This window comes from Serratia sp. CY71090, from assembly GCF_052166845.1.
In the GTDB taxonomy this organism is placed as follows: Bacteria; Pseudomonadota; Gammaproteobacteria; order Enterobacterales; family Enterobacteriaceae; genus Serratia; species Serratia nematodiphila.
The window spans coordinates 1-57,671 of record NZ_JBJNOA010000011.1; the positions used below are offsets into that span (position 1 = coordinate 1).

Genomic DNA, 57,671 nt, shown 5'->3' on the forward strand with positions numbered 1-57,671 from the left:
GCGGCAATAGCGCGGTGGTCCCACCTGACCCCATGCCGAACTCAGAAGTGAAACGCCGTAGCGCCGATGGTAGTGTGGGGTCTCCCCATGCGAGAGTAGGACACTGCCAGGCATCAAATTAAGCGTGCTGATATGGCTCAGTTGGTAGAGCGCACCCTTGGTAAGGGTGAGGTCCCCAGTTCGACTCTGGGTATCAGCACCACTTTATTTAAAGTGGGTTTAGAAGTTCGGCAGAAAAAAAGAATTTGCTTGGCGGCAATAGCGCGGTGGTCCCACCTGACCCCATGCCGAACTCAGAAGTGAAACGCCGTAGCGCCGATGGTAGTGTGGGGTCTCCCCATGCGAGAGTAGGACACTGCCAAGCATCAAATAAAACAACAAGCCTCATGCGAAAGCATGGGGCTTTTTGTTTTGTCTGTTATTTGGTGTTCTGCTCGAGCATAGGCATGCGAAAGGCCCGTCGGGAACGGGCCTTAACGCCGCTTGCGGCGGCCCCGCAGGGGAGAGTCTCAGGATGAGACGAATACTGTAGGACACTGCCAAGCATCAAATAAGCCAAGAGGCCATCCGAAAGGATGGCCTTTTTGCTTTTCATCCGCTTTACTCCCTCTGCTTATATCCCGGCGCAGGCCGCGCAATGAAACATTTTCACCTTTCCGTTGAATGCTCGACAGAGACGAAAAAAAACGCTATCTTCGGGCATCTAGAAGTCTAAACGTATAAATGGATGTGTGAGGGTTAAGCAATGCCGATTCGTGTTCCTGATGAGTTACCTGCGGTCAATTTCTTGCGCGGTGAGAATGTCTTCGTGATGACATCCTCGCGGGCAAAAACACAGGAAATCAGGCCACTGAAAGTGCTGATCCTCAACCTGATGCCAAAGAAGATCGAAACGGAAAACCAGTTTCTGCGTCTGTTGTCCAACTCGCCGCTGCAGATTGATATCCAGCTGTTGCGCATCGACAGCCGCGAATCGAAGAACACGCCGGCCGAGCATCTGAACAACTTCTACTGCGACTTCGAGGATATCCAGAATGAGAACTTCGATGGCCTGATCGTCACCGGTGCGCCGCTGGGGCTGGTTGATTTCTGCGATGTTGCCTACTGGCCGCAGATCGAACGGGTCATTGACTGGGCCAAAAACCATGTCACCTCTACGCTGTTCGTGTGCTGGGCAGTACAAGCGGCGTTGAACATCCTGTACGGCATTCCCAAGATGACGCGCGAAGTGAAGCTCTCCGGCGTTTATCCGCACCAAACGCTGCAGCAGCATGCGTTGCTGACGCGCGGCTTCGACGAAAGCTTCCTGGCGCCGCATTCACGTTATGCCGATTTCCCGACCGAGGTGATTCGCCAATATACCGACCTGGATATTCTGGCCGAATCCGAGCAGGCCGGTGCCTATCTGTTCGCCAGCAGGGATAAGCGCCTGGCGTTTGTCACCGGCCATCCTGAGTATGATGCACTGACCCTGGCCGGGGAGTATTGTCGCGACAACGAAGCTGGCCTCGATCCTGCCGTACCGCTCAACTACTTCCCCGATGACAACCCCGCACTGACACCGAAAGCCACCTGGCGCAGCCATGGCCACCTGCTGTTTTCCAATTGGCTCAACTATTACGTCTACCAGATCACGCCTTACGATCTGCGCCATATGAATCCGACTCTCGACTGATCTTTTCTGCCTGCCGGCGGCTGAATCGAGGCCGCCGCGCTGTTGATCCTCTGTACGATCCTCTTTTTACCCGCCACTTTTCCTAAAAAACCATTGGCCAACAGCGCGTTAGCCTGTCTTCGCGATTCTATTGGAACCGGTTTCCTTACCTGCTGGTTATGTTATTTGTTCTAACCAATTGATAATAAAGTGTTAATAAAATATTTAATAATAAAATGGAAATGGTTTTTGATTTTTATTTTTTGTTGAGTATTCTTAGAGCTATCGGGATGAGATCTGACCAGTTTAGGATCGTTTCATCCGCCCTGATCCACAGTGATTTCTGATGAAAATGCGCCGGTCGCTCGGGCGCAATGATGGGAAGGAGCAAGGTCATGACGCAACAGATAGCAGGCACGGAGTTAAGGTTTACCCAGGGTTTCGCCGCTGCGGAGCGCCAGGTATTAACGGATGAAGCAGTTGAATTCCTGGCGGAACTGGTGGCGAAATTCACGCCGCGGCGCAATGAGCTGCTGGCGGCGCGTGCCCGCTGGCAGCAAAATATCGATCGCGGCGAGCTGCCTGGATTTATTTCGGAAACTAATTCCATTCGTGAAAGCGACTGGCAGATCCGTGGCATTCCGCAAGACCTGCGCGATCGCCGGGTCGAAATCACCGGGCCGGTAGAACGCAAGATGGTGATCAATGCGTTGAACGCCAACGTAAAAGTATTTATGGCGGACTTCGAAGACTCCCTGGCGCCAAGCTGGGACAAAGTCATCGATGGTCAAATCAACCTGCACGATGCGGTTAACGGCACCATTTCCTACACCAATGAAGCCGGCAAGATCTACCAGCTGAAACCGAATCCGGCGGTGTTGATCGCTCGCGTGCGCGGCTTGCACCTGCCGGAGAAACACGTCTTGTGGCGTGATGAAGCCATCCCCGGCGGCCTGTTCGATTTCGCGCTGTACTTCTACCACAACTATCGTCAGCTGTTGGCCAAGGGCAGCGGCCCGTATTTCTACCTGCCGAAAACCCAGTCCTGGGAAGAAGCGGCCTGGTGGAGCGATGTCTTCAGCTTTACCGAGGATCGTTTCGATCTGCCACGTGGCACCATCAAGGCGACCGTGCTGATCGAAACCCTGCCGGCGGTGTTCCAGATGGACGAGATCCTCTATCACCTGCGCGATCACATCGTCGGCCTGAACTGCGGCCGCTGGGATTACATCTTCAGCTACATCAAAACGCTGAAGAACCACGGGGATCGTGTGCTGCCGGATCGTCAGTCGGTGACCATGGAGAAACCTTTCCTCAGCGCCTATTCACGTCTGTTGATCAAAACCTGTCATAAGCGCGGCGCCTTCGCCATGGGCGGCATGGCGGCGTTTATCCCGAGCAAAGACGCTGAGAAAAACGCCTGGGTGCTGAACAAGGTGCGGGCGGACAAAGAGCTGGAGGCCAACAATGGCCACGACGGCACCTGGGTGGCGCACCCGGGGCTGGCGGACACGGTGATGGAGGTGTTCGGCAAGGCATTGGGCGATCGCCAGAATCAGCTGGACGTGATGCGTGAGCAGGATGCGCCAATCAGCGCCGCGCAGCTGTTGGAACCATGCGACGGCGAACGCACCGAAGCGGGGATGCGCGCCAATATCCGCGTGGCGGTGCAGTACATCGAAGCCTGGATCTCCGGCAACGGCTGTGTGCCTATCTATGGGTTGATGGAAGATGCCGCGACGGCGGAGATCTCCCGTACCTCTATCTGGCAGTGGATCCACCACGAGAAGAGCCTGAACGACGGGCGCCCGGTCACCAAGGCGCTGTTCCGCCAGATGTTGCAAGAAGAGATGTTGGTGGTGCGTGAAGAAGTAGGGGAAGCGCGCTTTAACGCCGGCCGGTTCGAAGAGGCGGCGCGACTGATGGAGCGCATCACCACGCAAGATGAACTAATCGATTTCCTGACGTTGCCCGGCTATGAGCTGCTGGCCTGAACTTTCCCAATCAACCCTACATGACTGAAAGGATAAAAATTATGTCTACCTCTCGCTCTCAACAGATCCAGCAGCTGGAACAGGAATGGAAATCGGCCCGTTGGGAAGGCATCACCCGCCCTTACAGCGCCGAAGACGTGATCAACCTGCGCGGTTCGGTCAACCCGGAATGCACCCTGGCGCAAAACGGCGCCGCCAAACTGTGGGCGTTGCTGAACGGCAAGGCGCGCAAAGGCTACGTGAACTGCCTGGGCGCGCTGACCGGCGGCCAGGCGCTGCAGCAGGCTAAAGCCGGCGTCGAGGCTATCTACCTGTCCGGCTGGCAGGTGGCGGCCGACGCCAACAGCGCGGCGGCCATGTACCCTGACCAGTCGTTGTATCCGGTGGACTCGGTGCCGAAGGTGGTCGAGCGCATCAACAACACCTTCCGCCGCGCCGATCAGATCCAGTGGGCGAACCAGATTGAGCCGGGCAGCAAAGGCTACACCGATTACTTCCTGCCGATCGTCGCCGATGCGGAAGCCGGCTTCGGCGGCGTGCTGAACGCCTTCGAGCTGATGAAAGCGATGATCACCGCCGGCGCCGCCGGGGTGCACTTCGAAGACCAGTTGGCGGCGGTGAAGAAATGCGGTCATATGGGCGGCAAAGTACTGGTGCCGACACAGGAAGCGATCCAGAAGCTGGTCGCCGCTCGCCTGGCGGCCGACGTGCTCGGCGTGCCGACGCTGGTGATCGCCCGTACCGACGCCGATGCGGCCGACCTGCTGACGTCCGATTGCGATCCGTATGACAGCGCCTTCGTCACCGGCGAGCGCACGGCGGAAGGCTTCTTCCGCACCCATGCAGGCGTCGAGCAGGCGATCAGCCGCGGCCTGGCCTATGCCCCTTACGCCGATATGGTGTGGTGCGAAACCTCAACGCCGGATCTGGATGCCGCTCAGCGCTTCGCCGACGCCATTCACGCCAAATACCCGGGCAAGCTGCTGGCCTACAACTGCTCGCCGTCGTTCAACTGGAAGAAGAACCTCGACGATCAGACCATCGCGCGCTTCCAGCAGGCGCTGTCGGACATGGGCTACAAGTATCAGTTCATCACGCTGGCGGGCATCCACAGCATGTGGTTCAACATGTTCGACCTGGCGCACGCCTATGCGCAGGGCGAGGGCATGAAACACTACGTAGAGAAGGTGCAGCAGGCGGAGTTCGCCGCGGTGGATCGCGGTTACACCTTTGCGTCGCACCAGCAGGAGGTGGGCACCGGCTACTTCGACAAGGTCACCACCATCATTCAGGGCGGCGCCTCTTCGGTCACCGCGCTGACCGGTTCGACGGAAGAACAGCAGTTCTGATGCGGCAAGCTTGAAGACGTTTCACCCGGAGCCTGCATGCGCAGGCTTCTTTTTCTGGCGGGGGTAAGGATGGCGGCAAAACTGGAGTTGTTGATCGCACAGACGATCCTGCAGGGCTTCGATGCGCAGTACGGCCGCTTTTTGGAGGTGACCGCCGGCGCGCAGCAGCGCTTCGAGCAGGCGGACTGGCCGGCGGTGCAGCAGGCGATGAAAAAGCGCATCCATCTGTATGACCATCACGTCGGCCTGGTGGTGGAGCAGCTCAAATGCATCACCGGGCAGAAATATTTCGACGCCGACTTCCCCAGCCGGGTCAAAGCGGTTTATATCGATCTGCTGCCGGACTACCCGCGTTTCGAGATAGCCGAAAGCTTTTTTAACTCGGTCTACTGCCGGCTGTTCAAGCATCGCGATCTGACGCCGGACAAGCTGTTTGTGTTCAGTTCGCAACCGGAACGGCGCTTTCGCGACATTCCGCGTCCGCTGGCGCGCGATTTCACCTCCAATGGCGATCTGCCGGCGATGCTGCGCAGCGTGCTGAGCGATCTGCCGCTGCGGTTGCCGTGGGAAGATTTGACGCGCGATATTCGCTATATCACCCAGGCGCTGCAGCGCGCCTTCAGTCCGCAGCAACTGGCGGGGGCCACCTTTCAGATCGCCAACGAACTGTTCTATCGCAACAAGGCCGCCTGGCTGGTCGGCAAGCTGCGCCTGGCTGACGGCGTTTATCCGTTCTTGCTGCCGATCCACCACAGCGAGTCGGGCGCGCTGTTTATCGATGCCTGCCTGACCGGTAAGGCTGAGGCCAGCATCGTCTTCGGCTTCGCCCGTTCTTATTTCATGGTCTACGCGCCGCTGCCGGCGGCGATGGTCGAGTGGCTGCGCGAGATCCTGCCGGGCAAGACCACCGCCGAGCTGTACATGGCGATCGGCTGCCAGAAGCACGGCAAAACTGAATGCTACCGCGAATACCTGACTTTTATGGCGCAGTCGCAGGAGCAGTTCATCATCGCGCCGGGGGTGAAGGGTATGGTGATGCTGGTGTTTACCCTGCCGTCCTTCGATCGGGTGTTCAAAGTGATCAAGGACGAATTCGCCCCGCAAAAAGAGGTGACGCAGGCGCAGGTGATGGCTTGCTATCAGCTGGTGAAAGAGCACGATCGCGTCGGGCGTATGGCGGATACCCAGGAGTACGAAAATTTCGTCGTCGACAAGGCGCGCCTCAGCCCGGAACTGTTGGCGGAGCTGCGGCGCGAAGTGCCGGGCAAACTGGAAGATCTCGGCGATCGCATTGTGATTAAGCACCTGTATATGGAACGGCGCATGACGCCGCTGAATCTGTATCTGGAGCAGGCCAACGACCAGCAGATGCGCGATGCGATTGAAGAGTACGGCAACGCGATCAAGCAGTTAGCCGCCGCCAATATCTTCCCCGGCGACATGCTGTTCAAGAACTTTGGCGTGACGCGCCACGGGCGGGTGGTGTTCTATGACTACGACGAGATTTGCTACATGACCGAGGTCAACTTCCGCGATATCCCGCCGCCGCGTTATCCGGAAGATGAGTTGGCCAGCGAGCCGTGGTACAGCATCGCGCCCAACGACGTGTTCCCGGAAGAGTTCCGCCACTTTCTGTGCGGCGATCGGCGCATTCGGCAGGTGTTTGAAGAGCTGCACAGCGATCTGTTTACCGCGGAGTATTGGCGCGGGTTGCAGCAGCGCATCCGCGAAGGGCATGTGGAAGACGTATTTGCTTATCGCAAGAAGCAGCGGTTCAGCCAGCGCAGCGGGGCGGCGCTGCCGGCCGCCACCGCTGCGATGTAAATCAGGCCTCGGCGCCCGCGACGGCGGCGCGCGCCAGTTCAGTGATGCGCGCGTAGTCGCCGCTTTCGAGCGCGTCCGCCGGCACCAGCCAGGAGCCGCCGATGCACAGCACGCTTTTCAGCGCCAGATAGCTGCGGTAGTTGTCCGGTGAGATGCCGCCGGTCGGGCAGAAGCGCACCTGCGGGAACGGGCCGCCGATCGCCTGCAGCGCTTTTACGCCGCCGTTGGCTTCCGCCGGGAAGAATTTAAACTCGCGCAGGCCGTAATCCATGCCCTGCATCAGTTCGGAAACGGTGCTGATGCCCGGGATCAAGGGAATGGAACCGGCGGTGGCGGCTTTGAGCAGCTCGTCGGTCAGGCCTGGGCTGATGGCGAACTGCGCACCGGCTTCGGTCACTTCCCGCAGCTGCTGCGGATTGATCACCGTACCGGCGCCGATGATCGCTTCCGGCACCTCTTGGGCGATGGCGCGAATGGCGTCCATGGCGCAGGCGGTGCGCAGCGTCACCTCCAGCACCCGCACACCGCCGGCGACCAACGCTTTCGCCAACGGCACCGCATGTTCCAGCTTGTTGATCACGATGACCGGCACCACCGGCCCCGCCGTCAGGATCTGCTCGGCGCTTGTTGTCCACTTGTTCATGCTGACGTTCTCCTCTGTGGCCGCCGCCAGGCGGCGATGCGGCCAGGCTATCGATTAAAATTTGATGCAGCAGGCGCCCTGCTCGGCGCCTGACAGCTGGCTGCGCAGCGCGCCGAACAGCTCGCGCCCGCAGCCGATGTGTTCCGCGCTCAGATCGGGTTGGCATGGCGTGCGCCGCGCCAACTCGTCGGCGTCGACCAGCACCTGCAGTTCGCCGCTGCGGCCGTTGACGCGGATCGGATCGCCGTCGCGCACTTTCGCCAGCAGGCCGCCGGTATAGGCTTCCGGGGTGACGTGAATGGCGGAAGGCACCTTGCCGGAGGCGCCGGACAGGCGGCCGTCGGTCACCAGCGCCACTTTGAAGCCGCGATCCATCAGCACACCCAGCGGCGGCATCAGCTTGTGCAACTCGGGCATGCCGTTGGCCTGCGGCCCCTGGAAGCGCACCACCACCACGCAATCGCGATCCAGCTTGCCGGCTTCGAACGCCGGCACGATATCGTGCTGGCTGTCGAACACCACCGCCGGCGCTTCGATGATCTGGTTATCGGCGGGCACCGCCGAGGTTTTCATCACCGCGCGGCCCAGATTGCCGGCCATCACTTTGGTGCCGCCGTGATGTTCGAACGGCTGGGCCACGCTGGCGATCACGCTGGCGTCGAGCGAGCCGGCCACGCCTTCGCGCCACACCAGTTGGCCGTTATCCAGCCACGGTTCCTGGGTGTAGCGGCGCAGGCCGAAACCGGCCACGGTATGCACGTCTTCGTGCAGCAGGCCGTGTTGCAGCAGCTCGCGCACCACCAGCGGCACGCCGCCGGCGGCCTGGAACTGGTTGATGTCGGCCGGGCCGTTCGGATAGATGCGGCACAGCAGCGGCACCGTCTCCGACAGCTCCGAGAAATCGTCCCAGGTAATGATGATGCCCGCCGCGCGTGCCATCGCCACCAGATGCATGGTCAGGTTGGTTGAGCCGCCGGTCGCCAGCAGCGAGACGATGCCGTTCACCACCACTTTCTCGTCCACCAGGCGGCCGATCGGCAGGTAGTTGCCGGCGGTGTCGGTCAGTCGGGTCACCTGGCGCGCGGCGGCGTCGTTCAGCGCATCGCGCAGCGGCGTGTCAGGATGGACGAAGGAGGCGCCCGGCAGATGCAAACCCATCACTTCCATCACCATCTGGTTGGTGTTGGCGGTGCCGTAGAAGGTGCAGGTGCCGATGCCGTGATAAGAGGCAGCCTCGGCTTCCAGCAACGCCAAACGGTCGGCTTTGCCCTCGGCGTACAGCTGGCGCACGCGCACTTTTTCCTTGTTCGGCAGGCCGCTGCTCATCGGGCCGGCCGGCACGAACAGCGCAGGCAGGTGGCCGAAGGAGAGGGCGGCCATCACCAGCCCCGGCACGATCTTGTCGCAGATGCCGAGGAACAGCGCGCCGTCGAACATATTGTGCGACAGGCCGACGGCGGCCGACATGGCGATCACGTCGCGGCTCATCAGCGACAGCTCCATGCCGTCCTGCCCCTGCGTCACGCCGTCGCACATCGCCGGCACGCCGCCGGCCACCTGGCCCACGGCGCCCACCGCCTTCAGCGCCTGTTTCAGCCGCTGTGGGTAATGCTCGTACGGCTGGTGGGCCGATAGCATGTCGTTGTAGGCGGTGATGATGGCGATATCGCTGCGCACCATGTTTTTCAGCGACGCCTTGTCATCGGGCTGACAGGCGGCGAAACCGTGGGCCAGGTTGCCGCAGGCGAGCTGCGCGCGGTGGACGGTTTGAGAGCGGGCCGCCTCGATACGCGCCAGATAGGCGGCGCGGCTGGCCTGGGAACGGTCGATGATGCGCTGTGTGACACGGGACAAGGTTGGATTAATCATGCCTTCCTCACATTGCTGTTGTTATAGTCGCCGCCTGTGGCGGTGCCCCCGGGGGTGATTTGCAGCCCTGGTGTGCAAGGCCGGGGGCGATTTAGGATTTAAAACATCGTGAATGCAATCATGCCGATGGCGCCGCCGACGCTGCCCAGAATGGTTTCCATCACCGTCCAGGTTTTCAGCGTTTGCAGTTCGTTGGCGCCGGTGAATTTGCCGAACAGCCAGAAGCCGGCGTCGTTGACGTGGCTCAGCACGATGGAGCCGCCGGCAATGCAGATGGCCAGCGCGGCCAGTTGCCCGCCGCTGAGCCCAAGCTGGCTGGTGACCGGCAGCACCAGGCCGACGGTGGTCAGGCAGGCGACGGTGGCCGAGCCCTGGATCACCCGCACCATGGCGGAGAGCGCGAATGCGGCTACGGCGATCGGCAGGCCGGCGCCGATCATGGCGTCACCTAGCGCCGGCCCGACGCCGGAATCCACCAGGATCTGCTTGAACACTCCGCCGGCGCCGGTCATCAGCAGGATGATCCCGGCCGGCTGCACCGCGGCGGAGCAGATGGCCAGCGTCTGTTCGTTGCTCATGCCGCGCGGCTTCGCCAGACCGTAAATCACGATCAGGCAGGCCAGCAGGATGGCGGTGAACGGGTGGCCGATAAACTCCAGCCACTGCTGCAGCTGCGAGCCGGGGGGGACCAGCCGCGCGCCGATGGTTTTCATGCCGACCAGCACCAGCGGGCACAGCACCAGCGCCAGGCTGAAGCCGAACGACGGCAGATTACCCTTGGTCAGCGTCGGCTCATTCTCTTCCGGCGGCATCGGCCAGTTGACGAAACGGCTGATAACGCTGCCGTACAGCGGGCCGGCGATCAGCATGCCGATCACCGCCGCCACCAGGCCGATGGCGATCATCCAGCCGAAGTCGGCCTTCATCTGCGACGCCAGCAGCATCGGCACCGGCCCCGGCAGCAGGAAGGAGGCGGCGGCGGCCACGCCGGCGAACAGCGGAATAGCCAGCTTGACGATATTGCCGTCGGTGCGGCGCGCCACGGCGAATACGATGCCGATCAGCAGCACCACCGCCACGTCGAAGAACAGCGGCAGCGCGCAGATCAGCCCGGCGATGCCGAGCGCGTAGTGCGCCTTGCTTTGTCCGAATCGTTTCAGCAATTGCGCCGCAATTTGATCGAGCGCGCCGACCTCATGCAGGATCTTGCCGAACATCGCCCCGAGCGCCACCACGATCGCCAGGAAGCCCAGCGTGTCGCCCATGCCTTTCTGCATGGTATCGGCGATGTGTTCCAGCGGCATGCCGGAGAAAATGCCGGCGGCGATGGACACCAGCATCAGCGCGACGAAGGCGTGCATGCGCGCCTTCATCACCAGGAATAACAGCAGTAAAACCGAGCCGACTGCGGTACCGACCAGCGTTACAGTACTCACGCGCACACGTCCTGCGGCAGGAAGCTTTGGATATGGCGCACGGTATCGGCGATCACCGCATCCAGCGGTTGATTGATGTCGATCGCCATCACGTCGTTCTCGTCGGCGCCCGGCTGCTCCAGCGCGGCGAACTGGGTGACCAGCATCTGCGGCTTGAAGAAGTGGCCGTTGCGCGCCGCCAGGCGGGATTCGATCACCGGGAACTCGCCGTGCAGATAGATGAACGACAGGTTGCCGTTGCCGGCGCGCAGGCGGTCGCGATACTGCTTTTTCAACGCCGAGCAGACGATGATCGACACGTTGTTGGTGCGCTGCATGGCGAAGGCGGCGTCGTTGAGCGCGGCCAGCCACGGCGCGCGATCGTCGTCGTTCAACGCCTCGCCGGCGGCCATCTTCAGGATGTTGCTGCGTGGGTGCAGGAAGTCGCCGTCGAGGAAGCCGGCGGAGAGTTGGCGGGCCGCGGCGGCGGCGACGGCGGACTTGCCGCTGCCGGAAACGCCCATAACGACGTAAATGCGATTTTGATTGTTGGTCATGGCTTAGCTCCAAAACACCGGGTGACGTTACCTTCGTTCAGTTTGATTGTTACCGGTAACATGTTATCGGTAACATTGTCGAAGGAAGTTTGAGCGGTTGCAATGGGCTTTCGCCGTGAGGATCGTTAACTGTGATCGGCTTCAAGCTTTTTTCCTGTGCGCTAAACAGGATGCCGACAGCCTGTTACATGCTGACAACAGAGCATGGCAGGGGAGCAGGGGCGCGCTGGGCGCCCCTCGGATGAGCGGGATTAACGCACGCCGCCGTAGGCCAGGCTGATCTCTTTCGCCGCGTGGATCACCAGCGCGCCCAGCTCGATCACGCGATCGTCGGTGATGCGCGACACCGGGCCGGAGATGGAAATGGCGGCGAAGGCTTCGCGGTGCTCGTCGAAGATGCAGGCCGCCACGCAGCGCAGCCCGAGCGCGTGCTCTTCGTCGTCAAAGGAGAAGCCCTGCTTGCGGATCTGCGCCAGCCCCTCTTTCAGGTTGTGCGGCGTCAGGGTATGCGGCGTGTAGGTGTGCATGCCTTTCTTGTGCAGCAGTTTGGTCACCTGATCGTCCGGCAGGGTGGCGAGGAACGCTTTACCGGCGCCGGAGGCGTGCATCGGCAGTTTGCCGCCGATCGGCGCCGACATGCGCATCAGCGCCGTGCACTGCACCTGATCGATGATGATCGCCTGGTACTCGCTGGTATCCAGCACCGCCAGGTTGACGGTTTCGCCGGACTCTTCCATCAGGCGGCGCAGCGTCGGATGCACCATCGCCAGCAGGTTGCGGCTTTGCAGGAAGCTGCTGCCGACCACAAAGGCGTGCGAACCGATGGTCCACAGGCCGAGATCGCCGACCTGGCGCACGAATCCCTGCTGCTGCATGGTGGTGAGCAGGCGGTGAGTGGTGGAGTTCGGCAGGCCGGCTTGCTGGGCCAGATCGGTCAGGGCCACGTTGCCCTGGGCTTCCGAAATGTATTCCAACAGTTTCAGGCCACGGGTCAACGATTGTACCTGACCGGTCGCCGCACTGGCGGCGGGGGCTGCTGCGCGGGGCTTCTTGCCGCGCTTGGCGGGAGCAGGGGTGGCCATGGGTGAGATTCCTTTTTCCGTATGATGGAATTCATTTTCGTTTTTTGTCGATGAATTGCAAGCCGCCGTCAGCTCATCGGAGGTGTTGGCGCACAACCTGAAAAACTCTCAATTGCCGCCTGGCCCTTTGTCCTTACAAGCTGTGCTAGGATGACTCGTTGGTTTTTGCGGCAGTTGAGCAATGGGCTGGATGGCAATGGAAGGGGTTACAGTGACGAATCGAGTAGAACAACTGCGCCGCCAGTTAGCGCAGCGCATTTTGGTGTTGGACGGCGGCATGGGCACCATGATCCAGAGCTATCGCCTGGACGAGCGCGATTTCCGCGGTGAGCGTTTCGCCGATTGGCGCAGCGATCTGAAAGGCAATAACGATCTGCTGGTGCTGACCAAGCCGGAAGTGATCACCGCCATTCATTACGCCTATCTTGAGGCGGGCGCCGATATCCTTGAGACCAATACCTTCAACTCCACATCCATCGCCATGGCTGACTACCACATGGAGTCGCTGTCCGCCGAGATTAACTATCAGGCCGCCTGCCTGGCGCGCGCCTGCGCCGACGAATGGACGGCGCGCACGCCGGAAAAACCGCGCTACGTCGCCGGGGTGCTGGGGCCGACCAACCGCACCGCGTCCATCTCGCCGAACGTCAACGATCCGGCATTTCGCAACATTTCGTTCGATGAACTGGTGGCGGCGTACCGCGAATCGACCCGCGCGCTGGTGGAGGGCGGCGTCGATCTGATCATGATCGAAACCATCTTCGACACCCTGAATGCCAAGGCAGCCGCTTTTGCGGTGGAAACCGAATTCGAAGCGCTGGGGGTGGAACTGCCGATCATGATTTCCGGCACCATCACCGACGCCTCCGGCCGCACCCTGTCCGGCCAGACCACCGAAGCGTTTTACAATTCGCTGCGCCACGTCAAGCCGCTGACCTTCGGCCTGAACTGCGCCCTGGGGCCGGATGAGCTGCGTCAGTACGTCGCCGAGCTGGCGCGCATCTCGGAGACCTACGTCACCGCGCACCCGAACGCCGGTTTGCCGAACGCCTTCGGCGAGTACGATCTGGATGCGGCCGAGATGGCGCGCCAGGTCGGGGAGTGGGCGCAGGCCGGCTTCCTCAATATCATCGGCGGCTGCTGCGGCACCACGCCGGAACATATCGCCGCGATGGCCAAGGCGGTCGAGGGCGTGCCGCCGCGCCGGCTGCCGGCGCTCCCGGTCGCCTGCCGCCTGGCCGGTCTGGAACCGCTGACCATCGACGCCAACACGCTGTTCGTCAACGTCGGCGAGCGCACCAACGTCACCGGTTCGGCACGTTTCAAGCGTTTGATCAAAGAAGAGAAATACAACGAGGCGCTCGACGTGGCGCGCCAGCAGGTCGAGAGTGGCGCGCAGATCATCGATATCAACATGGACGAGGGGATGCTCGACGCCGAAGCGGCGATGGTGCGCTTCCTCAACCTGATCGCCGGCGAGCCGGATATCGCCCGGGTGCCGATCATGATCGACTCCTCCAAGTGGTCCGTTATCGAGAAAGGCCTGAAGTGCATTCAGGGCAAGGGCATCGTCAACTCGATCTCGATGAAGGAGGGCGAAGAGGCCTTTATCCACCACGCCCGGCTGGTGCGCCGCTATGGCGCCGCGGTGGTGGTGATGGCGTTCGACGAAGTGGGCCAGGCGGACACGCGCGAGCGCAAGTTCGAGATCTGTCGCCGCGCCTATAAAATTTTGACCGAACGCGTCGGTTTCCCGCCGGAAGACATCATTTTCGACCCGAACATCTTCGCCGTCGCCACCGGCATCGAAGAGCACAACAACTACGCCGTCGACTTTATCGAAGCCTGCGCCGACATCAAAACCCACCTGCCGCACGCGATGATCTCCGGCGGGGTGTCCAACGTGTCGTTCTCGTTCCGCGGCAACGATCCGGTGCGTGAAGCGATCCACGCGGTATTCCTGTATCACGCCATTCGCAACGGCATGGACATGGGCATCGTCAACGCCGGGCAGCTGGCGATTTACGACGATCTGCCTGGCGAGCTGCGCGAGGCGGTAGAAGACGTGATCCTCAACCGTCGCGAGGACGGCACCGAACGCCTGCTGGAACTGGCGGAAAAGTACCGCGGCAGCAAAGACGGCGAAGCGGCGGTGCAGCAGGCGGAATGGCGCGGCTGGCCGGTGGAGAAGCGGCTGGAATACTCGCTGGTGAAGGGCATCACCGAGTTTATCGAACTGGACACTGAAGAAGCGCGGCAGCAGGCCGAACGCCCGATCGAAGTGATCGAAGGGCCGCTGATGGCCGGGATGAACGTGGTCGGCGATCTGTTCGGCGAGGGCAAGATGTTCCTGCCGCAGGTGGTGAAATCCGCCCGCGTGATGAAGCAGGCGGTGGCCTACCTGGAACCGTACATCGAGGCCAGCAAGCAGCAGGGCACCTCCGCGGGGAAAATCCTGCTGGCGACGGTGAAGGGCGACGTGCACGACATCGGCAAGAACATCGTCGGCGTGGTGCTGCAGTGCAACAACTATGAAATCGTCGATCTGGGCGTGATGGTGCCGACGGAGAAAATCCTGCGCACCGCGCGCGAGGAGAACGTCGACATCATCGGCCTGTCGGGGCTGATCACGCCGTCGCTCGACGAGATGGTCAACGTGGCCAAAGAGATGGAGCGCCAGGGCTTTACGCTGCCGCTGCTGATCGGCGGCGCCACCACCTCCAAGGCGCACACCGCGGTGAAAATCGAGCAGAACTACAGCGGCCCGACCACCTACGTGCAAAACGCCTCGCGCACCGTGGGCGTGGTGGCGGCGCTGCTGTCCGCCACCCAGCGCGATGAGTTTGTGGCGCGCACCCGCAAAGAGTATGAAACGGTGCGCATTCAGCACGCGCGCAAAAAACCGCGCACGCCGCCGGTCGATTTGCACAAGGCGCGCGCCAACGCCATGGAGCTGGACTGGGCCGACTATCAGCCGCCGGCGCCACGGCAGCTTGGCGTCTTCCCGGTGTCGGCAGGCATCGAGACGCTGCGCCATTATATCGACTGGACGCCGTTCTTCATGACCTGGTCGCTGGCGGGCAAATACCCGCGCATCCTGGAAGACGAGGTGGTGGGGGAAGAGGCCAAGCGCCTGTTCCACGACGCCAATCAGATGCTGGATCGGCTGGCCGCCGAGCGCAGCCTCAACCCGCGCGGCGTTTACGGCCTGTTCCCGGCCAACCGCGTCGGCGACGACGTGGAAGTGTACCGCGACGAACAGCGCGGCGAGGTGCTGGCGGTGAGCCGCCATCTGCGCCAGCAGACGGAAAAAACCGACTTCCCGAACTATTGTCTGGCGGACTTTGTGGCGCCGAAAAGCAGCGGTAAGGCCGACTACTTCGGTGCCTTCGCGGTGACCGGCGGGCTGGAGGAGGACGCACTGGCCGCGGCGTACGACGCACAGCACGACGATTACAACAAAATCATGGTCAAGGCGTTGGCGGATCGTCTGGCGGAGGCTTTTGCTGAATACCTGCACGAACAGGTGCGCAAGTTGCACTGGGGTTATGCCGCCGACGAGAACCTGAGCAACGAAGAGCTGATCCGCGAAAACTATCAGGGCATCCGGCCGGCGCCGGGCTACCCGGCCTGCCCGGAGCACACCGAAAAAGCAACCATCTGGCAGCTGCTGGACGTCAACCGCCACACCGGCATGGAACTGACGGAGTCCTTCGCCATGTGGCCGGGGGCGGCGGTGTCCGGCTGGTACTTCAGCCATCCTGAGAGCAAGTACTTCGCGGTGGCGCAGATCCAGCGCGATCAGGTGGAAGACTATGCGGCGCGTAAAGGGATGAGCGTGAGCGAGGTCGAACGCTGGCTGGCGCCAAACCTCGGCTACGACGCCGACTGACCTTCCTCTTTAAGGGCGCAGCGATGCGCCCTTGTCATTTACAGCGCTTCCACATCGATGTGCAGCGCGTCGTACCGCCAATACTCCAGGTCGCAATCGATCACCCGGTCATGTTGATCGCGATTCACCCGCGTAATGAACAGCGCCGGGCTGCCGTAGGTCACCTTCAGCATGGCGGCGGCCTGCTGCGGCAGCAGGGTGGGCAGCATGTCGAAACGTACCCGGCCGTAGTGAATGCCGTAGCGTGCGGCGTACAGCGCGGTCAGCGACTGGGTCAGATCTTCGTCCAGAATGCCGGGGAAATAGGCCGGATTGAGGTAGTGCTCGCAGTACAGCACCGCGCGCCCGTCGATGTAGCGCAGCCGGCGAATGCGATAGGCCTCGGCGCCGGGGGGAAGCGCCAGGCGGCCGGCCAGCGGCGCGTCGAGCGTGACGACCGCGCTGTCGATCGCTTCGGTATGCGCGGCGCGCCCCTGTTGCTGCGCCATGGCGTGAAAATGGCTGCGCTGCAGCGGGTTATAGATCAGACGTGGCGGCGAGATAAACCAGCCGCGCCGCATCTGGCGGTAGATGACGCCCTGCGCCTCCAGCTGGCCGAGCGCCTCCTGCAGGGTAATTCGGGTGGTGGCGAACTGTTCGCTCAGGGCGCGCTCGGAGGGCAGCTTGCCGCCCGCGGCGAACTCGCCGGCGGTGATGCGGGCGTGCAGCGTTTGGCAGATGGTGGCGACGGTCGTCGGTGCTTCACTCATACAGCGGGTGTCCCGTTTCAGTGCGTTTGGCCTTTAAGGTAGACCAGCGTCGCGTTTTCGCCGTTGCAATGGGTGATAAAACTGTCGCTTTTTTAAGCTGACATATAATTATCACATTCGTCCGTTAGATTGGTTTGGTCCTTGCTGGACTAGTCCAGCCATCCCCACACTACCACCTGGAGCATCAGTTATGAAACGTTTGTGCGCTTCTGTGTTAACCAGTGCCATCGTGTTATCCAGCCAGATGAGCTGGGCCGCGGATACCGATCTGGCGGCGCTGGAGCAGGCCGCGAAGAAAGAAGGCGAAGTCAACAGCGTCGGCATGCCGGACAGCTGGGCCAACTGGAAAGGCACCTGGCAAGATCTGTTGAGCAAATACGGCCTGAAGCATGTCGATACCGACATGAGCTCCGCGCAGGAGATCGCCAAATTTGATGCGGAAAAGAACAACGCCACGGCGGACATCGGTGACGTCGGCGCGGCCTTCGGCCCGGTGGCGGTGCAGAAGGGCGTAACGCAGCCGTACAAACCCTCCACCTGGGATCAGGTGCCGGAGTGGGCGAAAGACAAAGATGGTCACTGGGCGCTGGCTTACACCGGCACCATCGCCTTCATCATTAACAAGCAACAGGTGAAAGACATCCCGCACAGCTGGGCCGATCTGCTCAAGGGCAGCTATCAGGTCACCATCGGCGACGTCGGCACCGCGTCGCAGGCGGCCAGCGGCGTGCTGGCCGCCACTTACGCGATGGGCGGCAACGAGAAAAACCTCAAGCCGGGCCTGGAATTCTTCGGCAAGCTGGCCAAGGCCGGCCGCCTGAGCCTGAGTAACCCGGTGATCGCGTCGCTGGAGAAAGGGGAAGTGCAGGTTGGCGTGGTGTGGGACTTCAACGGCCTGAACTACCGCGATCAGATCGACAAAACCCGCTTTGAAGTGCTGATCCCGTCGGACGGCTCGATCACTTCCGGCTACACCACCATCATCAACAAATACGCCAAGCACCCGAACGCCGCCAAGCTGGCGCGCGAATACATCTTCTCCGACGCCGGTCAGATCAACCTGGCGCGCGGCTATGCCCGCCCGATCCGCGCCGAACATCTGACGCTGCCGGACGACGTCAAGGCCAAGCTGCTGCCGGCCGAGCAGTACAAGAATGCGCACCCGATCGCCGATCCGGCGGCCTGGGAACAGAGCGCCAAAGCGTTGCCGCGCCTGTGGCAGGAAAACGTCATTATGTTTATGCAGCAGTGAGTTAACGCACCATGAAAACGATCCTCGTGCTGCTGGACGGCCTCAACTACCGGGTGGCGCACGACGCCATGGGGTATCTGCAGGCCGAATGCGCGGCGGGACGCGGGCGGTTGTACCTGCTGGAGAGCGAGTTGCCCTCGCTCTCCCGGCCGCTGTATGAATGCATCCTCACCGGCGTCACGCCGGTGGAGAGCGGCGTGGTGCACAACCACGTCTCGCGCCTTTCTCATCAACAAAGCGTGTTTCATTACGCGCGCGCCGCCGGGCTGACCACCGCCGCCGCCGCGTATCATTGGTTCAGCGAATTGTATAACCGCACGCCGTTCGACGCCGCGCGCGACCGCCATACCGACGCCCCCGAGCTGCCGATTCAGCACGGGCATTTCTATTACGACGACGGCTATCCCGACAGCCATCTGTTCGACGACGCCGAAAGCCTGCGTCTGCGTCATCAGCCGGATTTCCTGCTGATCCACCCGATGAACATCGACGACGCCGGCCACCGCTTCGGCCTCTCTTCGCCGCAGTACCGCAACGCGGCGCGGCGCGCCGACGGCTCGCTGTCGCGCTACCTGCCCGAGTGGCTGGCGGCCGGTTATCAGGTGCTGGTCACCGCCGACCACGGCATGAACGACGATCGCAGCCACGGCGGGGTGTTGCCGGAAGAGCGCCAGGTGCCGCTGTTCGTGTTCGGCGCGGGCTTCAGCCTGGACGACGCCGATCCGCAGCAAACCGAGCTGTGCGGCACGATCTGCGATCTGCTGCAGGCGCCGCACGACAAGCCGCGCTGCCGGGCGCTGCTGGCGCAGGATGCGCGATGAACAGCAAAACCAAATGGATCGCCGCGCTGTGCCTGCTGCCGTTTATCGTGCTGTTCGGCGCGTTTCAGATCGCCCCGCTGGTGTGGATCGCCGTTCACAGCTTTTTCAGCGAGACCGGCGGCTGGGGATGGGGCAACTATGTCGATATCCTCACCTCTCCGTTCTACCTGCAGGCCTTTCAGTTCTCGCTGGAGATCTCGCTGTGGTCGAGCGTCTACGGATTGCTGATTGCATTAGTGGGCAGTTACTCACTTCGCCAGCTCGGCCAGACCCGCTTTCATGACTTCGTGATGTCGTTCACCAACATGACCAGCAACTTCGCCGGGGTGCCGCTGGCGTTCGCCTTCGTCATTCTGCTGGGGTTGAACGGCTGCCTGACGCTGCTGCTGCGCAAATACGGCCTGATGGAGAGCTTCAACCTCTATTCGAAGAGCGGCCTGATCGTGCTGTATACCTACTTCCAGATCCCGCTCGGGGTGCTGCTGCTGTATCCGGCGTTCGACGCGCTGCGCGCCGATTGGCGTGAGTCGGCGGCGCTGCTCGGCGCCGGCCCCTGGCGCTACTGGCGGCATATCGGCCTGCCGGTGCTGGCGCCGGCGCTGATGGGCACCTTCGTCATCCTGCTGGCCAATGCGCTGGGCGCCTACGCCACGGTGTACGCGCTGACCACCGGCAACTTCAACGTGATCCCGATCCGCATCTCGGCGCTGGTGGCGGGGGACATCTCCCTCGATCCGAACCTGGCCAGCGCGCTGGCGATGCTGCTGGTGGTGATGATGGCGTTTATCACGGTGATCCACCAATGGATGCTGCGCAGGAGCTACCTCAATGCGCGCTCATAACCGGCTGGAGAATGCTCATGTCGCGTGTTGAACGCTTGTACCACCGCACGGTGACCGGCCTGCTGCTGTTGATCCTGCTGCTGCCGCTGGCGGCGACGCTGATTTACGCGCTGGCTACCCAGTGGGGCGCCACCATTTTGCCGGACGGTTTTACCCTGAAGTGGCTGACGGCGCTGTGGAGCGATCCGCGCTTTTTGCAGGCGCTGTGGCACTCGCTGCTGATCTGCTTCGGCACGCTGCTGCTGTCGGTGGTGGTGATCCTGCCGGCGATGTTTGTGATCGCTTACTACTTCCCCAAGCTGGACGCGGTGATGAACGTGCTGATTCTGCTGCCGTTCGCCGTGCCGCCGGTGGTGTCGGCGGTGGGGCTGATGCAACTGTTCGCCGCCGATCCGCTGCCGCTGCTCGGCACCCCCTGGATTTTGGTGGGTTGCTATTTCACCATCGCGCTGCCGTTTATCTACCGCGCCATCAGCAACAACATGCAGGCGATCAACCTGCGCGATCTGATGGACGCCGCGCACCTGCTCGGCGCCAGCACCTGGCGGGCGGCGCTGTGGGTGGTGTTGCCGAATCTGCGCAAGGGCGGAACGATCGCCGTGCTGCTGTCGTTCTCGTTCCTGATCGGCGAGTTCGTGTTCGCCAACCTGCTGGTGGGCAGCCAGTATGAAACGCTGCAGGTCTATCTGTTCAATATGCGCAACGGCAGCGGGCATTTCACCAGCGCGCTGGTCATCTCCTATTTCGCCGTGGTGCTGCTCGTCACCTGGCTGGCGAACCTGCTGAATAAAAACAAGGGTTAACCCGATGGCTTATCTCAACGTCACTCGCCTGAACAAACACTATGGCCAGACCCAGGTGTTTCAGGATATCGATTTCACCGCCGAAGAGGGGGAGTTCGTCACCCTGCTCGGGCCAAGCGGCTGCGGCAAGTCGACGCTGTTGCGCTGTCTGGCCGGCCTGACTCCGGTCGACAGCGGGCAAATTTTACTGCAGGGCCAGGATCTGGTGCCGCTGGCGCCGCAAAAGCGCGGCATCGGCATGGTGTTCCAAAGCTATGCGCTGTTTCCCAATATGACGGTGGAAGGCAACGTGGCCTTCGGCCTGAAAATGCAGAAGCTGGCGGCCGGGCAGATCGGCCAGCGGGTGCAGGAGGTGCTGGCGCTGGTGGAGCTGAGCGATCTGGCGAAGCGCTATCCGCACCAGCTGTCGGGCGGCCAGTGTCAGCGCGTGGCGCTGGCGCGATCGCTGGTCACGCGCCCGCGTCTGCTGTTGCTCGACGAACCGCTGTCGGCGCTGGATGCGCGCATCCGCAAACATCTGCGCGAGCAGATCCGGCGCATTCAACGCGAGCTGAACCTGACGGCGATCTTCGTCACCCACGATCAGGAAGAGGCGCTGACCCTGTCGGATCGCATCGTCCTGATGAACAAGGGGCAGATCGTGCAGAGCGGTGATGCGGAAACCCTGTATACCCAGCCGGCGGACGCCTTCGCCGCCGGTTTTATCGGCAACTATAACCTGCTGAGCGCCGAACAGGCCGGCCGGCTGACCGGGCGCAGCTATGCCGGCAAGGTGGCGATCCGCCCAGAGTCTATCGGCCTGTTGCCGGCCGGACAGGGGATCGGCGGGGTGATCCTTGGTCACAGTTTGCTCGGGAATGTGGTACGCTATCGGATTCAGGTTCGCGAGGTAGAGTTGCTGGTTGACGTGCTCAACCGTTCGGTGGCCGATCTGCGGCCCGACGGCGCGGAAATTGGGCTACACTTGGAACCTGTTTTATTGCGGGAAGTTGCATGACTTCGCAGCGCGGCGCCGGGGCTCTCCCACCGCCGCCTTAACCCTTCTCTTCTGCGGTCTGCCGCCCGCCCGCTGTCCTGCCAGACCCACGCCCGGCAGGCGGGACCGCGCGCTGTACCCGTCATCCTTTGGCTCGCCTCTCTGCGTCGCGTGACAGGCATCGGGTATCAGCCTCCTTTGGCCGGGCGTTAATGGAGCGTATCTTCCGTGCTGACCCTTCTTCACCTGCTTTCGTCCGTGGCGCTGTTGGTGTGGGGCACCCACATCGTGCGCACCGGGATCATGCGGGTTTACGGCGCCAATCTGCGGCGCGTGTTGAGCGACAGCGTTGAGAAAAAACCGCTGGCGTTCGTTTCCGGCATCGGCGTGACCGCGCTGGTGCAAAGCAGCAACGCCACCGCGCTGCTGGTGACCTCTTTCGTCGCGCAGGGGCTGGTGGGGCTGGCGCCTGCGCTGGTGATCATGCTGGGCGCCGACGTCGGCACCGCGCTGATGGCGCGCGTGCTGACCTTCGATCTTTCCTGGTTGTCGCCGCTGCTGATCCTGGTCGGCGTCTTCCTGTTCCTCAGCCGCAAGCAGATGCGGATCGGCCAGATCGGACGCGTCTTGATCGGCCTTGGGCTGATCGTGCTGGCGCTGGAACTGATCGTCGCCGCCGCCACGCCGATCACCCAGGCGGCCGGGGTGAAAGTGCTGTTCTCGTCGCTGACCGGCGATGTGATGCTGGACGCCCTGACCGGCGCGCTGTTCGCCATCGTCAGCTATTCCAGCCTGGCCGCGGTGCTGCTGACCGCCACCCTGACCGCCACCGGCGTGATTTCGCTGAAGGTAGCGCTCTGTCTGGTGATCGGCGCCAACCTCGGCAGCGGCCTGCTGGCGATGATCAACGCCAGCGGCCAGAACGCCGCCGGGCGGCGCGTGGCGCTAGGCAGCCTGCTGTTCAAATTGGTGGGCTGCATCCTGGTGTTGCCGTTCGTCTCCTATCTGGCGGATGTGATGGCTCAACTGCCGGGCGGCAGCGAAGAGCTGGTGATCTATTTCCACGTGTTTTACAACCTGATCCGTTGTCTGGTGATGATCCCGTTGGCCGGGCCGATGGCGACGCTGTGCGAACGGCTGATCGTCGACGTGGCGGCCGACGACCCGCGCATGCGGCCGCGCCATCTGGACGCCAGCGCGCTGGATACGCCGACGCTGGCGTTGGCCAACGCGGCGCGCGAAACGCTGCGCATGGGCGACGTGGTGGAACACATGATGATCCTGCAGCGCGAAGTGCTGCACGGTAAGCAAGGCGTGGATAAAGAGGTGCGGCGACTCGACGATGACGTCGACGTGCTGTACACCGCCATCAAGCTGTATCTGGCGCAGATCCAGAAGGAAGATCTGGGCGAGGAAGATTCGCGCCGCTGGGCGGAAATCATCGAAATGGCGCTTAACCTGGAACAGGCGGGCGACATCATCGAGCGCATGGCCGGCGACGTGGGCGCCAAATCGCACGCCGCGCGCCGCGCCTTCTCGGCGGAAGGGCTGGCGGAACTGGACGGGCTGCACGAACGGCTGATCGGCAACCTGCGTCTGGGGCTGTCGGTGTTCCTGTCCGGCGACGTCACCAGCGCCAAACGCCTGCGCCGTTCCAAGCACCGCTTCCGCATTCTGGATCGCCGCTACGCGCATGCGCACGTCGATCGTTTGCATCAGCAAAACGTGCAGAGCATCGAGACCAGTTCGCTGCATTTGGGATTGTTGGGAGACATGAAGCGCCTGAACTCGCTGTTTTGCGCCGTGGCCTACAACGTGTTGGATCAGGATGCGAAAGACGACGATCGCGACTGGGAAGACACCCCAAGCACGCTGTAAAAAAAACGCCCCCGGTTTTAACCGGGGGCGTTGCGTTGGGGGGCGCGTTATTTGCCGCTGAACACGCCGGCTTTGGCGTCCGCCTGCTGAGTTGAGGCATGGCCGCTGGCGAACGGCACGTTGCCGTCGACGCTTTGCTTCGCCGCGCCGCCTAACAGTCCACCTACCGTGGCCGCCGCATCGACGCGGCCGCCGCCCTGATAGCGCTGGCCGCTGACGTCCTGCTGGCTGACCTGGCTACCGCCCAGTTCCACCTTGCCCTGCTGGCTGCGGATCTCGCCGCCGGTCAGTTGGGTTTGGCCGCCGACCTGCAGCGCCACGCCGTGCTTACCGGCAATCGCCGACTGCACGCCAACCGCGTTGTTGTTCACCACGTCGGCATTGAGCTTGAGGTGCCCCTGGCGACCGGCCGGACCGGTGATGCTGTCTTTCACCGCGCCGCCGACGGTGCGTGCGCCGCGATCCCACAGCGGGCCTTGCGGTTTTTCGCCGGCCGGCGTTGCCGGCAGCGTGACTTTGCCGTCGGCCTTGCTGAAGCTGACCGCGCCGGTGGTGTCCTGCTGCGGATCAAGGCGACGCGCCACGCTGTTGTACTTGTCGGTGGTGGCGTCGGCCACTTTGTTCACTCCGGCCTCCAGTTTCTCTTTCACCTTACCGGCGTAACGCGGCGTACCGACCTTCGACAGCTTGGAGGTGACGCTGCTGCCCGGATCGTTGCTGTGGCTCAGACCGGCATCCACATCCACCTTCACGCCTGTCTCGACGTCTTTGCGGCTTTCAATGCGCAGATCGCCGCCCACCTTGCCCTGTACGCTGTCGGCGTCGACGCGCGCGCCGGCAAGGCGGGTGTCTTTGCCGCTGTTGAGCGCCACGTCGCCCGCGGTGATGCCGGTGTTGGCGTGGGTGGTTTTATCCTGCTGCTCCACGCCGACTTTCAGACCTGCGCCCAGCGTGTGAGTGTCTTTGCCGGTGTTCGGATCGACCTTGCCGCCGGCGTCCTTGTTGAAGGTTTGACCGCCTCTGGCGTTGGCTTTGATGCCCAGATTCCAGTTGTCCTTATGCTGCTCGTTCTTGGCGGATTCCAGCAGGATGCCGCCGTTTTTCGCTTCGAGTGCGGCGCTGCCGCCGCTGACTTTGGCCCCCTGCAGATGCAGCGCGTCATCGCCTTTGCCGTTGGCGGACAGGGTGACCTTGCCGTCTGAGGCGATAGTGGCGCCCTGGCGCTCGGTCGTGGACTCATTGACCTTGGCGATGTCGAAGGCGCCGCCGGCGGAGAGGCTGCCGCCGGTTTTTTCCTTGCTGTCGCTGCTGCCGGCGCCCAGATCGATATTGCCGGACAGCTTGCTTTCCTTACGCGTTTGGGTCGATTCCGCCGCCTGCAGCGCGACCTTGTTGCCCGCGTTCAGGCTGACGTCGCCCTGGCTCTTGACGTTGGTGCCCTGCAGCGTCAGATCGCGGCCCGCCTTCAGCTCCACACCCTGGCCGTTGACGTTGCCGACCTGCGCGGTGCTGCTGCTGCTTTCACCGTTGTGGGTGCCGCCGCCGAAACCGGCGCCGAAGTTTTTGCTGTCGGCGGTGAAGCCGCCTTTGGCGGACGCTTTGACGTTAAAGCCGCTGTGGTTCTCGCTCTGTTTGTCGCTGGCCTGATCGAAGCGGATATCGCCGCCGGCGTTGACGGCGGTTTTACCGCTGCCGCCGTTCAGCGCGGTACCCTGATAGACCGCGTCTTTTTTCACGTTGACGTTGATGCCGTTGGCCGCGTCGATCGAGCCGGTCACCGCCTGGCTGGCGCTGCTGTTGCTGCGCTGGGTGCCGCCTTCGCCCTTGGCGTCCACGGTCAGATCGCTGCCGGTGGTGGTGTAGACGCGCACGCCGGCGCTGCCGCGGGTGTCGCGGCTCTGCTCGTCCTGACGGTTTGCCGCGGCTTCGCTGCGGTGGCTGTCCGCCGTCAGGTTGACCGCGCCTTTGCTCGCCTGGTACTGCGTGCCCTGATCGCGCACTTCGCCTTTGGCATTGATGTCGATGCTGCCGGCTTTCACCGAGCTGACCACCGCCTGCGAGCTGCTGCTGTGTTTTTCGCTGCTGCCGCCCTGTGCGCCGATATCCAGGCCGACGTTAGGCGCGCCGATGCCGCCGATGTCGTTGATAACGCCGGTAGCGTCCAGCTTGGCCGCCTTGCCGACCGCGCGCTCGACCGGACGGGTCACGGCGCTGTAATCGACGTTGGCGCCGATGTTCACGCCGACGTCGGTTTTGGTGGTGGTGGTGCTGGCGGTGTCGGCGGCGGCAAGGTGATCGACGCCAGCGGCGTTTTCTTGATAGGCGCCGCCGACGCTGTGCTGCGCGCCTTGCTGGGTCAGCTTGTCGCGGGCGTTGATCGTCAGATTGCCTTTGACGTCGCTGCCGGAGGTGATCGCCTTGCTGCTTTGCGTCTGGGTTTTGCTGTTCTCGTAGCCGGCTTCCACGCCGCTGCCGAGTTTGTCGATGCCGCCGGTGTAATAGAAACCGCCGCCGATCTTGGTTTGCTCGGTGTTTGAGGCCGTTTTATCGTCGGCCGCCAGGAACGAAACCTTGTTGCCGCTGACGCTGGCGCCGCCTTTGTCGGCGACCAATTGAGAACCGCTGAAGGTCACGTCCTTCTCCGCCTTGAGCTTCACGCTGCCGCCGCTGAGGCTTGAGGCGCTATTCTCGGTGCGGGTGGTTTTCTCGCTGTCGCGGGTGTGCTCGATGCGCACACCGGCGCGGTACTGCTTGTCACCGGCTTCTTTGGCGTAGCCGTTAACGGTGAGCGCGGTCTTCTGCTCGTCGATGTTCTGCTGCCGCTCGGCGGCCTTGACGTTGATGTTGCCGGTCTTCGACTCGACGCTCAGTTCACCGCCGCTGGCGACCTGGCTGCCGATCACGTCGGCATCCTTGTGGCTGACCAGCTTCAGGTTGGTGTCGGACTTCAGCTCGCTGGCGGTGCTGCTCTGGTAGCTGTTGTCGGCCTTGTGCGAACTGCTGGTGATGTTGAACACGGTGCCGGTGCGCGCGTCGATTTTGTCCACGGTGGTGCTCAGCGCGTTGTCGATGCGCAGGCCACCTTGCGTGGCGGTGACTTCGCCGCCTTTCTGGCCGCGCGCCTTGCTGCCGGTGATGGTGACGCCTTGCTGACCGTTCAGGCGCAGCGTGCCGTCGCTGGTCAGCTCGGAAGCGTGACTGACCTCGCGGCGGTTGCTGTTGTTCTTGTTGTCGCCGCCGCCGATGCCGCCCCAGGAGGTTTTGTCATCGCGCACCGCTTTGGCGTTGGCGGTTTTCTGCACCCCGATCTGAATCTGCTCGTTCGCGTCGATCGTCAGATCGCGCTGGGCGTGTACCCTGGCGCCCTGGGTCGCGACATTGCGGCCGGCTTTCAACGTCAGTTCGCCCTGGCTGCGCAGTTCGCTGGCCTTCAGGCTCTCGCTTTCGTCGCTGCTGCTCCAGCTGCCGGTACGCAGACTGGAGGTGTGGTTGCGCTGGTAGCCGCGCTCGCTGGATTTATCCTTCTCCACCAGCCCGGCAAGGTGTACGTCGCGCGCCGCTTTGACGCTCAGCGCGCGGTCGGCGCTGACATTGGCGCCCAGCAGCTTCACGTCTTCCTGGGTGCTGACGAGTTTGGCGTTGCCGCTGGCGGCGACGGTGCTGCCCGCCTGCTGCAACTGCTCGCGCTCACGGGTGACGTCGTATTGCCAGGAGTAGAACCAGCGGTCGTCGGTGTGGCCCTGGGTCTGTTTCAACTGCTGGCCGTCGAGCGTCAGCTTACCGCCCTGCAGCGTAATGTCTTCGCCGCGGATATCGGTGGCGGTGAGGTGCGCGTGATTATCCGCCACCAGACTGATGTTCTTGCCTTTCAGCTCGGTGCGGGTCAGCTTCTGGCTGCTGCTGCGATCGTTGACGTAGATGCCGCCACGGTAATTTTGATAGTTATCGCCGCCGTTTTTGTTGCTGCTGGCGTCGTCGACGCGGCTTTCGCTACGGATATCATAGGCTTTCACCTTGAGTTCATCGCCGGCGTTCAACGAGCCGGCCAGTTTCACGCCGCTGCCCTGCGCGGTGTTGATGATGTTGATGCGCCCGGCCTGCATGCTGCCGAGGTAGTAGCTGTCCAGCGCGGTCGGTATCTGTTGGCTGGCCTGCACCGTGCCGTCGCGCGCTACCCGGTTAAGGCCGCTGATGGCGTTGATCGTCGCCGAGGTCACTTTACCATTCGAATGTTTGAAATCTTGCACGATCACTTCGCCGCGGCTGTCGATCTTCGGCGCGATCAGATCCAGTACGCCACCGGCGTTCAGGGTGCCATTGAGGCTCAGAGTGTTGCGGTTGCCGAAGGTGCTGTAACCCTGCAGCACGCCGTTTTCCACCAGCGGGTTGCCGACCACCAGTGAGGAATGGCTGGTATTGATGAATCCGCAGCCCTGACAGCTGATACCGTTCGGGTTGGCCAGCACGTAGTCGGCCGCCATGCCGAAGATCTCTTGCTGGCCGTGCAGCAGCGACGGATTGCGGCCGATCACTTCGTTGAGGATCACGCTGGCTTCGCGTCCGCCCAGATTGGGGTTGGCGCCCAGTTGGCCGGCCAACTGCGACAGTCCCGCCTCGCGGGAGTTGTTCAGCACCGCGCCGGGCTGGTTGACGTTGAAGTCCTGATATTGGTTGTGCGACAGCCCGTTGCCGTTCGGCGCGACGATATCGACCACCTGCGCGCCGGTGGCGGCGGTGGAGACGCCGGGGCCGTTGGCGCCGTTGGCCGCAACGATCTCTGCGGCGTAGGCGCCGGCGGAAGCGGCGAGAATAATCGCCAGCGCGGCGGCCAGTTTGCCTGCCGCCGAAAGTCTGAAGTTATTATTTTTCATCCATGTATCTCCGTATATTGCCGTGGGGTCCTGCAAAACTGTTGATTAAAAGGTGTAAGAAAAGCGGGCCAGCACCTGAACGGGATCTTCCGGCGTAGCGTGGTTAGACAAAATCCAGCCGCGGCTGACCTCGAGATCGACCAGCGCCTGGCGGTAACGTAACGTGGCGCCGCTGCTCACACCGGCGCTGCTGCGCCAGCCCGAGTTGTCCTGACGCGGCAGAATGCGGCCGACGTCGGCGCCGAGGCGCGGCGTCAGCGTGGTGGCACCCAGATTGAAACTGCGGGACAGCGTATTTTGCAGATACCAGCCGTTGTCGCCGGACTGGGTGCTGCGGCTGAAGCCGCGCACGGCGCTGCGATCGGTGAGACTCAGCCACTCCACGCCGGGCAGCGGGTCGCGGCTGTACTGGCCATAGAACAGATTGTTGAGCTGATAGGTGGCGTCACCCAGCTGGAGGCGCTGGCTGAGGTTGGCGAACAGCTTGCCTTTGGTGAACTGGCTGTCGAGGTGCACCGAACTCGGGTGGCGGCCGGCCCCCAGCCACGGCATCCCCTGCTCGACGCTGAGGTTGGCGCTGAACACGCCATTGGGCAGAATTTGCAGGTGGCTGGCGCTCAGTTCGGCCAGGGTCAGCGTTGGGCTGCTGACCTCAAGGCGCACGCTTTCGAAGTAGTTGTCGATGCGCTTGTAGGTCAGCTGGCCGCTCAGGCTGTCTATCTGATCGTGATCGCGATAAAACACGTAGTCGCTGCGCAGCCCGTACTGTTGGGTCTGGCCGTGCAGTTTGACCACGTTGTGCGGCAGCTGCTGGTGGTTTTCATAGGACGAGAAGCTGGCGAACCCGCTGAAGGTGAACGCGCCGTACGGCAGCGAATAGAGCAGGGTATAGGCGCGATTATAGCGGTGAGCCGGGTTTTCCAGCGTGCTGTTGGCGTTCAGGCTGACAAAGTCCGATAGGCCAAACGGGCTGTCCAACGTGGCAGTGGCGCGCGCCAGCCACCGGCCGGTGCTTTTTTGGCCGTAATTATCCGTGCCGGCGGTAATCAGCCAGGGCTTGGCATGCTGATTGCGCAAACGAATAACCGAACCACCAACCTGGCGGCCGGGCAATATATCCAGCTTGGTGGTATTCGATTGCAAACGATTGGCCTGATCCAATCCCTGATCGAGCTCGGTTAATTTCAACGGCTTGCCTTCCAGCCCCGGAAATAATAAACGGCTGTTGACCCAGCGATCGCCGCCTTCTATTTTCTCGATAAATCCTTCCGTCACGCTTAACCCCAATTCTCCTTGTGAATTAGGGCGAACAATTTGCACGCGCGCGGTGATATAGCCCTTTTGCACATAAAGACGCGTTAATTCACGGGTCAGGCGATTGATATCGTTGCTGCTGATGCACTGTTCCGGCAGCGCGCTCAGGGCCGACAAATCGGCCGGCGAGAGTAGGGTGACTCCCTGCAGATAAACGCCGGCGATCGGCAGGCACTGCGCGGACTGCGGCAGTGCGGGCGCGGCCGGTTCCGGTTCCGCCAGCAGGCGCTGTTGCTTCAGCTGCTGGTAGCGGCGTTGCTCAATCAACTGGTTGACTTCACGCGTGCTGTCTTGCAACGCGCGGCGCGACTCCCCCATCGACATATCCCGCATCATGTGGGAGTCCGGCAGGGTTTCGGCGGAAAGGGCCGTGCTGACCAGCAGCGTCAAGGCGGTGATTTTTTTTATCATTGTAATCCATTCTGAGAGGCCGCCGGGGCAGCCAGCCCAATCCATGAGGTTAACCACGGGCGGCCGACGGCCGGCCCGAAATAATGAGCGACATGCACATTGCGAGGTATCTTGATTTGCCGCAGCAAATAAGACGGTGGGTATATATCTAAATAATAATTAGGCTGCTTCTTTTATGGCGGGCAACCCTGGTGACTTAATTAATTAAAAAAAGTGGAGCGTCTCTTCCTCTTGCCAACATTATCGGCATGGATAGGAAGAATCTGAATTTTTATTTTTCACGGATGATAGGGGATGAGGGGAATTATGACAATCCGACCAGTGGGAAATACGAAATTTCGCAGGAAAGAAAAGGGACGCAATTGTTTGCGTCCCTACAGGCGGTTTATTTCTTCTTGATAGGGCGGCCGGACCAATAACCCGCCAGCAGTGAACCGGAGAGGTTGTGCCAGACCGAGAACAGCGCGCCTGGCAGCGCGGCCAGCGGCGAGAAGTAGATTTTGCCCAGCGTGGCCGCCAACCCGGAGTTCTGCATGCCCACTTCGATCGCCAGCGTGCGGCAGGTGGACTCGTCGAAGCCGAACAGTTTGCCGCCCCAATAGCCGCTCAGCAGACCGATGCCGTTGTGCAGGATCACCGCGATGATAACGACCAGGCCGACCGAAGCGATATGGCTTTGGCTGCCCGCCACCACCGCGCTGATGATCGCCAGAATGCACACCATCGACAACGCCGGCAACAGTGGCTCGATGCGCTTCACCACCTTGGTCAGGGTATGGTGGACGATCAGGCCCAGGCCGATCGGGATCACCACAATCTGCAGAATGCTCAACAGCATGCCCATGATATCGACGCTGATCTCGGCGTCGACGTACAGACGGGTCAGCAGCGGCGTGGCGAACACGCCCACCAGCGTCGAGACCGCCGAGATGGTCACCGACAGCGCCACGTCACCCTTGGCCAGATAGATCATCACGTTGGAGGCGGTGCCGCTGGCCACGCTGCCCACCAGCACCATGCCGGCGGACAGATCCGGCGGCATGCGGAACAGCATCGCCAGGATCCAGGCCGCCAGCGGCATGATCAGATAATGCAGGAAGATGCCTGCCGCCACCGGGCCGGGGCGCGCCAGCACGCGTTTGAAGTCGTCGAGCCGCAGCGTGACGCCCATGGCGAACATGATCAGCATCAGCAGCGGGCTGACGTAGGGGCCGATAGCGGTAAAGGTGGTCGGCGTGTAATAAGCGGCGACGGACAGCAGTATCGCCCACAGGGGAAATAAGCGCGTGAGTAGTGCCAGCATGCAGGTTTTCCTTAGCCAGATTGAGAACGGTGGATGTGGTTGTGTTTTTATTGCGGGCTCAACATGCTGAACCCCTGCAGGTTTTGAACGGATTTTTTAGACGCAGGGGCGCAGCATGCTGCGCCCGCAATCAGGGATAATGACTTATTCGAACAGGTTGTGATGCAGGGTACGCACCACCTGCTCGGCTTCTTCGCCCGGCACCAGGAAGCACAGGTTATAGCTGCTGGCGCCGTAGCAGATCAGGCGGATATTGAACGGATCGAGCACGCCGAACACCTCTTTGCCCACGCCGCAGGCGCGCGACAGCTGGTTGCCGATGATCGCCACCAGCGCCAGGTTTTCTTCCACTTCCACCCGGCACAGCGACGACAGTTCGGTCAGCAGTGAGGTGGTCAGCAGGCTGCCGCCGACGGAGGTGGCGCCGGTGGTGTCCATGGTCAGTGCGATGCTGACTTCCGAAGTGGTGATCAGATCGACGGAGACATTATGGCGCGCCAGGATGTTGAACACCTCGGCCAGGAAACCGCGCGCGTGCAGCATGTTCAGGCTGTGCAGCGTCAGCAGCGTTTGCTTGCGGCGCAGCGCCAGCGCGCGGAACAGCGGCGGGTTCTCGGTGGTGTTGCACACCAGCGTGCCACCGGCCGCCGGATCCTTGCTGGAGCCGACGAACACCGGAATATCGCTGCGCACCGCCGGCAACAGGGTGGCCGGATGCAGCACTTTAGCGCCGAAGGTGGCCATTTCCGCCGCCTCTTCGAAACCGATTTTGTCGATGCGCTTGGCCGCCGGCACCACGCGCGGATCGGTGGTGTAGATGCCCGGCACGTCGGTCCAGATATCCACCCGGCCGACGCCGAGCGCTTCGCCGAGCAGCGCGGCGGTATAGTCGCTGCCGCCGCGGCCGAGCGTGGTGGTGCGGCCCTTCGGCTCGCTGCCGATAAAGCCCTGGGTGACCACCAGCGCTTCCTGCAGGCGCGGCTGCAATTGCGCCCGGGCCAGTTCGCTGAGCGCGGCGCTGTCCGGCACGGCGCGGCCGAAGTGATCGTCGGTGCGCATCACTTTGCGCACGTCGAACCATTCGGCCTGCACGTTGCGGGCGCGCAGGATTTCAACGAACAACAGGGTGGACATCAGCTCCCCATGGCTGACCAGTTCGTCGGTCAACGCCGTCGAGGTGGCCAGCGACGCGGCTTCCGACAGCATGGCGATGTTTTCCAGCAGGCGGTCTATTTCGTCGCGGATCACCGCCGGCGCCGCGAGGCGATCGAGGATGGCGTACTGGATGCGTCGGATTTCATCAAGCTGGTAATTGCGTTTGTCGGCCTCGCAACCCTCGGCCAGGGCGACCAACAGGTTGGTGACGCCCGCCGAAGCGGACAACACCACCAGGCGGACCTGCGGGTTGGCCAGCACGACGTCGGCGCTGCGGTTCATGGCTTCAAAGTCGGCGACGCTGGTGCCGCCGAACTTGGCTACCACGGTGGAATTCTGGGGTGCTGCTTGGTTCATCTAGAAACCTCGTGTCAGGGATGCCCGTTTGGGGCACTGTAATTCCATAGCCTTGGCACAAGGGGAGAGCGGTAAACAGGGGGCAGGCGTAGAGGTCAGGCTACGATACACCCAGAAGCGCCCCACCTTGTCGATCGCCCTGCGGGCGATCCCCTGGTGACAACCCAGGGGATTCAGCCCCTGTAGTCGATACGATAATGGCCGGCCATTACCCTACCTCGGCGTCGCTCCCCCTCGGGTGCCGTCAACGGAGAAACGGCTCCTCTGACACTCTACCTGGGCGACGCGCCTCTTCTGGCTTGCGCACCGGGTGCGCAAGTAGGCTGTTAGGAATAGCCGGTTATCGCCATTCTGTCAACGTACAGACGGTGAGGGATTTTCATCTTGCACCAGCGCGATAAGCGTACAGGGCATCGCGGGCGTGGAACCGGCGCCAATCGGTTGCAGAGAACCGTCTTCCTTTTGGCTGAATAGCGGAATAACGCCCTGATGTTTCTCCAAATACTCCAGCCAACCGAAATTTTCGTTCAATTTGGTCGCTTTGATGGTGGCCCCTCTGGCGAGCAGGCTGCTCAGGCGGCCGTAGGTGGCTTCCTGATTAAATAAAATTTCATGCCGGCGGAAACGCGAACTTTCCGCGCTGGCGCCGCGCCCTTTCAACGGCGCCCCCGAACGGATGGCGAACACGTGATCTTCGCCGAAGAGGTGACCGAAGTGATAAACCGCCAGCGCGTTCTGGTGGCGATTGGGCGACAGCGCCAGCACCTGGGCGATATTGCTCAGATCGAGGTAGTTCTCGGCGTGTTCGGAGTAGGCGTGGCCATAGTAGGCCGGAATGCCGTCCATGCGCGCCTGACGGTAGTATTCCCAGCTGCTGTCGGTGACGATCACCGGCACGTTCAGCTTGATCAGCGCCTGCGCCAGCATGCGCGCCACGCTGTTGGCGCCGACGATCAGCACGCCGCGCGGTTTCTGCTGTTGCACCCGCAGCCAGCGCGCCATCATGCCGCTGGTCAGGCTTTGCAACACCACGGTGCCGATGATGATGGCGAACACCACGGTCACCAGCCGGTCGGCGCCCTGATAGCCGCTGCGCTGCAGCGTCAGCGCGAACAGCGAACTGACCGCCGCGGCCACGATGCCGCGCGGGGCGATCCAGCACAGCAGCAGCCGATCGCGCCAGTGCAGGGAAGAGCGCCAGGTCGAGACCGCGATGCACAGCGGCCGGGCGATGAACTGCACCGCCAGCAGCAGCAGGAGCAGCGGCCAGCCCATGTTCCACAGCGCCTGAATGTCGAGCCGCGCCGCCAGAATGATGAACAGCGCCGAGATCAGGATCGCCGACAGCTCCTCTTTAAACGCCAGAATATCGCTGGTGTCCACGTCGCGCATATTGGCCAGCCAGATGCCCATCACCGTGACGGTCAGCAGGCCGGATTCGTCGGCGATGGCGTTGGACACGCCGAAGGCGGTCAGCATAATAGCCAGCACCGCCAGGTTCTGCAGGTAGCGCGGCAGCCAAACGCGGCGCAGCGCCAGGCCGAGCAGGTAGCCGAACAGCGCGCCGGCGATAAGACCGACGGCGGCGGTCACGCCCAGCGTCCAAAACAGGTGGGTATAGGACTCCGCATTCTGCTTCAGCACGATAAACTCGAACACCAGCAGGGTGAAGATGGCGCCGACCGGATCGATGACGATCCCTTCCCAGCGCAACACCTGGTTAATGTTGGCGTTCGGCCGCACCACGCGCATCAGCGGGGCGATCACCGTCGGCCCGGTCACCACCGTCACCGCGCCGATCAGCGCCGCCAGCTCCGGCGGGAAATCCAGCAGCCACCAGCTGGCGAGGCTGATGACCAGAAAGGTGGCCAGCATGCCGACGGTGACCAGGTTGCGCACCACGCCGCCGAGGCCGCGTATCTCCTCGAAGCGCAGCGTCAGCGCCCCTTCGAACAGGATGATCGCTACCGACAGCGACACCAGCGGAAACAGCAGATCGCCGAACAGCAGATCCGGCTGTACCAGATGCACCGTCGGGCCGAGCACGATGCCGAACAGCAGCAGCGGCAAGATGGCCGGCAGGCGCAGCAACCAGGCTAGCCACTGCGCCAGCAGCGACGCCAGGCCGATAAGCACCAACATGAGCGGGGCGGATAATTCCATAAGCGAGATCCCTTTCAAATGACGAAATAAACGACGATGACACAGCCTGATGACAATTCGGCAACCCCGATAACAGGCCGTTAGCCAAAAGTATAGAGTGAAAGCTGAAACGAGGCGGCAATGCGTTGACAGTTAGCGCCTATCGCAAGAAAAGAGATCATAATCACAGTCGAACAGGCTACAATCGGACAAACGCGTCATTTTTATTCTCAAGCCTAAGAGTGTTGCTATGAAAAATATCAATCCTAGTCAAACCGCTGCTTGGCAATCCCTGCAGCAACATTATGCACAGATGAAAGACGTACGGATCGCTGACCTGTTCGCCCAGGACAGCGATCGTTTCTCCAGGTTCTCCGCGACCTTCAACGACCAAATGTTGGTGGACTATTCCAAGAACCGCATCACGCAGGAAACTCTGGAGAAGCTGCAGGCGCTGGCGAAAGAAACCGATCTGCAAGGCGCCATCAAATCGATGTTCGCCGGTGAGAAGATCAACCGCACCGAAGATCGCGCGGTGCTGCATATTGCCCTGCGCAACCGCAGCAACAGCCCGATTCTGGTCGACGGCAAAGACGTGATGCCGGAAGTGAACGCGGTATTGGCCAAGATCAAACAGTTCTGCGCGCGCGTCATCGGCGGCGAGTGGAAAGGCTACACCGGCAAGCCGATCACCGACGTGGTGAACATCGGCATCGGCGGTTCGGATCTCGGCCCTTACATGGTGACCGAAGCGCTGCGCCCTTATAAAAACCACCTGAACATGCACTTCGTCTCCAACGTCGACGGCACCCACATCGCCGAAACGCTGCAGCCGCTGAATCCGGAAACCACGCTGTTCCTGGTGGCCTCCAAAACCTTCACCACTCAGGAAACCATGACCAACGCCCACAGCGCGCGTGACTGGTTCCTGAGCAGCGCCGCCGATCAACAGCACGTGGCCAAGCACTTCGCCGCGCTGTCCACCAACGGCAAAGCGGTAGCCGAGTTCGGCATCGATACCGACAACATGTTCGAATTCTGGGACTGGGTCGGTGGCCGTTACTCCCTGTGGTCGGCGATCGGCCTGTCGATTGCGCTGTCCATCGGTTATGACAACTTCGAGCAGCTGTTGAGCGGCGCGCACGCTATGGACAAGCACTTCGCCGAAACGCCGGCGGAGAAAAACCTGCCGGTGCTGCTGGCGCTGATCGGTATTTGGTACAACAACTTCTTCGGCGCCGAAACCGAAGCCATTCTGCCGTACGATCAGTACATGCACCGTTTTGCCGCTTACTTCCAGCAGGGCAACATGGAATCCAACGGCAAGTACGTCGATCGCAACGGCAACCCGGTGGATTACCAGACCGGCCCTATCATCTGGGGCGAGCCGGGCACCAACGGCCAGCACGCGTTCTACCAGCTGATCCACCAGGGCACCAAGCTGGTGCCGTGCGATTTCATCGCGCCGGCCATCAGCCATAACCCACTGGGCGATCATCACGCCAAACTGCTGTCCAACTTCTTCGCTCAGACTGAAGCGCTGGCGTTTGGCAAGTCGCTGGAAGTGGTGGAAGCCGAGTTCGCGGCGCAGGGCAAAACCCCTGAGCAGGTCAAGCACGTGGCGCCGTTCAAGGTGTTTGAAGGCAACCGGCCGACCAACTCGATCCTGCTGCGTGAAATCACCCCGTTCAGCCTGGGCAGCCTGATCGCGCTGTACGAGCACAAGATCTTCACCCAGGGCGCGATCCTGAACATCTTCACCTTCGATCAGTGGGGCGTGGAGCTGGGCAAACAGCTGGCTAACCGCATCCTGCCGGAGCTGGCGGGCAGCGAGAAAATCAGCAGTCACGACAGCTCGACCAATGCGCTGATCAACCGCTTCAAGGAATGGCGCTAAGCGCCTGAGCTGAAGCCAATAAAAAACCCGCCGCGGCGGGTTTTTTTACGTCTGCAAAAAATTACAGGTTGATCGGCACTTCGAAGCTGACGCCAGCGCCCACGTCGTCGGCGGTGCTGTGATCGTTGTCGGTGTACCACAGGCTGGTATCGAACTTAACCTGGGACGGGAAGGTGTAACCCCAACCGACCTGGACGCCCTTCAGCGTATCGGATTTCGGGAACGCCTGGTTGATGCTTTGGCTCAGCGGGTTCACCTTGGCGTATACCAGACGGGTGCTCCAGCGCTGACTGTCGTCCAGCACCAGCTCGACGCGGCCGGACAGCATCTGGCCGTCGCCGCCCATCGCGTGACCCAGCGGGTAGCCCTGCTGATAGTAGCCGCCTTTGTAGATGTAGTGGTTGTACACGTAGTTTTTACGGCTCATATCCGAACGGGTATCGGAACCTTCAATATACCAGTTGATGGTGGTCGGGCCCCATTCCGGGTGACCTTCCAGACCGAGCAGATAGGTGTTTTTCGACGGCAACATGCCGGCTTCATCTTCGCCGACCAACTGGCCATAGAGGCTGACCGGCAGGCCGATCAGCGGCTGCATTTTCAGCTTGAAGTCGAAACCGGCGAGCTGGTTGCCCGGATCGTTGCCCTGACCTGAGTCATCGTTATCGTTACCGCTAAAGGCATCCCAGAATGAACTCCATGACTGCGGACGGCCTTTCCCCCCCCACTGCATGATGCGCGATGCGCCCAGCTCGACGAAGTCGGTAGGCATCATGGTGAAACGGCCGCCGATCAGTTTGGTGTGCGGTACAGAACTGTACTGCGACAGCTGGCCGGCGGACAGCTGGTATTGCCAGCGGCCGATCCACGACAGCCACGGGGTTTCAAACGGCGATTGGTCGGCGCGCTGCAGCATAAAGCCGGCCACTGGGCGCGCGGCGTCGGAGCGGATCAGGCTGCCGTCGTAACCCGGGCCCCACCACTGGGAAACCTCGCCGAAGGAGAGCCATTGGTTCCAGATCTTCACCGCGCCGTAGGAGCCGTTCATGTTGAGTTTGGAACCGTCGCTGACACGCTGATCGCCTTCCACCGAGCCCTGCAGACGCACGTCCCAGAACTCGCCGTTGGCGCCGGCGCCGATGGTCAGGCGATCGTCGGCGTACTCGTTTTGGCCGAAGCCCTGCGGGGTGCCGGGTTTATCGGTCGAGGCGTAACCGCTGACGCGGATGTTGGCTTTCAGGGCGTCAACGCGGCGTTGCACGCGGTCGATGACGTTTTTCTCGGTGTTGGTCACCGGTTTGGCCTGCGCGATAACGGAACTGATCTCTTCCTGACTCAGCGGCCAGGTGGACAGGCTGACGTTGATGACGCCGCGGTCAGACAACCAGGCGAGATCGTTACGCAGATCGTTGTCAGGGGCTACCAGGCCGGCGGCGTGGCCGGACAATGCACAGGTAAACAGGCCTGCAGCGACCAGTCCGTTAAGTTTAGCGCGCATAAAGAATTCCCTTGTTAATTCGAGGTTATTGGTTTTATGTAAAGATCTCTGTGACCCATGATAGTTGACATTTCGATTTGCTACAAATCTATAAGCCAGAAACATCTTATTATAACGTGATGAATTAAATGGGGTTTAAAGTGCTTTCGCGAAGGGCGGAATTTTTAGGACAATGCCTATATTGGCACGGTTGAATCATATAAGCGGTATTCAGGAGAGGTTTTATGGCAAAAACGTCGCGTTCGATCATGATAGCGAAGGGGCTGCAGCGGGTGCTGAACGTGGGCTTGTTGCTGCTGGCGGCAATTCTGGTGGTGTTTCTGGTCAAGGAGACCATCCATCTGGCGAAGGTGTTATTTATTAACAGCGAAGAGTCGTCCTCTTACCTGTTGATTGAAGGCATCGTGATTTATTTTCTGTACTTTGAATTTATCGCCTTGATCGTCAAGTATTTTGAGTCGGGTTATCATTTCCCGCTGCGCTATTTTATTTATATCGGCATTACCGCGATTATTCGTTTGATTATCGTGGATCACAAAAATCCCATCGACACCCTGATCTACGCGGCGGCGATATTGGTGCTGGTGGTGACGCTCTATCTGGCCAACACCGACCGGCTGAAACGGGAGTAGCTGAGATAAAAATGGCGGCCAAAGGCCGCCAAAGACACAGGATATAATTACCCGTCATCTTTCAAGCGACAGCGTTGTTGACTGCACTCGCTAACCCCAGTTACTTACTGAAGTAAGCGCCTGGGCTTAGCGAGCTGGTCGCCTAGCTGTAACTTGAAATCCATAGGGTAAAAGATAAGGAAAAACATCAAACGCACTGCAGTGGCACAAATTACCCCTTCACGCCGCCGGCCGTCAGGCCGCCCACCAGCCAGCGCTGCGCCAGCAGGAACACGGCGGTAATCGGTATCGCCGATAGCACCGCGGCGGCGGCGAAGTCGCCCCACAGATAGTTCTGCGGGTTGAGATATTGCTGCATCCCCACCGCCAGCGTGTAGCTGTTCACATCGCGCAGCAGCAGCGACGCCACCGGCACTTCGGTGATGGCGGCAATAAACGACAGAATGAATACCACCGCCAGAATCGGCACCGACAGCGGCAACAGCACCAGACGGAACGCCTGCCACGGCGTGGCGCCATCCAGCGCCGCCGCTTCTTCCAGCGAATTGTCGATGGTTTCGAAATAGCCTTTGATAGTCCAGACGTGCAGCGCAATGCCGCCCATGTAGGCGAAAATCACGCCGCCGTGGGTGTTCAGGCCGATAAACGGAATGTACTGGCCCAGGCGATCGAACAGGGCGTACAGCGCCACCAGCGACAGCACCGCCGGGAACATCTGGAAGATCAGCATGCTTTTCAACAGCGTGCTCTTGCCGCGAAAACGCATGCGGGCGAAGGCGTAGGCGCAGGTGGTGGACAGCGTCACGATACCGATGGCGGTGATCGCCGCGATCTTGACTGAGTTCCACAGCCACAACAGCACCGGGAACGGCGGCGGCGTCACGCTGCCGTCGGCGTGGGTGACGCTGAAGCCGAGCGCCAGCCGCCAGTGATCCCAAGAGAGGGTTTCCGGTATCAGGCTGCCGGTGGCGAAGTTGCCGGAGCGCAGCGAGATGGCGACCACCATCAGCAGCGGAAACATGATCAGGGCGATAAAGCACAGCATCAAGATATGGGTGATCCACAGGCGCAAGCGCTGGGATTTGGGTTGAACCATGGCCATCGTTATTCTCCCTAATCGAAGTTCATCTTGCTGGCTTTCAAATTCAGGATCGCCAGCGCGCCCACCAGCAGGAAGATCAGCGTGGCGATGGCGGCCGCCAGGCCGAAGTCTTGCCCGCCGCCGCCTTCGAAGGCGATGCGGTAGGTGTAGCTGACCAGCAGATCGGTATAGCCGGCCGGCGTGGTGGTGCCGATCATGTCCGGGCCGCCGTTGGTCAGCAGCTGGATCAGCACGAAGTTGTTAAAGTTGAAGGCGAAGCTGGCGATCATCAGCGGCGTCAGCGGCTTGATCAGCAGCGGCAAGGTGATGCGGAAGAAGTTTTGCCACGGGTTGGCGCCATCCATCGCCGAGGCCTCGTACAGATCGTCCGGGATCGCTTTCAGCAGCCCCATGCACAGGATCATCATGTACGGGTAGCCGAGCCAGGTGTTGACGATCAGGATCATGCTCTTGGCGGTGAGCGGATCGCTGAACCAGGCGGGTTTGATGCCGAACAGATGGCTGAGCATCATGTTGATTTCGCCGAAGCTCTGGTTGAACAACCCTTTGAAGATCAGGATCGAGATGAACGACGGCACCGCATAGGGCAGGATCAGCAGCACGCGGTAGATCGCCTTGCCTTTCAGCGCCTCCCACTGCACCACGCAGGCCAACACCATGCCGACCGCCACGGTGAGGATCACCGTCATTACCGAGAACACGATGGTCCAGATGAAGATCGACACGAACGGTTTCTTGATGCCTTCGTCCTGCAGCACCCGCAGGAAGTTTTTCCAGCCGGTGGTGACGGTATAGCCGGGGCTCAGGGTTTCCTGCGCCCAGCCGCCGTCGGCGTTGATCGCCTGATAGAAGCCGATGTCGCCGTTCGGTCGATAGCGGACCTGGGTCTGGTTATTGGTCAGCGTGCTGCCGTCTTTGTCCAGCGCATACAGCGGACGGGTGCCGGAGAATTGGCGAAGAGAGCTCATGCGCAATTCACCGCCGTCGGGCAGTTGCGCCACCAGCTGGCTCAGCGCTTGCCGGTTCTGGGTGATCACCCGCAGCGTGGCGCGTTCGCCCTGCGGCGCGGCGCTCTGCGTGGTCAATGTCAGGGTTTGCGGCGCAGCGGCGTCGAGGCGGAAAGGCTCGGAAATCAACGGCTGTTCACTGTCCGGCGAGGTTAATTGCAGGCGCCATTGCTGATTTTCCGCCGGGTAGAGGCCGAAGGTGAAGGTTTTGCCGCTCTGGAACTGGCGTTGCATCAGCACCGATTGCGCGCGCTCAAAGGTCAGCTGGTTGGTGCTGCTGTAGTTGGTAAAGGCGATGGCGATGGTGCAGATCAGCGGGAACAGGACGAACAGTCCCATGCCGGCGACGCCGGGATACACATAGCGCCAGGCGTAGGCGCGGCGGTTGGCGAAGACGTAAAGTCCGGCGCTGACCAGGATCAGCGTCAGGATGGCGAACAGGTATTCACCCTGTGCATACATCAACACAATCAGGTAGCAGGTCACCAGGCTGAACAGGCCGACCACCAGCCATTTCAGCGCGTCGCTTTGCCACCACTTCGATTTTTTACGCGCAGGCGTCCCCGCGTGAGCGAATTGCATAGGGCGTTCCTTTCTGTGAAGCAATGGCGGGGCGCCACGGCGCCCCGCACGACGTCGTTACTTGGTGATGCGGGTCTGCACGTCGTCCAGCGCGGCTTTCACCGTCTGACGGCCGCTGACGGCGTTGATCACTGCACTGCGTTCGGCGTACCAGAAGGCGCTCATCTGCGGGATGTTCGGCATGATTTCCCCATTTTGCGAGTTCTGCATGGTGGCGGCGATCTTCGGATCTTTGGCCAGCGCCTCCTGGTAGGATTTCAGCGCCACCGCGCCCAGCGGTTTGTCTTTGTTGACGTCCGCCAGCCCTTCGTTGGTCAGCAGGTAGTTTTCGAGGAACTCGGTCGCCAGCTCCTTATTCGGGCTGGCGGCGTTGATGCCGGCGGTCAGCACGCCGACGAACGGCTTGGACGGTTTGCCTTTGAAGGTCGGCAGCAGCGTCACGCCGTAGTTGATTTTACTCTGCTCGATGTTGTTCCAGGCCCATGGCCCGTTGATGGTCATCGCGGTCTGGCCTTTGTTGAACGCGGCCTCGGCGATCGAGTAATCGGTATCGGCGTTGATGTGTTTGTTTTTCACCAGATCGACGATGAACTGCAGGCCTGCCTGTGAACCGGCGTTGGCGACGCCGACATCCTTGATGTTGTATTTGCCGTTTTCATACTTGAAGGCATAACCGCCGTCGGCGGCGATGATAGGCCAGGTGAAGTAGGGTTCCTGCAGGTTCCACATGATGGCGCTCTTGCCGGCGGCGCGCAGCTGTTTGTCCAGCGCCGGGATCTCTTCCCAGGTTTTCGGCGGCTGTTTGACCAAGTCCTTGTTGTAAATCAGCGACAGCGCTTCGACGGCGATCGGGTAGCCGATCAGCTTGCCGTCATAGCGCACGGCGTCCCAGGTGAACGGGAACAGCTTGTCCTGGAAGGCTTTGGACGGGTGAATTTCGGCCAACAGGCCGGACTGCGCATAGCCGCCGAAGCGGTCGTGGGCCCAGAAAATGATGTCAGGACCGTCGCCGGTGGCGGCCACCTGCGGGTATTTTTCTTCCAGTTTGTCCGGGTGCTCGACGGTGACCTTGATGCCGGTGTCTTTTTCGAATTTCTTGCCGACTTCCGCCAGGCCGTTATAGCCCTTGTCGCCGTTGATCCAGATAACCAGTTTGCCTTCCTCAATCTTGGCGAAGGCGGAAGAAGAGAGCACCAGGGTGGCCAGTGCCGAGAGCGCCAGCGTGCGGGCGAGGGTAATGCTGCGAGTCATAATCCAGTCCTTCTTTTTGTGGGCACATAAATCAAGGAGAGACGTTTCGCGGTAATAGTGGGTCACAACGCGACATATTCTCATCCTCCCCCCCTCTACGCCCCTGAGATGAGGAGTGTGATCCAGTTAACGTTGTGCTCTATTCTGTGGCGTCAGGCACAAAATAGGGGGGCGATTTTTGCCAGCCGGATCACAGATTTGCCTTAAGCGCGGAACTTCTCATCGCCGCGGTCGTTCTCTCATCCTCCCGCCTCCTCCCCCATGAAAAATCCTGTTACGGATGATTACCCTTTCCGGTGACTCCCGCACTATCGGCACATCGATGATTTTTAACGCCACGCGCAGCAGGGATACCGGATTTATGTCGTCAATGCCTATCGCCACTCAGCCCACCCTGTACCGGATCCATCCGGCCAGTTTCCGTGACGGAAACGGGGACGGCGTGGGCGACGCGCACGGCATGCTGGCGGCGCTGCCGTACCTGAAAGCGCTGTCGATCGACGGCCTGTTGCTGCCGCAGACGCTGGCGCCGGAGGCCGAGGCGACGGTGACGGGCGAAGGGCTGACGCTGTGGTACGGCGATGAAGCCAACCGCGTTCGCAATGCCGTCGCGCTGCAGCGGTTCGCCCACGGCGCGCTGGCGCTGGACGTGATGCCGTTCAGCGCGGAGAAGCTGGCGGCGGTGTTGCACGCCCGCCGCGCCACGTTGGCGGACAGCCTGTGGAGCACCGGGGACGCCGAGCAGCCAAGAGTGGTCAGCCGCTGGGGGCAAGGCGATCTGCGTTCCGCCGCCGCCTTTTTGACGCTGTTGGCGATGTTGCCGGCGCCGATCTGCCTGTATCAGGGCGAAGAGCTGGGGCTGCCGCATGCCGCCGGCCTGCAGGATCCGCGCGGCGCGCAAACGCCGATGCCGTGGCATGAAGCCCCCGAACAGGTCACAGCCGGGGAGATTAGCTGGTATCAGCAGGTGGCGATCGAACACCGCGCATTGGCCATCAGCCGCCAACAGCACGACAGCCACTCCACCTTACGTTACTGCCAGGCGCTGTTGGCCCTGCGCCGTTCGCCGCTCATCCAGCGCGGCGAGCTGAACGCGGTCAGCCAGCGGGATGGCGTGGTGCGCTTACTTATTACCCATCAGGATCAATGCCTTGAAGCGCTGATAAACCTGCAGCCTTATACTCAGGCGGCCGCGCCGTCTGAGGCGACCTTGCCGTTGGCATGGCAGCACGGCGCGCAGCAAGAGGGTCATCAATGGGTTTTGGCGGGCTTTGCCTCCGCCATTTTCACACGACATGTTAACTGCGAAAGCAGGGGAGTAACGCATGGCTAGCGTGACACTGCGCAGCGTTTATAAGGCCTTCGGTGAGGCTGTGATTTCCAAAGACGTCAATCTGACCATCGAAGACGGCGAGTTTGTGGTGTTTGTCGGGCCGTCGGGCTGCGGCAAATCGACGCTGCTGCGCATGATCGCCGGGCTGGAGGACATCACCTCCGGCGACCTGCTGATCGGCGAGAAACGGATGAATGAGGTGCCGCCTTCCGAGCGCGGCATCGGCATGGTGTTCCAGTCCTACGCGCTGTATCCGCACCTGTCGGTGGCGGACAACATGTCGTTCGGCCTGAAGCTGGCCGGCGCCAGGAAAGCGGAAATCAATCAACGGGTGAACCAGGTCTCCGAGGTGCTGCAGCTGGCGCACCTGCTCGATCGGCGGCCGAAGGCGCTGTCCGGCGGGCAGCGTCAGCGCGTGGCGATCGGCCGCACGCTGGTGGCCGAGCCGGACGTGTTTCTGCTCGACGAACCGCTGTCCAACCTCGATGCCGCGCTGCGGGTGCAGATGCGCATCGAGATCTCCCGTCTGCACAAGCGCCTGCAGCGCACCATGATTTACGTCACTCACGATCAGGTCGAAGCGATGACGCTGGCCGACAAGATCGTGGTGCTCGACGCCGGTCGCGTGGCGCAGGTCGGTAAGCCGCTGGAACTGTACCACTACCCGGCCAACCGCTTCGTCGCCGGGTTTATCGGCTCGCCGAAGATGAACTTCCTGCCGGTCAAGGTGACCGCGGCGCAGCCGCAACAGGTGCAGGTCGAACTGCCCAACCGTCAACTGGTCTGGCTGCCGGTGGAAGGCGCGGGCGTTCAGCCCGGCGCCAACCTGTCACTGGGCATTCGCCCCGAACATTTGCTGCCCGGCGAAGCCTCTGAAGTGCGGCTTACCGGCGACGTACAGGTGGTGGAGCAGCTCGGCAACGAGACGCAAATCCACATCCAAATCCCGGCCATCCGTCAAAACCTGGTGTACCGCCAGAACGACGTGGTGCTGGTAGAAGAAGGTGCCACATTCGCCATCGGCCTGCCGCCTCATCGTTGCCACCTGTTCCGTGAAGACGGTACGGCATGTAAACGGCTGCACCAGGAGCCGGGCGTTTAAAGCATCAAAGTCGGTATAACAGGAGAATAATGATGACTACTCTGCGCAAACTTCCTCTGGCACTGGCTGTCGCCGCCGGTGTTCTCTCTACTCAGGCGCTGGCCGTAGATTTTCACGGTTACGCCCGTTCCGGCATCGGCTGGACCGGCAGCGGCGGTGAGCAACAGTGCTTCAAGGCCACCGGCGCCGCGAGCAAATACCGTCTCGGCAACGAATGTGAAACCTACGCCGAACTGAAACTGGGGCAGGAAGTGTGGAAAGAAGGCGACAAGAGCTTCTATTTCGACACCAACCTGGCCTATTCGGTCTCGCAACGTTCCGACTGGGAAGACGTGACGCCGGGCTTCCGCGAAGTCAACGTGCAGGGTAAAAACCTGATCGACTGGCTGCCGGGCTCCACGCTGTGGGCCGGTAAGCGTTTCTATCAGCGTCATGACGTTCACATGATCGACTTCTACTACTGGGATATCTCCGGCCCGGGCGCCGGTCTGGAAAACATCGATCTGGGCTTCGGCAAGCTGTCCGCCGCCGTGACCCGCAACTCCGAATCCGGCGGCTCTTACGGCTATCTGGATAACGAATGGAAACAGCGTCCGACCGTCAACGACACTTTCGACCTGCGTCTGGCCGGCCTGGAGCTGAACCCGGGCGGCACCCTGGAGCTGGGCGTGGACTACGGCCGCGCCAATGCGCAGGATAACTACCGCCTGGCGGACGGCGCCAGCAAAGACGGCTGGATGTTCACCGCGGAACACACGCAGAGCATCCTGAACGGTTACAACAAGTTCGTGCTGCAGTACGCCACCGACTCGATGACCTCGCAGAACAACGGCCGCAACGAAGGCGCCACCATCGATAACAACGGCAAGATGATCCGCGTGCTGGATCACGGCGCCATCGACTTCAACGATCAATGGGCGCTGATGTACGTCGCCATGTTCCAGGACATCGACCGCGACAACAACAACGGCACCACCTGGTACACCGTGGGCGTGCGCCCGATGTACAAATGGACGCCGATCATGAGCACCTTGCTGGAAGCCGGCTATGACAACGTCAAATCCCAGCGCACCGGCGATCGCAACGGCCAGTATAAAGTGACCCTGGCGCAGCAATGGCAGGCGGGCAACAGCATCTGGTCGCGTCCGGCCATCCGCCTGTTCGCCACCTACGCCAAGTGGGATGAGAAGTGGGGCTACGCCACCGGCGATGATGCCGGGTATAACGCCGGCACCGCATACAACGACACCAGCATGCATACCTTCAGCCGCGGCAAGGATGACGAAGTCACCTTCGGCGCCCAGATGGAAATTTGGTGGTAACGACAGGACGGGGAGGGCCGCAGGCTCTCCCCCAATCGCATTCGCCGCGGCCGGATCTCTTGCCTGATCCATCGCGGCGCTGAAAGAGGATATAACGATGAAAAAGAATCTGCTGTCACTCTGCCTGTCGCTGGCGCTGACCGTCGGCGCGCCTTTGGCGGCCAATGCCGATACGCCGGCCAACGTTTCCGTCGCGCCGGCCATCAGCGCCGCCACGCTGCAAAGCCTGCCGTGGCAGCCGTTGCAGCCGCCGGTGTCGCAAGAGGTGAAGCTCGACGCCGTCAGCCCGCAGCTCAATCAGGGCGAGATCCAGGGGGCGATCGCCGCCTATACGCTGCCGGCCGATCGCGGTTCGCTGGAAGTGACGCTGAGCAGCCTCGCCAAGAACAATTCGCTGTACGCGCCGAGCGTGCTGGTGCTGGACGAGCATCTGCGCCCGGCGGCGTATTACCCGAGCAGCTATTTCCCTTACCAGCCGCCGGGGGCGATGTCCTCCGATCGTCTCGAAGGCACGCTGAAGCTGACGCCGGCGCTAGGTCAAAAACAGATTTACCTGCTGGTGTACACCACCCGCCAGGATTTGGTGAAAACTACGCAGCTGACCAACCCGGCCAAGGCCTATGCGCAGGGGGTGGGCAACGCGGTGCCGGATATCCCGGATCCGATCGCCGGCCACGCGACGACCGGCACGCTGAAGCTTAAGGTCACCGCTGAACAGGGCACCGGCAACGTGATGATCGGCATGCTGCAGCCTGCGCCGACCGTGGCGCCGGTGGTGGTGGGGGCGAGCACCCCGGCCGCGGCGGCGCCGATGCCGACGCCGGAGAAACCGGCGGAACCGATGCTCAACGATACCGAAAGCTACTTCAATAACGGCATCAAGCAGGCGGTGAAGGCGGGTGATATCGACAAGGCGCTGAAGCTGATGAATGAGGCCGAGAAGTTGGGCTCTGCCACTGCGCGTAAAACGTTTATCAGCAGCGTTAAAGGCAAGGGGTAACACCCGGCGCTGCCGATGCTGGCTCGATGATTGGTGCGCCTTGGCGCACCTTTTTTCATCCGCGCGCCAGCGTTGCGCCGATCAACGCCAGCAGGCGGGTGTTGTCCACCTGCTGCATGATGCGCACCGGCTTGCCCTGCGGCGGCGGCATACCGACCGTCAGGCGCAGGCCGCCCGGCCGCCAACGGCGTGAGCTGCCGCGCGTCAATGCCCCTTCCAGCGCCACATCCACATGGAACATTTCGGTCGTGACCAACTGCGGTTCCAGCAGCCAGGCGATCACCAGCGCATCATGGATCCAGCAGCCCGGCAGGCGCCGCGTATGGCGCGAATAGTCGATCCACGGCTGCGTGGTGGTGCGCAAATAACGGCACAGCGGGGTATCCGGCTGGGTCAGCGCGGCCAGATCCGCCTGGGTCAGCATGGTCTGGGTGGTGACGTCCAGCGGTGCCAGCGTGATATTGGCGCCGCTGTCTAACACCAGCCGCGCCGCTTCCGGATCCAAACCAAAATTGGTGTCCTTGATGTATCCTTCGACGTTGAACACGCCGCCCATGATCACGATCTCTTTCACCGCCTGCGCCATCTGCGGGTACAGCTGCATGGCGTGCGCAACGTTGGTCAGCGGGCCGATCGCCGCCAGCGTGATCTCGCCGGGATGCCGGCAGATCAGTTCGCCGATGGCGATGGCGGCGTCCGGTGCGGGCGCGTTGGCCAGCGAGGGGGCGGGCAAGTCGCGCCACAGCGCCGCCAGCTGCGGATCGGCGATCGGGCGGTCCAGATGGGCGCGCCACGGTTCCGGCGGCTCGCTCAGGGCGCGCGCCGCGCCGAGGGCGACCGGTACCCGGTAGCCGCTCTGCGCCAGCAGATCGGAGGCGACGGCGAAGCCCACTTCACGCGGGGTATTGCCGGCCACGATGCTGATCAGCTCCAGTTGCAGCTGCGGTTTGGCCGCCAGCGCCAGGGCCAGCGCCAGACCGTCATCGACATTGGCGCCGGGAACGCCGTTGCCGGGATCGCAATCAATGATTAAACGCATAGTAAGGTGTCCTGAAAAACCGCTAACAGCCGCATGAGTGGCGGATGCGCAGTTGAAAAGCGAATTCATGCAGCTCGGCGGGCGCGGCGCCGGCGGCCAGCATGGCGATGGCCCGCTTGGCCATGGCGTCGATCGGCTGCTCGACCGCGCTGAGCGGCGGCACGCTGAATTCGGATTGCTGCGTGCCGTTAAAACAGATCAGCGCCAGATCGTCCGGCGCGCGCAGCCCATGTTCCGCCAGCGCCGACAGGCAGCCGAGCGCCTGCTGCTCGTTAGAGGTGAAAACGGCGCGTGGGCGCGGGCCTTGCACCAGGCGCTGGGTGGCCTGGTAACCGCCCTGGCGGGTGTAGGGCACCTCGAAAATCCATTCGTCGCGCGGCGCGATGCCCGCTTCCAGCAGCGCATCGCGCCAGCCGTTCAGGCGATCCTGCGCGTTGAGCATGGTCAGCGGGCCGATAAAAATGCCGATGTCGCGATAGCCATGCTGCAGCAGATGGCGGGTCGCCTGGCAGGCGGCGTCGCGCTCGTCGACGCGAATGGCGCAGACGCCGGCCTGGCTGTCGATGGTATCTATCATCACGCAGGGCGTGCCGGAGGCGCGGATCAGATCGAACCACGGATGGCGATCGACGCTGGTGTACAGCAGGCCGTCGACCTGGCGGCGCAGCAGGTTGTTGATCAGCTCATATTCGCGCTGCCGGTCGTCGCCGGCGTCGCCCAGCAGCAGCACGCGGCCACGGCTGAAGGCTTCCTGCTGCAGCGCCCGCGCCAGCGTGGCGAAGAACGGGTTGGAAATATCCGGCACCACCAGCCCGTAGGTTTGCGTGCTGCCGGAGGCCAGCGCTCGCGCGATGTCGTTCGGCCGGTAGCCGGTCTGCTCGATCGCCGCCAGCACGCGCAGCCGGGTGGCTTCCGCCACCGGGCGCGGGCCGTTGTTGATCACGTAGCTGACCACGGCGACGGAGGTGCCCGCTATGCGAGCCACGTCGGCGCGGGTAACGCGGCGCGCGGAGTGATTATCCAAATTGAGGTCCTGTTCGCCTTCCCGCTACGCGGCATCCTGCGGCAGGTTGAGATCGCGGCCGCGGGTTTCGGGAGCAAAGAAGGTGGTGATTAAGCCGATGGCCGCCATTACAACAAAATAGCAGGCGACAGGCCACCAGTGACCGAAACCGGACAGCAGCGCGGTGGCGATCAGCGGCGCGGTGCCGCCGGAGAGGATCGACCCAAGCTCCTTGGCGAACGCCATTTTGGAGTAGCGGTTCTTCACGCCGAACAGTTCGACGCCATAGGCCGCCTGCACGCCGAAGATCCCCAGCGATGCGATGCACATGCCGACCACGATCACCGAGATGACGATCGCCGGCTCACGGCTGTCGAGCAGCCAGAACGCCGGAAAAGCGTACAGCACCAGCAGCAGGCAGAACCACCGGTAGGTGATGCGGCGGCCGAAACGATCGGAGAGCCAGCCGGCCAGCGGGATCACCAGAAAACCGCACAGTGAGGCGATCAGCACCGCCAGCGCCGGCACCGATTTATCGACCATCAGCACCTTGGCGACGTAGCCGACGATAAAGCCCTGGCACAGGTAGGAGGGGCCGTTCTCGCCGATGCGCAGGCCGAGCATCACCCAGAACGCCTTGGTGCGTTGCAGGTAGCTGCGTGAGTCCGGCGCGGCCTGGGCGGCGTCGAGCATGCGCTGGTGGTTTTGCTGAAGTTCGCGTTCGAACACCGGCGTTTCCCGCACGTGGCGGCGCAGATACAGCGCCACGCCGGCGATCAGAATGCTGGCGAGGAACGGAATGCGCCAGCCCCAGCTCATCAGGTCTTCCTTGTCCAGCTGCAATACCAGCAGCCACACCAGCGACGCCAGCAGGGTGCCACTGTTGGAGCCGATGGCGATGATCGACGCCACCAGCCCGCGCCGCTTGGCCGGCGCGTATTCCGCCAGCATCACCGCCCCGCCGGACAGCTCCGCACCGGCGCCGAACCCCTGCGCGAAGCGCAGGATCACCAGGCAGGCGGGCGCCCAGACGCCGATTTGCGCATAGGACGGGATCAGACCGATCAATGTGGTGGAGAGGCCCATCAGCGCCACGGTGGTGATCAGCACCACGCGGCGCCCTTTGCGATCGCCGATCCAGCCGAACACCAGCGCGCCGATCGGCCGCGCGACGAAGCCGACGGAGTAGGTGGCGAAGCTGGCCAGCAGCGCCACCAGCGGCGTGGCTTCGGGGAAGAACACGTCGCCGAACACCATGCCGGCCGCCAGGCCGTACAGCGCGAAGTCGACGTATTCCATGGCGGTGCCGAGCCAGCAGGAGAAGGTGGCGCGCCAAAATTGGCTGCGCCCCTCTTTGGTTGCCAGGCGTTCATCGGCCGCCAGCGCGGCGTCGGCGGTCTGTGAAGGGGCAAGCGTTGTTTCGCTCATGGCAGTGCTATCCTCTTTTGTTCTGCGCCTGGAGGGGCGCGGTTAAAGATGGTTTCCCTGGTGCCGGCAACAAAGGTGTGCCGACAAATCATGTCGGACGCATGGCGATTCAACGCTGCCGTATCAGGGTATCTACGCGCGTAGATAACACAACGCGAGGAAGCTGAAACTTTGCGGGCGATCACAGAATCGTCAGCGCGCCGGGAAATGAAGATAGAGAATGCGGATGGCAAAAAGATGACAGAACCCCGGTTTTTCCGGCCGATAGACCTGCCGTTTTCGCCACGAATCAGCCTGCCGCTTTCGCATTTCTGCGCTACAATGGGGGCCTGTTAACAGTTTGTATCGTCTGGCGCGCCGTACCGGCTGCGGTTCAGGCGAGGAGTAAAGCAATGTCTGGCATCAGGGATTCCATCCTGCCGCCGCTGGAGTGGTTATCCGAACAGGATCCTCCGGCGCCCGCCGCCGTCAGCGACTGGCTGATGGAGTTAGGCTCCATGACCCGACGATTTGAACGCCATTGCGCCCAGGTGCGCGTTGAACCGCAGCGCGAATGCTTCGTCACGCGCGAGGCGCTGGGCGACGAGGCGAACCACCTGCCCGACAGCCCGCGCTACTGGCTGCGCGAAGTGGTGCTGCTGGGCGACGGCCAGCCCTGGCTGCTGGGGCGCACGGTGATCCCGGAACATACGCTGACCGGACCCGACCAGGCGCTGGTGGATCTGGGCACGCTGCCGCTGGGGCGCTATTTGTTCAGCAGCGGTGATCTGACCCGCGACTATATCCATATCGGCCGACAGGACGCGCTGTGGGCGCGTCGTTCACGGCTGCGGCTGGCGGGCAAACCGCTGCTGCTGACCGAACTGTTTTTACCGGCTTCGCCGCTGTATTCAGTGGTCCCCGCATAAGAGAGGAGAGCAAGACGTTGGAGGGAAGCGTGACTCAAAGTAAATGGCGGGCTTACAGCCATTTGATGCGCATTGATAAACCGATTGGCACGCTGTTGCTGTTGTGGCCGACGCTGTGGGCACTGTGGCTGGCCGGAAAAGGCGTGCCGCCGCTGTCGATTCTGGTGGTGTTCGTGCTCGGCGTGTTCCTGATGCGCGCCGCCGGCTGCGTGGTGAATGACTACGCCGATCGCGCGGTGGACGGCTACGTGAAACGCACCGCCGGGCGGCCGATGCCGAGCGGCCGGGTGAGCGCGAAAGAGGCCAAGGTGCTGTTCGTGGTGCTGGTGCTGATCTCGTTCTGCCTGGTGTTGACGCTGAATGCGATGACCATCTGGCTGTCGCTGGCGGCGCTGGCGCTGGCCTGGGTGTATCCGTTTATGAAGCGGGTGACCAACCTGCCGCAGTTCGTGCTGGGCGCCGCGTTCGGCTGGGGCATTCCGATGGGCTATGCGGCGGTCAGCGAATCGCTGCCGCTCAGCTGCTGGCTGCTGCTGCTGGCGAACATCTGCTGGACGGTGGCCTATGACACGCTGTATGCGATGGTCGATCGCGACGATGATCTGAAAATCGGCATCAAGTCCACCGCTATCCTGTTCGGGCGTTATGACAAGCTGATCGTCGGGCTGTTGCAGTTCGCGACGTTGCTGCTGCTGGTGTGGGTCGGTTATCTGGCGCAGCTCGGCGGCGCGTTTTACTGGTCGCTGCTGCTGGCGGGCGCGCTGTTCATTCACCAGCAGAAGCAGATCGCCGGGCGCGAGCGCGACGCCTGCTTCAAGGCCTTTTTGCAGAACAACTATGTCGGGCTGGTGGTGTTTATCGGCATCGCGCTCAGCTATCTGCCGGCGTAACGGTTCCCTGCAGCAAGAAAAAAGGCACCCCTTGGGGTGCCTTTTGTGTTTCCGCGCCGGGCGAAATCACTCGTCTTTCTCTTCTTCCGCGTCGGTTTGCGGCAGAGCGTTGGTCTCTTCCGGCATGTTGACGCTTTCGATGGTCAGCTTGATTTCCGGCGTGATCAGATCGCTCAGCATGCTGTACACCTCGAGGGTGTGCTCGCGGATCGCATCGCCGCTGTCGTTGATGTAGCCTTCTTCACGCAGCGTCGCCACCAGGGTGGAGAACACCGCCTTGTCGAAGAACTCCGGCGCATTGATGCCGTGCAGCACCGACAGACGCTGCGCCATGATGCGGCTCTCTTTCTCCAGCGCGCCGCGGTTGATGCTCGGGTTGGCGCTGAGGATCGACATGGTGATGGCGTAGCGTTGCAGGGTTTCGCGCACCCCGGCGGCCAGTAGCTGCAGCGGGCGAATGCGCGCCGGGTTGAGCACCAGATCGTCGCCTTTGTCGCAGATCAGCTGTTGACGGATCAGCTCGTCGATCATCGGCCGCAGCACCTCCGGCAGCTGTTCCTTGTCGTTATGCAGGAACAGCTCGGCTTTCAGCATCGGGTAGATCATGCCGATCTGGCGCAGCAGCTCGGCGCGCGACACCCGGCGATGATGCATCACGATGCTGGCGATCAGCGACGGCAACACCAGCAGATGGTGGATGTTGTTGCGGTAATAGGTCATCAGCACCGCCTGCTCGCGCGGCAGGATGATGATGTCGCCGATGCTGTCCTTCTCCACCTCGAACTTGTTCATGTTCAGCGCGTGATCCAGCAGCTCATCCGGCGTTTGCGTCGGCACGGTGACGTCACGCGCGTAAGGCGCGTTGCGCATCAGCTGCAGGTAGCACTCGAGCTGCTCGACCAGCTGCTCGCGGGTCAGCGAACGCTGACGCGAGGCCAGCAGCGCGGTGGAACACAGGTTCATGGCGTTGGCTGCGGCGGCATTGTTGATGCGCACCATGATCTGGCTGGCCAGATCGTTGACCGTCGGCGTCAGCCAGCTTGGACGCTGAGCTTCGATCGGATCGATCGACTCGCGCCACTGCGGCACGTTCTGGTTGAGGTAAGCCGTCAACGGCAGCGGCTCGCCGAAGTTGACGTATCCCTGGCCCAGGTTGCGCAGCTTGCGCAGGCCGCGCAGCATCTGCGGCAGGCTCTCTTTTTCCTTGGTGGCGCCGCGCAGCTCTTTGGCGTAGGTACCCACTTCCATCACGTGTTCGTAACCGATGTAAATCGGCACCAGCGTGATCGGACGGGTGCCGCCGCGCAGCATCGCCTGGATGGTCATCGACAGGGTGCCGGTCTTCGGCTCCAGCAAGCGCCCGGTGCGGGAACGGCCGCCTTCCACGAAATATTCCACCGAGTAACCTCGGGTGAACAGCTCGCCGAGGTATTCGCGGAACACCGTCGAGTACAGCTTGTTGCCTTTAAAGGTGCGGCGGATGAAGAACGCGCCCAGGCGACGGAAGATCGGGCCCGCCGGCCAGAAGTTGAGGTTGATGCCCGCAGCGATGTGCGGCGGCACCAGGCCCTGGTGATACAGCACGTACGACAGCAGCAGATAGTCCATGTGGCTGCGGTGGCAGGGCACGTAGACGATCTCGTGGCCGTCCTGCGCCAGCTGGCGCACGCGCTCGGCGTTGGTGACGTTGATGCCCTGATACAGCCGGTTCCAGGTCCAGCTCAGCACGCGGTCGGACAGGCGCACGGTTTCGTAGGAGAAGTCGGCGGCGATCTCTTCCATCAGCGCGATGGCGTTCTGCTGGGCCTTCTCGTGCGAGATCTTCTTGCTGCGCGCTTCGTCCTCGACCGCTTTTTCGATCGCTTTGGACGCCAACAGCTTGTTGAACAGATCCTGACGGGCCGGCAGACTCGGGCCCACCGCGGCCAGGCGCTGACGCGAGAAGTGCATGCGCGCCACGCGCGCCAGTTTCTGCGCGATGGTTTTATCCGTGCCGTGTTCGGTAGCCATGCGGCGCAGCGACACGGTGTTGGAGAAACGCACGAAGCTGTCGCGGCCGAGCCACAGCACCGCGAAGAATTTCTGCACGCCGTTCAACAGACGCAGGTGCGGCGTGCCGTGGCCTTCGCGGCCCGGCGAACGGCCGAACATCACCGAAACCGGCAGCATCTGAATGTCGAGATCCGGGTTGCTGCGGTGCAGATCCAGATAGTCGTGGAACAGCTTTACCGACTCTTCTTTCGGGGTGTAATAGCGGAATACGCGTGGGCCGTCGTGAATGAACACGTAGCTCGGCAGCACGGTGCCGTCGATCTCCAGCGCGTTGAGCGGATCGGGCAGATCCTGCGCCAGGCACTGGGTGCGCAGCGTCAGCAAATCCGCCTTGGAATTGTAAGGTAAAACATACAAAATCGGCCGTGAGGGATCCAACCCTAGCTCGGTAACCGGATCTGAAGGGATGACCTTACTTCTTACCAACAATTTAAGTGGTAAATTCAATATTTTATAATAAATTTTACGCCAACCTGACATAACAACGTGAAGCCTCTTGTTAGCAATGCGCCGCAAGCATACCAGAAACCGGGTAGCAGATCTGTGGTGTTCGAAAACCGAGAGCCGTCAGCGCGGACTGTTCTAGACTCTTTTTATTATGACCGACCTCTGAGAAAGGCACGAAAACATGGCAAACCAAGCAACCGGGCTGACCCGCATCATCAAGGCCGCCGGCTATTCCTATAAAGGGCTATCCGCCGCCTGGCAGCACGAAGCGGCTTTCCGCCAGGAACTGGTGGTCACCCTTCTGGCTATCATACTGGCTGTCTGGCTGGATGTGGGTGCGATAGCGCGCATTTTATTGATCGGATCGGTAGCGCTGGTGATGATCGTCGAGATCCTGAACAGCGCGATCGAGGCGGTGGTGGATCGCATCGGCAGCGAACATCACGAGCTGTCCGGGCGGGCCAAGGACATGGGATCGGCGGCGGTGTCGCTGGCGATCGTGCTGGCGCTGTTCGTTTGGGGCACGGTCTTATGGCAGCATTTCGGCTGACGAAAAGCGCCTACTGACTGATTTTTATTTATTCTTCGGTTCCCAATCCGCGCTTACCTGTATATACTCACAGCAAGACTGTATAAACAAACAGGGGGCGGAATGAAAGCACTAACTACCAGACAGCAAGAGGTCTACGATCTGATTCGCGAGCACATTTCGCAAACGGGCATGCCGCCAACGCGTGCCGAGATCGCGATGCGTCTGGGGTTCCGTTCGCCTAACGCCGCCGAAGAGCACCTGAAGGCGCTGGCACGCAAAGGCGTGATCGAAATCGTCTCCGGCGCCTCGCGCGGTATCCGTCTGCTGATGGAAGAAGAAGAAGGGCTGCCGCTGATCGGCCGCGTCGCCGCCGGCGAGCCGCTGCTGGCGCAGCAGCACATCGAAGGGCACTACCAGGTGGATCCTTCCCTGTTTAAACCGAGCGCCGATTTCCTGCTGCGGGTGAACGGCATGTCAATGCGCGACATCGGCATTCTGGACGGCGATCTGCTGGCGGTACACAAAACGCAAGACGTGCGCAACGGCCAGGTCGTGGTCGCGCGGATCGAAGACGAAGTGACGGTCAAGCGCTTGAAAAAGCACGGCAACGTGGTTGAGCTGCTGCCGGAGAACAACGAATTCCAACCGATCGTGGTCGATCTGCGTCAGCAGAATTTCACTATCGAAGGGCTGGCGGTCGGCGTGATCCGCAACGGCGACTGGATTTAATCGCCGCGCCATCACCGCCGCTCCCTGTATCAATCGCCCCTGTTTTGGGGCGTTTTTGTTTCTGACTTCGCCCTTTGTCACTCAGTCACAGGAACATCCCATCATGCGCCTGATTTCCGCTTTCACCAGCGACACCGATAAAGCCCTGTGGCGCCTCGCCCTGCCGATGATCTTCTCCAATATTACCGTGCCGCTGCTCGGGCTGGTGGACACCGCGGTGATCGGCCACCTCGACAGCCCGATCTACCTGGGGGGCGTGGCGATCGGGGCGGTGGCGACCAGCTTCCTGTTCATGCTGCTGTTATTCCTGCGCATGAGCACTACCGGCCTGGCGGCGCAAGCGCTGGGGGCACAGAACCCGCAAGCGCTGGCGCGCGCCTTTATGCAACCGCTGCTGCTGGCGCTGTTGGGCGGCGCGGCGATCGTCCTGCTGCGTTATCCGCTGATCGAACTGGCGCTGCGGATCGTCGGTGGCGATGGCGAGGTGCTGGAACAGGCGCGGCGTTTTCTTGAGATCCGCTGGTTAAGCGCCCCGGCGGCGCTGGCCAATTTGGTGCTGCTGGGCTGGCTGCTTGGCGTACAGTACGTGCGGGCGCCGGTGATCCTGCTGATCGTCGGCAACCTGCTGAACATCGTGCTGGATATCTGGCTGGTGATGGGCTTGGGCTGGAACGTGCGGGGGGCGGCGGCGGCAACCGCCATCGCCGAATACGCTACGCTGCTGCTCGGCCTGTGGTTGGCGTGGCGGGTGATGCGCCTGCGCG

Annotated in this window: 41 protein-coding genes, 1 tRNA gene, 2 rRNA genes and 1 riboswitch (1 of these 45 running past the window's edge); of the genes, 25 read left to right on the forward strand and 19 right to left on the reverse strand. The window is 61.9% G+C overall.

What is annotated here, in order from left to right:
- The 7 genes from rrf (ACJ8OK_RS18925) to aceK all read left to right on the forward strand — a co-directional run.
- Positions 1–112, forward strand: a 5S ribosomal RNA gene (rrf, locus tag ACJ8OK_RS18925); the annotation flags it as partial.
- A gap of 14 nt (positions 113–126) precedes the next feature.
- Positions 127–202 (forward strand) — tRNA-Thr (locus ACJ8OK_RS18930).
- Between the two features lie 46 nt (positions 203–248).
- A 5S ribosomal RNA gene (rrf, locus tag ACJ8OK_RS18935) occupies positions 249–364 on the forward strand.
- Between the two features lie 381 nt (positions 365–745).
- On the forward strand, positions 746–1,675 hold the full coding sequence (metA, locus tag ACJ8OK_RS18940; protein ID WP_004936623.1) for a homoserine O-acetyltransferase MetA: 930 nt from the start codon (positions 746–748) through the stop codon (positions 1,673–1,675).
- A gap of 374 nt (positions 1,676–2,049) precedes the next feature.
- Positions 2,050–3,648: a malate synthase A gene (gene aceB / locus ACJ8OK_RS18945; RefSeq protein WP_004936626.1), complete on the forward strand. Its 1,599-nt coding sequence runs from the start codon at positions 2,050–2,052 to the stop codon at positions 3,646–3,648.
- A gap of 41 nt (positions 3,649–3,689) precedes the next feature.
- The gene (gene aceA, locus ACJ8OK_RS18950; RefSeq protein ID WP_004936630.1) at positions 3,690–4,997 is read left to right on the forward strand and encodes an isocitrate lyase; all 1,308 of its coding nucleotides are present in this window, start codon (positions 3,690–3,692) and stop codon (positions 4,995–4,997) included.
- A 69-nt stretch (positions 4,998–5,066) separates the two neighbouring features.
- The gene (gene aceK / locus ACJ8OK_RS18955) at positions 5,067–6,821 is read left to right on the forward strand and encodes a bifunctional isocitrate dehydrogenase kinase/phosphatase (RefSeq protein WP_033631950.1); all 1,755 of its coding nucleotides are present in this window, start codon (positions 5,067–5,069) and stop codon (positions 6,819–6,821) included.
- Position 6,822: 1 nt separating this feature from the next.
- On the opposite strand, the gene ACJ8OK_RS18960 is transcribed toward aceK, so the two are convergent.
- The 5 genes from ACJ8OK_RS18960 to iclR all read right to left on the reverse strand — a co-directional run bounded on the left by ACJ8OK_RS18960 (position 6,823) and on the right by iclR (position 12,387).
- A complete protein-coding gene (locus ACJ8OK_RS18960; RefSeq protein ID WP_004936635.1) occupies positions 6,823–7,464 on the reverse strand; it encodes a bifunctional 4-hydroxy-2-oxoglutarate aldolase/2-dehydro-3-deoxy-phosphogluconate aldolase in 642 nt (213 codons plus the stop codon).
- A 54-nt stretch (positions 7,465–7,518) separates the two neighbouring features.
- Positions 7,519–9,333, reverse strand: a complete 1,815-nt coding sequence (gene edd, locus ACJ8OK_RS18965; RefSeq protein WP_060560389.1) for a phosphogluconate dehydratase — start codon at positions 9,331–9,333, stop codon at positions 7,519–7,521.
- A 98-nt stretch (positions 9,334–9,431) separates the two neighbouring features.
- The gene (gntU, locus tag ACJ8OK_RS18970; protein WP_442530833.1) at positions 9,432–10,769 is read right to left on the reverse strand and encodes a gluconate transporter; all 1,338 of its coding nucleotides are present in this window, start codon (positions 10,767–10,769) and stop codon (positions 9,432–9,434) included.
- Positions 10,766–11,305, reverse strand: coding sequence for a gluconokinase (gene gntK, locus ACJ8OK_RS18975; protein WP_004936645.1), 540 nt, complete (start codon positions 11,303–11,305; stop codon positions 10,766–10,768). The genes gntU and gntK overlap by 4 nt, the downstream gene beginning before the upstream one ends.
- A 251-nt stretch (positions 11,306–11,556) precedes the next feature.
- Positions 11,557–12,387, reverse strand: coding sequence for a glyoxylate bypass operon transcriptional repressor IclR (gene iclR / locus ACJ8OK_RS18980; RefSeq protein ID WP_004936648.1), 831 nt, complete (start codon positions 12,385–12,387; stop codon positions 11,557–11,559).
- A gap of 196 nt (positions 12,388–12,583) precedes the next feature.
- Between iclR and metH the strand changes: the two genes are divergently transcribed.
- Positions 12,584–16,279 (forward strand): methionine synthase, encoded by a 3,696-nt coding sequence (gene metH, locus ACJ8OK_RS18985; RefSeq protein WP_139806262.1) that lies wholly within the window; start codon positions 12,584–12,586, stop codon positions 16,277–16,279.
- Positions 16,280–16,317: 38 nt separating this feature from the next.
- On the opposite strand, the gene ACJ8OK_RS18990 is transcribed toward metH, so the two are convergent.
- The gene (locus ACJ8OK_RS18990) at positions 16,318–17,028 is read right to left on the reverse strand and encodes a UTRA domain-containing protein (RefSeq protein ID WP_048325688.1); all 711 of its coding nucleotides are present in this window, start codon (positions 17,026–17,028) and stop codon (positions 16,318–16,320) included.
- 190 nt (positions 17,029–17,218) lie between these two features.
- Here ACJ8OK_RS18990 and ACJ8OK_RS18995 point away from each other — a divergent pair, with 190 nt between their 5' ends.
- The 6 genes from ACJ8OK_RS18995 (at position 17,219) to ACJ8OK_RS19020 (ending at position 23,600) form a co-directional block, all read left to right on the forward strand.
- Positions 17,219–18,280, forward strand: coding sequence for an ABC transporter substrate-binding protein (locus ACJ8OK_RS18995; RefSeq protein ID WP_033631954.1), 1,062 nt, complete (start codon positions 17,219–17,221; stop codon positions 18,278–18,280).
- Positions 18,281–18,291: 11 nt separating this feature from the next.
- Positions 18,292–19,101: an alkaline phosphatase family protein gene (locus tag ACJ8OK_RS19000; protein ID WP_021505156.1), complete on the forward strand. Its 810-nt coding sequence runs from the start codon at positions 18,292–18,294 to the stop codon at positions 19,099–19,101.
- On the forward strand, positions 19,098–19,943 hold the full coding sequence (locus tag ACJ8OK_RS19005; RefSeq protein ID WP_033631955.1) for an ABC transporter permease: 846 nt from the start codon (positions 19,098–19,100) through the stop codon (positions 19,941–19,943). The genes ACJ8OK_RS19000 and ACJ8OK_RS19005 overlap by 4 nt, the downstream gene beginning before the upstream one ends.
- A 17-nt stretch (positions 19,944–19,960) precedes the next feature.
- The gene (locus tag ACJ8OK_RS19010; RefSeq protein WP_015379246.1) at positions 19,961–20,746 is read left to right on the forward strand and encodes an ABC transporter permease; all 786 of its coding nucleotides are present in this window, start codon (positions 19,961–19,963) and stop codon (positions 20,744–20,746) included.
- 4 nt (positions 20,747–20,750) lie between these two features.
- Positions 20,751–21,743, forward strand: coding sequence for an ABC transporter ATP-binding protein (locus ACJ8OK_RS19015; protein WP_442530836.1), 993 nt, complete (start codon positions 20,751–20,753; stop codon positions 21,741–21,743).
- Between the two features lie 207 nt (positions 21,744–21,950).
- Positions 21,951–23,600 carry a Na/Pi cotransporter family protein gene (locus ACJ8OK_RS19020; RefSeq protein ID WP_004936675.1) on the forward strand — a complete coding sequence of 550 codons (1,650 nt, stop codon included), beginning with the start codon at positions 21,951–21,953 and terminating at the stop codon, positions 23,598–23,600.
- Between the two features lie 47 nt (positions 23,601–23,647).
- Here the strand turns inward: ACJ8OK_RS19020 and ACJ8OK_RS19025 are convergent, their stop codons facing one another.
- The 5 genes from ACJ8OK_RS19025 to ACJ8OK_RS19045 form a co-directional block, all read right to left on the reverse strand.
- Positions 23,648–28,471, reverse strand: coding sequence for a hemagglutinin repeat-containing protein (locus ACJ8OK_RS19025; RefSeq protein ID WP_135638714.1), 4,824 nt, complete (start codon positions 28,469–28,471; stop codon positions 23,648–23,650).
- Positions 28,472–28,516: 45 nt separating this feature from the next.
- Positions 28,517–30,196 carry a ShlB/FhaC/HecB family hemolysin secretion/activation protein gene (locus tag ACJ8OK_RS19030; protein WP_033631958.1) on the reverse strand — a complete coding sequence of 560 codons (1,680 nt, stop codon included), beginning with the start codon at positions 30,194–30,196 and terminating at the stop codon, positions 28,517–28,519.
- 385 nt (positions 30,197–30,581) lie between these two features.
- Entirely contained in the window at positions 30,582–31,499 is a 918-nt protein-coding gene (panS, locus tag ACJ8OK_RS19035; protein WP_033631960.1) for a ketopantoate/pantoate/pantothenate transporter PanS, read from the reverse strand.
- Between the two features lie 144 nt (positions 31,500–31,643).
- Entirely contained in the window at positions 31,644–33,011 is a 1,368-nt protein-coding gene (lysC, locus tag ACJ8OK_RS19040; protein ID WP_004936686.1) for a lysine-sensitive aspartokinase 3, read from the reverse strand.
- A gap of 107 nt (positions 33,012–33,118) precedes the next feature.
- A riboswitch (Lysine riboswitch) is annotated at positions 33,119–33,313 on the reverse strand.
- Between the two features lie 52 nt (positions 33,314–33,365).
- Complete coding sequence (locus ACJ8OK_RS19045) at positions 33,366–35,174, reverse strand: cation:proton antiporter (RefSeq protein ID WP_033631961.1); 1,809 nt, start codon at positions 35,172–35,174, stop codon at positions 33,366–33,368.
- A 229-nt stretch (positions 35,175–35,403) separates the two neighbouring features.
- On the opposite strand from ACJ8OK_RS19045, the gene pgi reads away from it, so the two are divergent.
- The gene (pgi, locus tag ACJ8OK_RS19050; RefSeq protein ID WP_033631962.1) at positions 35,404–37,050 is read left to right on the forward strand and encodes a glucose-6-phosphate isomerase; all 1,647 of its coding nucleotides are present in this window, start codon (positions 35,404–35,406) and stop codon (positions 37,048–37,050) included.
- 61 nt (positions 37,051–37,111) lie between these two features.
- On the opposite strand, the gene ACJ8OK_RS19055 is transcribed toward pgi, so the two are convergent.
- Positions 37,112–38,548, reverse strand: a complete 1,437-nt coding sequence (locus ACJ8OK_RS19055) for a capsule assembly Wzi family protein (protein WP_135638712.1) — start codon at positions 38,546–38,548, stop codon at positions 37,112–37,114.
- A gap of 224 nt (positions 38,549–38,772) precedes the next feature.
- Here ACJ8OK_RS19055 and psiE point away from each other — a divergent pair, with 224 nt between their 5' ends.
- A complete protein-coding gene (gene psiE / locus ACJ8OK_RS19060) occupies positions 38,773–39,180 on the forward strand; it encodes a phosphate-starvation-inducible protein PsiE (RefSeq protein ID WP_015379238.1) in 408 nt (135 codons plus the stop codon).
- A 211-nt stretch (positions 39,181–39,391) separates the two neighbouring features.
- Here psiE and malG read toward each other — a convergent pair whose 3' ends face one another.
- The 3 genes from malG to malE are packed head-to-tail and all read right to left on the reverse strand — an operon-like array spanning position 39,392 to position 43,122.
- Positions 39,392–40,282, reverse strand: coding sequence for a maltose ABC transporter permease MalG (malG, locus tag ACJ8OK_RS19065; protein ID WP_021505147.1), 891 nt, complete (start codon positions 40,280–40,282; stop codon positions 39,392–39,394).
- 11 nt (positions 40,283–40,293) lie between these two features.
- Positions 40,294–41,871 carry a maltose ABC transporter permease MalF gene (gene malF / locus ACJ8OK_RS19070; RefSeq protein WP_033631964.1) on the reverse strand — a complete coding sequence of 526 codons (1,578 nt, stop codon included), beginning with the start codon at positions 41,869–41,871 and terminating at the stop codon, positions 40,294–40,296.
- 57 nt (positions 41,872–41,928) lie between these two features.
- The gene (gene malE / locus ACJ8OK_RS19075) at positions 41,929–43,122 is read right to left on the reverse strand and encodes a maltose/maltodextrin ABC transporter substrate-binding protein MalE (RefSeq protein WP_033631965.1); all 1,194 of its coding nucleotides are present in this window, start codon (positions 43,120–43,122) and stop codon (positions 41,929–41,931) included.
- A 361-nt stretch (positions 43,123–43,483) separates the two neighbouring features.
- Here malE and ACJ8OK_RS19080 point away from each other — a divergent pair, with 361 nt between their 5' ends.
- From ACJ8OK_RS19080 to malM, 4 genes are all read left to right on the forward strand, one after another.
- Positions 43,484–44,455, forward strand: coding sequence for an alpha-amylase family glycosyl hydrolase (locus ACJ8OK_RS19080; protein WP_033633567.1), 972 nt, complete (start codon positions 43,484–43,486; stop codon positions 44,453–44,455).
- The gene (gene malK, locus ACJ8OK_RS19085; protein WP_004936708.1) at positions 44,448–45,557 is read left to right on the forward strand and encodes a maltose/maltodextrin ABC transporter ATP-binding protein MalK; all 1,110 of its coding nucleotides are present in this window, start codon (positions 44,448–44,450) and stop codon (positions 45,555–45,557) included. Before ACJ8OK_RS19080 ends, malK begins: the two co-directional genes overlap by 8 nt.
- 32 nt (positions 45,558–45,589) lie before the next feature.
- Complete coding sequence (locus ACJ8OK_RS19090; protein WP_060560386.1) at positions 45,590–46,879, forward strand: maltoporin; 1,290 nt, start codon at positions 45,590–45,592, stop codon at positions 46,877–46,879.
- A 97-nt stretch (positions 46,880–46,976) separates the two neighbouring features.
- Complete coding sequence (gene malM / locus ACJ8OK_RS19095) at positions 46,977–47,879, forward strand: maltose operon protein MalM (protein WP_135638707.1); 903 nt, start codon at positions 46,977–46,979, stop codon at positions 47,877–47,879.
- A gap of 55 nt (positions 47,880–47,934) precedes the next feature.
- Here the strand turns inward: malM and ACJ8OK_RS19100 are convergent, their stop codons facing one another.
- The 3 genes from ACJ8OK_RS19100 to ACJ8OK_RS19110 are packed head-to-tail and all read right to left on the reverse strand — an operon-like array spanning position 47,935 to position 51,349.
- Positions 47,935–48,918: a nucleoside hydrolase gene (locus ACJ8OK_RS19100; RefSeq protein ID WP_060560384.1), complete on the reverse strand. Its 984-nt coding sequence runs from the start codon at positions 48,916–48,918 to the stop codon at positions 47,935–47,937.
- A 22-nt stretch (positions 48,919–48,940) separates the two neighbouring features.
- A complete protein-coding gene (locus tag ACJ8OK_RS19105) occupies positions 48,941–49,942 on the reverse strand; it encodes a LacI family DNA-binding transcriptional regulator (RefSeq protein ID WP_048325669.1) in 1,002 nt (333 codons plus the stop codon).
- A 24-nt stretch (positions 49,943–49,966) separates the two neighbouring features.
- Positions 49,967–51,349, reverse strand: a complete 1,383-nt coding sequence (locus ACJ8OK_RS19110) for an MFS transporter (protein WP_060560383.1) — start codon at positions 51,347–51,349, stop codon at positions 49,967–49,969.
- A 392-nt stretch (positions 51,350–51,741) separates the two neighbouring features.
- Between ACJ8OK_RS19110 and ubiC the strand changes: the two genes are divergently transcribed.
- Positions 51,742–52,257, forward strand: a complete 516-nt coding sequence (ubiC, locus tag ACJ8OK_RS19115; protein ID WP_060560382.1) for a chorismate lyase — start codon at positions 51,742–51,744, stop codon at positions 52,255–52,257.
- A 17-nt stretch (positions 52,258–52,274) separates the two neighbouring features.
- Positions 52,275–53,147: a 4-hydroxybenzoate octaprenyltransferase gene (gene ubiA / locus ACJ8OK_RS19120; RefSeq protein WP_015379227.1), complete on the forward strand. Its 873-nt coding sequence runs from the start codon at positions 52,275–52,277 to the stop codon at positions 53,145–53,147.
- Positions 53,148–53,213: 66 nt separating this feature from the next.
- Here the strand turns inward: ubiA and plsB are convergent, their stop codons facing one another.
- Positions 53,214–55,679 (reverse strand): glycerol-3-phosphate 1-O-acyltransferase PlsB, encoded by a 2,466-nt coding sequence (plsB, locus tag ACJ8OK_RS19125; RefSeq protein WP_135638704.1) that lies wholly within the window; start codon positions 55,677–55,679, stop codon positions 53,214–53,216.
- Between the two features lie 148 nt (positions 55,680–55,827).
- On the opposite strand from plsB, the gene ACJ8OK_RS19130 reads away from it, so the two are divergent.
- From ACJ8OK_RS19130 to dinF, 3 genes are all read left to right on the forward strand, one after another.
- On the forward strand, positions 55,828–56,196 hold the full coding sequence (locus tag ACJ8OK_RS19130; RefSeq protein WP_015379225.1) for a diacylglycerol kinase: 369 nt from the start codon (positions 55,828–55,830) through the stop codon (positions 56,194–56,196).
- 102 nt (positions 56,197–56,298) lie between these two features.
- Positions 56,299–56,907, forward strand: coding sequence for a transcriptional repressor LexA (gene lexA, locus ACJ8OK_RS19135; RefSeq protein WP_004936736.1), 609 nt, complete (start codon positions 56,299–56,301; stop codon positions 56,905–56,907).
- A 103-nt stretch (positions 56,908–57,010) separates the two neighbouring features.
- Positions 57,011–57,671, forward strand: partial view of an MATE family efflux transporter DinF gene (gene dinF, locus ACJ8OK_RS19140; RefSeq protein WP_033631971.1) — the beginning only. It continues 677 nt past the right edge of the window; only the first 661 of its 1,338 coding nucleotides appear in the window; it begins with the start codon at positions 57,011–57,013; its stop codon lies off the right edge, out of view.

What these genes read in the sequence shown, in the direction of transcription:
- ACJ8OK_RS19080 (WP_033633567.1), top strand. Translation starts at nt 43,484, where the DNA reads ATGTCGTCAATGCCTATCGCCACTCAGCCCACCCTGTACCGGATCCAT.
- malF (WP_033631964.1), bottom strand. Translation starts at nt 41,871, where the DNA reads ATGCAATTCGCTCACGCGGGGACGCCTGCGCGTAAAAAATCGAAGTGG.
- psiE (WP_015379238.1), top strand. Translation starts at nt 38,773, where the DNA reads ATGGCAAAAACGTCGCGTTCGATCATGATAGCGAAGGGGCTGCAGCGG.
- metH (WP_139806262.1), top strand. Translation starts at nt 12,584, where the DNA reads ATGGAAGGGGTTACAGTGACGAATCGAGTAGAACAACTGCGCCGCCAG.
- aceB (WP_004936626.1), top strand. Translation starts at nt 2,050, where the DNA reads ATGACGCAACAGATAGCAGGCACGGAGTTAAGGTTTACCCAGGGTTTC.
- pgi (WP_033631962.1), top strand. Translation starts at nt 35,404, where the DNA reads ATGAAAAATATCAATCCTAGTCAAACCGCTGCTTGGCAATCCCTGCAG.
- edd (WP_060560389.1), bottom strand. Translation starts at nt 9,333, where the DNA reads ATGATTAATCCAACCTTGTCCCGTGTCACACAGCGCATCATCGACCGT.
- ACJ8OK_RS19030 (WP_033631958.1), bottom strand. Translation starts at nt 30,196, where the DNA reads ATGATAAAAAAAATCACCGCCTTGACGCTGCTGGTCAGCACGGCCCTT.
- lexA (WP_004936736.1), top strand. Translation starts at nt 56,299, where the DNA reads ATGAAAGCACTAACTACCAGACAGCAAGAGGTCTACGATCTGATTCGC.
- ACJ8OK_RS19010 (WP_015379246.1), top strand. Translation starts at nt 19,961, where the DNA reads ATGTCGCGTGTTGAACGCTTGTACCACCGCACGGTGACCGGCCTGCTG.
- ACJ8OK_RS18960 (WP_004936635.1), bottom strand. Translation starts at nt 7,464, where the DNA reads ATGAACAAGTGGACAACAAGCGCCGAGCAGATCCTGACGGCGGGGCCG.
- ACJ8OK_RS19100 (WP_060560384.1), bottom strand. Translation starts at nt 48,918, where the DNA reads ATGCGTTTAATCATTGATTGCGATCCCGGCAACGGCGTTCCCGGCGCC.
- metA (WP_004936623.1), top strand. Translation starts at nt 746, where the DNA reads ATGCCGATTCGTGTTCCTGATGAGTTACCTGCGGTCAATTTCTTGCGC.
- ACJ8OK_RS19110 (WP_060560383.1), bottom strand. Translation starts at nt 51,349, where the DNA reads ATGAGCGAAACAACGCTTGCCCCTTCACAGACCGCCGACGCCGCGCTG.
- malG (WP_021505147.1), bottom strand. Translation starts at nt 40,282, where the DNA reads ATGGCCATGGTTCAACCCAAATCCCAGCGCTTGCGCCTGTGGATCACC.
- ACJ8OK_RS19055 (WP_135638712.1), bottom strand. Translation starts at nt 38,548, where the DNA reads ATGCGCGCTAAACTTAACGGACTGGTCGCTGCAGGCCTGTTTACCTGT.
- malK (WP_004936708.1), top strand. Translation starts at nt 44,448, where the DNA reads ATGGCTAGCGTGACACTGCGCAGCGTTTATAAGGCCTTCGGTGAGGCT.
- ACJ8OK_RS19090 (WP_060560386.1), top strand. Translation starts at nt 45,590, where the DNA reads ATGACTACTCTGCGCAAACTTCCTCTGGCACTGGCTGTCGCCGCCGGT.
- ACJ8OK_RS19045 (WP_033631961.1), bottom strand. Translation starts at nt 35,174, where the DNA reads ATGGAATTATCCGCCCCGCTCATGTTGGTGCTTATCGGCCTGGCGTCG.
- iclR (WP_004936648.1), bottom strand. Translation starts at nt 12,387, where the DNA reads ATGGCCACCCCTGCTCCCGCCAAGCGCGGCAAGAAGCCCCGCGCAGCA.
- malM (WP_135638707.1), top strand. Translation starts at nt 46,977, where the DNA reads ATGAAAAAGAATCTGCTGTCACTCTGCCTGTCGCTGGCGCTGACCGTC.
- malE (WP_033631965.1), bottom strand. Translation starts at nt 43,122, where the DNA reads ATGACTCGCAGCATTACCCTCGCCCGCACGCTGGCGCTCTCGGCACTG.
- ubiC (WP_060560382.1), top strand. Translation starts at nt 51,742, where the DNA reads ATGTCTGGCATCAGGGATTCCATCCTGCCGCCGCTGGAGTGGTTATCC.
- ACJ8OK_RS19130 (WP_015379225.1), top strand. Translation starts at nt 55,828, where the DNA reads ATGGCAAACCAAGCAACCGGGCTGACCCGCATCATCAAGGCCGCCGGC.
- plsB (WP_135638704.1), bottom strand. Translation starts at nt 55,679, where the DNA reads ATGTCAGGTTGGCGTAAAATTTATTATAAAATATTGAATTTACCACTT.
- ACJ8OK_RS19005 (WP_033631955.1), top strand. Translation starts at nt 19,098, where the DNA reads ATGAACAGCAAAACCAAATGGATCGCCGCGCTGTGCCTGCTGCCGTTT.
- aceA (WP_004936630.1), top strand. Translation starts at nt 3,690, where the DNA reads ATGTCTACCTCTCGCTCTCAACAGATCCAGCAGCTGGAACAGGAATGG.
- ACJ8OK_RS19000 (WP_021505156.1), top strand. Translation starts at nt 18,292, where the DNA reads ATGAAAACGATCCTCGTGCTGCTGGACGGCCTCAACTACCGGGTGGCG.
- ACJ8OK_RS19015 (WP_442530836.1), top strand. Translation starts at nt 20,751, where the DNA reads ATGGCTTATCTCAACGTCACTCGCCTGAACAAACACTATGGCCAGACC.
- ACJ8OK_RS19025 (WP_135638714.1), bottom strand. Translation starts at nt 28,471, where the DNA reads ATGAAAAATAATAACTTCAGACTTTCGGCGGCAGGCAAACTGGCCGCC.
- ACJ8OK_RS18995 (WP_033631954.1), top strand. Translation starts at nt 17,219, where the DNA reads ATGAAACGTTTGTGCGCTTCTGTGTTAACCAGTGCCATCGTGTTATCC.
- panS (WP_033631960.1), bottom strand. Translation starts at nt 31,499, where the DNA reads ATGCTGGCACTACTCACGCGCTTATTTCCCCTGTGGGCGATACTGCTG.
- gntK (WP_004936645.1), bottom strand. Translation starts at nt 11,305, where the DNA reads ATGACCAACAATCAAAATCGCATTTACGTCGTTATGGGCGTTTCCGGC.
- lysC (WP_004936686.1), bottom strand. Translation starts at nt 33,011, where the DNA reads ATGAACCAAGCAGCACCCCAGAATTCCACCGTGGTAGCCAAGTTCGGC.
- aceK (WP_033631950.1), top strand. Translation starts at nt 5,067, where the DNA reads ATGGCGGCAAAACTGGAGTTGTTGATCGCACAGACGATCCTGCAGGGC.
- ACJ8OK_RS18990 (WP_048325688.1), bottom strand. Translation starts at nt 17,028, where the DNA reads ATGAGTGAAGCACCGACGACCGTCGCCACCATCTGCCAAACGCTGCAC.